The organism is Acidisphaera sp. S103, from assembly GCF_009765975.1.
In the GTDB taxonomy this organism is placed as follows: Bacteria; Pseudomonadota; Alphaproteobacteria; order Acetobacterales; family Acetobacteraceae; genus Rhodopila.
Genome location: NZ_LMUJ01000031.1, coordinates 113554 through 158279, shown reverse-complemented (window position 1 = coordinate 158279; position 44726 = coordinate 113554). Strand labels below are relative to the sequence as shown.

Annotated in this window: 45 protein-coding genes; 12 read left to right on the top strand and 33 right to left on the bottom strand. The window is 64.7% G+C overall.

The features are described from left to right. On the bottom strand, positions 1-1102 hold a 1102-nt coding region (gene zwf / locus GSQ89_RS05255; RefSeq protein ID WP_254073082.1), incomplete at its 3' end, for a glucose-6-phosphate dehydrogenase. An 81-nt stretch (positions 1103-1183) separates the two neighbouring features. After that, positions 1184-1588, bottom strand: a complete 405-nt coding sequence (locus tag GSQ89_RS05250) for a hypothetical protein (RefSeq protein ID WP_158922730.1) — start codon at positions 1586-1588, stop codon at positions 1184-1186. 61 nt (positions 1589-1649) lie between these two features. Between GSQ89_RS05250 and nhaA the strand changes: the two genes are divergently transcribed. Beyond that, the gene (gene nhaA, locus GSQ89_RS05245; RefSeq protein WP_158922728.1) at positions 1650-2852 is read left to right on the top strand and encodes a Na+/H+ antiporter NhaA; all 1203 of its coding nucleotides are present in this window, start codon (positions 1650-1652) and stop codon (positions 2850-2852) included. Here the strand turns inward: nhaA and GSQ89_RS05240 are convergent. The 9 genes from GSQ89_RS05240 to GSQ89_RS05200 form a co-directional block, all read right to left on the bottom strand. Continuing rightward, positions 2847-4823 carry a response regulator gene (locus GSQ89_RS05240; protein WP_158922726.1) on the bottom strand — a complete coding sequence of 659 codons (1977 nt, stop codon included), beginning with the start codon at positions 4821-4823 and terminating at the stop codon, positions 2847-2849. The genes nhaA and GSQ89_RS05240 overlap by 6 nt on opposite strands. Next, positions 4820-5905, bottom strand: coding sequence for a chemotaxis-specific protein-glutamate methyltransferase CheB (gene cheB / locus GSQ89_RS05235; protein ID WP_158922724.1), 1086 nt, complete (start codon positions 5903-5905; stop codon positions 4820-4822). The genes GSQ89_RS05240 and cheB overlap by 4 nt, the downstream gene beginning before the upstream one ends. Before the next feature lie 3 nt (positions 5906-5908). Next, the gene (locus GSQ89_RS05230) at positions 5909-7945 is read right to left on the bottom strand and encodes a response regulator (protein ID WP_158922721.1); all 2037 of its coding nucleotides are present in this window, start codon (positions 7943-7945) and stop codon (positions 5909-5911) included. Between the two features lie 3 nt (positions 7946-7948). Beyond that, positions 7949-9427, bottom strand: coding sequence for a CHASE3 domain-containing protein (locus GSQ89_RS05225; RefSeq protein ID WP_216856015.1), 1479 nt, complete (start codon positions 9425-9427; stop codon positions 7949-7951). After that, positions 9424-9978: a chemotaxis protein CheW gene (locus GSQ89_RS05220; RefSeq protein WP_158922719.1), complete on the bottom strand. Its 555-nt coding sequence runs from the start codon at positions 9976-9978 to the stop codon at positions 9424-9426. Before GSQ89_RS05220 ends, GSQ89_RS05225 begins: the two co-directional genes overlap by 4 nt. Continuing rightward, complete coding sequence (locus tag GSQ89_RS05215) at positions 9975-11480, bottom strand: protein-glutamate O-methyltransferase CheR (RefSeq protein WP_158922718.1); 1506 nt, start codon at positions 11478-11480, stop codon at positions 9975-9977. Before GSQ89_RS05215 ends, GSQ89_RS05220 begins: the two co-directional genes overlap by 4 nt. After that, complete coding sequence (locus tag GSQ89_RS05210; protein ID WP_158922716.1) at positions 11477-11968, bottom strand: chemotaxis protein CheW; 492 nt, start codon at positions 11966-11968, stop codon at positions 11477-11479. Before GSQ89_RS05210 ends, GSQ89_RS05215 begins: the two co-directional genes overlap by 4 nt. Positions 11969-12322: 354 nt before the next feature. Further along, positions 12323-13315 (bottom strand): aldo/keto reductase, encoded by a 993-nt coding sequence (locus GSQ89_RS05205; RefSeq protein WP_158922714.1) that lies wholly within the window; start codon positions 13313-13315, stop codon positions 12323-12325. Positions 13316-13519: 204 nt separating this feature from the next. Next, positions 13520-14497: a ketopantoate reductase family protein gene (locus GSQ89_RS05200; protein ID WP_158922712.1), complete on the bottom strand. Its 978-nt coding sequence runs from the start codon at positions 14495-14497 to the stop codon at positions 13520-13522. Positions 14498-14617: 120 nt separating this feature from the next. Here GSQ89_RS05200 and GSQ89_RS05195 point away from each other — a divergent pair, with 120 nt between their 5' ends. Next, positions 14618-14968, top strand: a complete 351-nt coding sequence (locus GSQ89_RS05195) for a RidA family protein (RefSeq protein WP_158922710.1) — start codon at positions 14618-14620, stop codon at positions 14966-14968. Positions 14969-15300: 332 nt separating this feature from the next. Further along, a complete protein-coding gene (locus tag GSQ89_RS05190) occupies positions 15301-16032 on the top strand; it encodes a hypothetical protein (RefSeq protein ID WP_216856014.1) in 732 nt (243 codons plus the stop codon). A gap of 211 nt (positions 16033-16243) precedes the next feature. Here the strand turns inward: GSQ89_RS05190 and GSQ89_RS05185 are convergent, their stop codons facing one another. The 11 genes from GSQ89_RS05185 to GSQ89_RS05135 form a co-directional block, all read right to left on the bottom strand. Next, positions 16244-17023 carry an SDR family NAD(P)-dependent oxidoreductase gene (locus tag GSQ89_RS05185; protein ID WP_158922706.1) on the bottom strand — a complete coding sequence of 260 codons (780 nt, stop codon included), beginning with the start codon at positions 17021-17023 and terminating at the stop codon, positions 16244-16246. Between the two features lie 145 nt (positions 17024-17168). Next, on the bottom strand, positions 17169-18035 hold the full coding sequence (locus GSQ89_RS05180) for a sulfurtransferase (RefSeq protein ID WP_158922704.1): 867 nt from the start codon (positions 18033-18035) through the stop codon (positions 17169-17171). 3 nt (positions 18036-18038) lie between these two features. Beyond that, positions 18039-18446 (bottom strand): VOC family protein, encoded by a 408-nt coding sequence (locus GSQ89_RS05175; protein ID WP_158922702.1) that lies wholly within the window; start codon positions 18444-18446, stop codon positions 18039-18041. Positions 18447-18463: 17 nt separating this feature from the next. Beyond that, complete coding sequence (locus GSQ89_RS05170) at positions 18464-19216, bottom strand: SDR family NAD(P)-dependent oxidoreductase (RefSeq protein ID WP_158922700.1); 753 nt, start codon at positions 19214-19216, stop codon at positions 18464-18466. Between the two features lie 111 nt (positions 19217-19327). Beyond that, positions 19328-21202, bottom strand: a complete 1875-nt coding sequence (ptsP, locus tag GSQ89_RS05165; protein WP_158922698.1) for a phosphoenolpyruvate--protein phosphotransferase — start codon at positions 21200-21202, stop codon at positions 19328-19330. Next, positions 21189-21491 carry an HPr family phosphocarrier protein gene (locus tag GSQ89_RS05160; RefSeq protein ID WP_158922696.1) on the bottom strand — a complete coding sequence of 101 codons (303 nt, stop codon included), beginning with the start codon at positions 21489-21491 and terminating at the stop codon, positions 21189-21191. Before GSQ89_RS05160 ends, ptsP begins: the two co-directional genes overlap by 14 nt. Continuing rightward, positions 21488-21910, bottom strand: a complete 423-nt coding sequence (locus GSQ89_RS05155; RefSeq protein WP_158922694.1) for a PTS sugar transporter subunit IIA — start codon at positions 21908-21910, stop codon at positions 21488-21490. Before GSQ89_RS05155 ends, GSQ89_RS05160 begins: the two co-directional genes overlap by 4 nt. 107 nt (positions 21911-22017) lie before the next feature. Continuing rightward, positions 22018-23001: an RNase adapter RapZ gene (rapZ, locus tag GSQ89_RS05150; protein ID WP_158922692.1), complete on the bottom strand. Its 984-nt coding sequence runs from the start codon at positions 22999-23001 to the stop codon at positions 22018-22020. Continuing rightward, positions 22998-23414 (bottom strand): HPr kinase/phosphorylase, encoded by a 417-nt coding sequence (locus GSQ89_RS05145; protein WP_256367299.1) that lies wholly within the window; start codon positions 23412-23414, stop codon positions 22998-23000. Before GSQ89_RS05145 ends, rapZ begins: the two co-directional genes overlap by 4 nt. 107 nt (positions 23415-23521) lie before the next feature. Then, complete coding sequence (locus GSQ89_RS05140) at positions 23522-25162, bottom strand: NAD(P)/FAD-dependent oxidoreductase (protein ID WP_158922688.1); 1641 nt, start codon at positions 25160-25162, stop codon at positions 23522-23524. 149 nt (positions 25163-25311) lie between these two features. Further along, positions 25312-26391, bottom strand: a complete 1080-nt coding sequence (locus tag GSQ89_RS05135) for a branched-chain amino acid aminotransferase (RefSeq protein WP_158922686.1) — start codon at positions 26389-26391, stop codon at positions 25312-25314. A gap of 249 nt (positions 26392-26640) precedes the next feature. On the opposite strand from GSQ89_RS05135, the gene GSQ89_RS05130 reads away from it, so the two are divergent. Further along, positions 26641-27702: an NF038122 family metalloprotease gene (locus tag GSQ89_RS05130; protein ID WP_158922684.1), complete on the top strand. Its 1062-nt coding sequence runs from the start codon at positions 26641-26643 to the stop codon at positions 27700-27702. Here GSQ89_RS05130 and GSQ89_RS05125 read toward each other — a convergent pair. The 3 genes from GSQ89_RS05125 to GSQ89_RS05115 form a co-directional block, all read right to left on the bottom strand. Then, on the bottom strand, positions 27664-28347 hold the full coding sequence (locus GSQ89_RS05125) for a metallophosphoesterase (RefSeq protein WP_158922682.1): 684 nt from the start codon (positions 28345-28347) through the stop codon (positions 27664-27666). The two genes, GSQ89_RS05130 and GSQ89_RS05125, sit on opposite strands and share 39 nt — an antisense overlap. Continuing rightward, on the bottom strand, positions 28340-29608 hold the full coding sequence (locus GSQ89_RS05120; protein ID WP_158922680.1) for an amidase: 1269 nt from the start codon (positions 29606-29608) through the stop codon (positions 28340-28342). The genes GSQ89_RS05125 and GSQ89_RS05120 overlap by 8 nt, the downstream gene beginning before the upstream one ends. A gap of 533 nt (positions 29609-30141) precedes the next feature. After that, a complete protein-coding gene (locus GSQ89_RS05115) occupies positions 30142-30345 on the bottom strand; it encodes a dodecin family protein (protein WP_158922678.1) in 204 nt (67 codons plus the stop codon). Between the two features lie 673 nt (positions 30346-31018). Here GSQ89_RS05115 and GSQ89_RS05110 point away from each other — a divergent pair. From GSQ89_RS05110 to GSQ89_RS05090, 5 genes are all read left to right on the top strand, one after another. Next, positions 31019-31588 (top strand): hypothetical protein, encoded by a 570-nt coding sequence (locus GSQ89_RS05110; protein ID WP_158922676.1) that lies wholly within the window; start codon positions 31019-31021, stop codon positions 31586-31588. Beyond that, the gene (locus GSQ89_RS05105; protein ID WP_158922674.1) at positions 31585-31941 is read left to right on the top strand and encodes a hypothetical protein; all 357 of its coding nucleotides are present in this window, start codon (positions 31585-31587) and stop codon (positions 31939-31941) included. The genes GSQ89_RS05110 and GSQ89_RS05105 overlap by 4 nt, the downstream gene beginning before the upstream one ends. 233 nt (positions 31942-32174) lie before the next feature. Continuing rightward, positions 32175-33077, top strand: coding sequence for a DUF2167 domain-containing protein (locus tag GSQ89_RS05100; protein WP_158922672.1), 903 nt, complete (start codon positions 32175-32177; stop codon positions 33075-33077). 34 nt (positions 33078-33111) lie between these two features. Next, positions 33112-34266, top strand: a complete 1155-nt coding sequence (locus tag GSQ89_RS05095) for a pyridoxal phosphate-dependent aminotransferase (protein ID WP_158922670.1) — start codon at positions 33112-33114, stop codon at positions 34264-34266. Continuing rightward, a complete protein-coding gene (locus tag GSQ89_RS05090) occupies positions 34263-34943 on the top strand; it encodes a hypothetical protein (protein ID WP_158922668.1) in 681 nt (226 codons plus the stop codon). The genes GSQ89_RS05095 and GSQ89_RS05090 overlap by 4 nt, the downstream gene beginning before the upstream one ends. 467 nt (positions 34944-35410) lie before the next feature. Here GSQ89_RS05090 and GSQ89_RS05085 read toward each other — a convergent pair whose 3' ends face one another. Further along, complete coding sequence (locus GSQ89_RS05085; RefSeq protein ID WP_158922666.1) at positions 35411-35668, bottom strand: hypothetical protein; 258 nt, start codon at positions 35666-35668, stop codon at positions 35411-35413. A 178-nt stretch (positions 35669-35846) separates the two neighbouring features. Here GSQ89_RS05085 and GSQ89_RS05080 point away from each other — a divergent pair, with 178 nt between their 5' ends. Next, positions 35847-37520: an alpha-glucosidase gene (locus GSQ89_RS05080; protein ID WP_158922664.1), complete on the top strand. Its 1674-nt coding sequence runs from the start codon at positions 35847-35849 to the stop codon at positions 37518-37520. On the opposite strand, the gene phnE is transcribed toward GSQ89_RS05080, so the two are convergent. The 4 genes from phnE to GSQ89_RS05060 form a co-directional block, all read right to left on the bottom strand. Next, complete coding sequence (gene phnE, locus GSQ89_RS05075; protein ID WP_216856013.1) at positions 37491-38315, bottom strand: phosphonate ABC transporter, permease protein PhnE; 825 nt, start codon at positions 38313-38315, stop codon at positions 37491-37493. The genes GSQ89_RS05080 and phnE overlap by 30 nt on opposite strands. Next, positions 38312-39067, bottom strand: coding sequence for a phosphonate ABC transporter ATP-binding protein (locus GSQ89_RS05070; protein ID WP_158922662.1), 756 nt, complete (start codon positions 39065-39067; stop codon positions 38312-38314). Before GSQ89_RS05070 ends, phnE begins: the two co-directional genes overlap by 4 nt. Before the next feature lie 14 nt (positions 39068-39081). Then, positions 39082-40002: a phosphate/phosphite/phosphonate ABC transporter substrate-binding protein gene (locus tag GSQ89_RS05065; RefSeq protein ID WP_158922660.1), complete on the bottom strand. Its 921-nt coding sequence runs from the start codon at positions 40000-40002 to the stop codon at positions 39082-39084. Positions 40003-40275: 273 nt separating this feature from the next. Next, positions 40276-41385 (bottom strand): NAD(P)/FAD-dependent oxidoreductase, encoded by a 1110-nt coding sequence (locus GSQ89_RS05060; protein WP_158922658.1) that lies wholly within the window; start codon positions 41383-41385, stop codon positions 40276-40278. A 266-nt stretch (positions 41386-41651) separates the two neighbouring features. Here GSQ89_RS05060 and GSQ89_RS05055 point away from each other — a divergent pair, with 266 nt between their 5' ends. Both GSQ89_RS05055 and GSQ89_RS05050 read left to right on the top strand, forming a co-directional pair. Further along, entirely contained in the window at positions 41652-42473 is an 822-nt protein-coding gene (locus tag GSQ89_RS05055) for a sulfotransferase (RefSeq protein ID WP_254073080.1), read from the top strand. Positions 42474-42584: 111 nt separating this feature from the next. Beyond that, positions 42585-43160, top strand: coding sequence for a GNAT family N-acetyltransferase (locus tag GSQ89_RS05050; RefSeq protein WP_158922654.1), 576 nt, complete (start codon positions 42585-42587; stop codon positions 43158-43160). A 79-nt stretch (positions 43161-43239) separates the two neighbouring features. Here the strand turns inward: GSQ89_RS05050 and GSQ89_RS05045 are convergent, their stop codons facing one another. The 3 genes from GSQ89_RS05045 to GSQ89_RS05035 all read right to left on the bottom strand — a co-directional run. Then, a complete protein-coding gene (locus tag GSQ89_RS05045) occupies positions 43240-43602 on the bottom strand; it encodes a type II toxin-antitoxin system HicB family antitoxin (RefSeq protein WP_256367298.1) in 363 nt (120 codons plus the stop codon). 79 nt (positions 43603-43681) lie between these two features. Further along, positions 43682-43873 (bottom strand): type II toxin-antitoxin system HicA family toxin, encoded by a 192-nt coding sequence (locus GSQ89_RS05040; protein WP_158922650.1) that lies wholly within the window; start codon positions 43871-43873, stop codon positions 43682-43684. A 67-nt stretch (positions 43874-43940) separates the two neighbouring features. Then, on the bottom strand, positions 43941-44726 hold a 786-nt coding region (locus GSQ89_RS05035; RefSeq protein ID WP_216856012.1), incomplete at its 5' end, for a hypothetical protein.

The following is a 44726-nucleotide window of genomic DNA, read 5'->3' as shown; positions in this document are numbered from 1 at the left end:
ATTCCGCCGCCTCGGGCGGGAAGATGGAGAACGGCGGGGCGCGGAACTGGATGACGATTTCGGACACTTTTGACGGCAGCCGCTTGCCGGTGCGCAGGTAGAACGGCACGCCGGCCCAGCGCCATGTGCGCACCTCGGCCTTCAGCGCGACGAAGCTCTCGGTGCCGGAGGCGTCGTCCGAACCGAGGTCCGTCAGGTAACCGGGCACCGGTTTGCCGTCGATGGCACCCTGGGTGTATTGGCCGCGCACCGTCAGGGTGGCGACCTCATGCGGCTCCATGGGTTTCAGGGCGCGCAGCACTTTCAGCTTCTCGTCGCGCACGCGGTCGGCATCCAGCGACACCGGCGGGTCCATGGCGATCAGGCACAGCAGTTGCAGCATGTGGTTCTGCACCATGTCGCGCATGGCACCGGATTTATCGTAGTAGCCGCCGCGTCCCTCCAGCCCGACCGTTTCGGCTACCGTGATCTGCACGTGGTCGATCACGTCGGCGGTCCACAAACGCTCGAAGATCGTGTTGGCGAAGCGCAGTGCCATCAGGTTCTGCACTGTCTCCTTGCCCAGATAGTGGTCGATGCGGAAGGTCCGTGCCTCGGTGAACACTTTTCCGACCTCATCGATGATCACCTTGGCCGAGGCGAGGTCGTGGCCGATCGGCTTTTCCAGCACGACGCGGGACTGTTCGGTGACCAGCCCGCTGGTGGCCAGCGCCTGGCAGACGGGCCCATACAGGTCCGGCGAGGTGGCGAGGTAGAAAACCCGTATGCGGTCCGGGTCCAGCAGGTCGCGAAAGCGGCTCCAATCGGCATCGGGTTCGGTGGCGTCGATCGAGACGTAGTGCAGTTGCGCCAGGAAGCGGTGCATGATCTCCGGGTCCTGATCGGCGCGGGCGACGTGCTGTTCCAGCGCCTTGGTCGCTCGGCCGCGAAAATCCTCGTCCGTCAATTTGGAGCGGGCGGCGCCGACGACGCGGGATTCGGCAGGCATTTGGCCGTCGCGGAAGCGGTAATACAGCGCGGGAAGCAGTTTTCGAAGTGTCAGGTCGCCGGTCGCGCCGAACACGACGCAGTCGAAAATGGCAACGGGAATGATCTTCGGCATCCATCAGCCCTCCTGGTCAGATAACCTTCGCGGGTGCAGCAAGGTTGCTACACCATGCGCGCGATCCCGGCCATCGGGGGGTCATTCCGCGTTCTGAAGGGCGGCGAAAATTCCGATCATACGAGCACAGACGAACAGCGCCGCGCCGAGCAGCAGCATCACCTGACGGGACGGCGTGGTTTTGACGTAGTTGTTGATCAGCGTGAACAGCGTCGCGATCAGGAACGCGACCCCCGCCAGGAACAGGAAATGGCCATAGCCGCGCGGGATGCCGAAATAGCCTGCGATCCGGCCGGCGATGAACAACGATGCCACGATCACCAGGGTCCGGTTCTGGCCACCCAGGATACGCTTGATCCATGACGTCAGCAGGTTCAGCCGCGCCTCACCGATGAGTTCGGGGGTGATCAGGACGAACGCGATCAGGTCGAGTATGTTGACCACGGCGTCGTGCGGGATGGCTCGTATGGCTGCGTACAGGTTCATTGCCCGATGGTGGCATGGAACAGGTCGGATCATCAACGAACGGGCGAGTCAGAGGGACCGCATGACGGCAACGCCCCCCAACCGGCGCTACGCCGCGCTGCTGGCATTCCTGCGCAGCCAGACCGCCGGCGGATTGGCGCTGATCATCGCCGCGGCCGTGGCCCTGGTCTGGTCGAACGCGTCCGGCGCCGACCAGTATTTCCGGCTGCTGGCGACGCCGTTGTGGATCCTGCCGGTGGACGGCTGGGTCAACGACGGGCTGATGGTGTTGTTCTTCCTGACCGTAGGCCTGGAGATACGGCGGGAGATGACCGACGGCCAATTGTCGTCGTTCCGGCAGATCGCCGCGCCAGGATTCGCCGCGCTGGGCGGCATGGTGGTGCCGGCGCTGATCTTCGCCGGTTTCAACCACGCGGACCCGGCCCGGCTGCGCGGTTGGGCGGTTCCGGTCGCGACAGATATCGCGTTTGCCCTGGCGGCTTTGTCGGTCCTGGGCCGGCGCGTGCCGATCGCGTTGAAACTGTTCCTGACGGCGCTGGCGATCATCGACGACCTGGGCGCGATCGTGGTGATCGCCCTGTTCTACACCGCGAGGCTGGATCTGCCGGCACTGCTGGCGGCCTGCATGGTCTGTGCTGTTTTATACGGCCTGAATCGAGCCGGTGTGCGGTCGGTCTGGGCCTACGCGGTTGGCGGCGTGCTGCTATGGGCGTGCGTGCTGCGATCGGGCGTCCATCCCACCATCGCCGGTGTGGCCCTGGCCTTCGTGGTGCCGATGGACGACACCGGTGACCGGATGGAAGCCGGCCTGGGACATTGGGTCACCTGGATGGTCTTGCCCCTGTTCGGACTGGCGAACGCCGGATTACGGCTGGGCGGACTTTCGCCGGCGGACTTCGGCACACCGGTCATGCTGGGTGTCGCAGTGGGCCTGGTCGCCGGCAAACCCATCGGCGTGTTCGGCGCCATCTGGCTGTCGGTCCGGCTTGGCTGGGTTCGGATGCCGGCCGGGCTGACCTGGCCGCGGCTGTTTGGCGCGGCGCTGCTGTGCGGCATCGGCTTTACCATGAGCCTGTTCATCGGTGACCTCGGCTTCCACGGCACGCCCATCCAGCCGGAGGTGAAGCTTGCCGTGTTCACCGGGTCGGTGATTTCCGCCGTATTGGGTCTGGTATGGCTGGCGTTTACAGCGCCGGCGAACGGAACTGACACCCCTGCCAGAGGCGATCGACGCCGCCGACAGGGCCATGGACGTCCCTCATGACGCGGTCACCTGCCACGTGAAGACGAACGTCGTGCCGCGTGCGGGTGGCGCGCTTTCCACCTGCACATGGCCGCCATGGCTTTCGACGATCTTCTTGACCATGGCCAGGCCAATACCACACGATTCCAGGTCATCACGACCCGCCAGGGTCTGGAAGATGACGAAAATGCGATCATGGAACCGCGGCGATATGCCGGGTCCATCGTCGCTAACACGGAATTCCGCCACACCGGCGGCCAGTCTCGCCAAAATGACAACGCGGCCTTCGGCTCGGTCATGGTGTTTCAACGCGTTGCCGATCAGGTTTTCCAGGATCACACGAATCGGCCTGCGATAGGTGCGCAGCATCGTCAGGCTGCCGTCGTAGGTCACGACGAAGCCCGGCGACGGCGCCAGCATGGCCACGATGTCGTTCACCAACTCGGCGATGTCGACGTCCTCGACGAAACAATCGACGCTGCCGACATGCAGATAGGCCAACAATCCATCCATCAGCATCTGCAGCCGAGCCACCCGCCTGCGCAGCAGCCCCAGATGTTCGACCGTCTCAGGGCTCATCGCCGGCCCGATGTCTTCGCCAATCCATTGCGCCAAATGCATGATCGCCAGCAGCGGCGCCTTCAGGTCGTGCGACGCGACATGGATAAGGGCATGCATCTCCCCCTCCACCCGCCGGCGTGCCGCGCTCTCCGCCACCAGTTGCGCCGCCCGCATCTCCGCGAGTTGCCGGGCCGCCCGCCCTTCGGCCGCTTCGAACTGCGTCAGCAGCAATTGCTCACGCATCATGCGGTTCTCATCCGCGAACTGCTTGCGCCGTATCTGGGCGAGCACGCGTGCGCGCAGCAGATCGAATTCGGCCGATTTGGCGACGTAATCGTCGGCACCCGAACTCAGCCCCTCGATCATCGCCGTGCGATCTTCCAGCGCCGTCAGCATGACGATGGGAATATCGCGTGTCACCGGCACGCTTTTCACCCGCCGGCAGGTTTCCAGGCCGCCGATCCCCGGCATCATCAGATCGAGCAACAAACAATCGACCTGCTGCACGGCGAGCAGGTCGAGCGCCTCCTCGCCGGAGCGGGCCAACACCAGTTCATAGCCGTCCGCGCGCAACGCAACGGCAAGCTCCTGCAGATAGGTTTCGCTGTCGTCGACCGCCAGGATCTTCTTCGGTCCAAGCAGGCTCGGCGTGCCCGGACCCACGCTTTGCGTGCCGGCGCTCCGCAGCATGGCGTTCAATCGGGCGAGGATGACATCGACGTCTGCCTCCTTCCGCACGAATGCGTCGGCGCCGGCATCGAGGATACGGACTTCCGCGCTGTGGTCCTCCGACCCGGTCAGCAGCAGGCAGGGCAAGCGGCGCAACGCCGCGTCGAGCCGGACGCGCCGGATGACCGTCGCACCGTCGATGCCGGGCAGTTGACCATCGACGATGATCGCCGCCGGTCGCTGGTCGGCGGCCACCCGCAACCCGTCCTCACCGGTGCCGGTGACCAGCACGCGATATCCTTCGCCTTCCAAAATGTCCTTCAGTGCCTCGCGGAAGGTGATGCTGTCGTCGATCAGCAGAATGGTCAGCGGCGCGGACGCCGTTTCGTCGCCGCTGCCGCGGACCAGTTCACGCGCCCGCGCGACCAGGTAGACAGGCTCATAGGGTTTGCCGACATAGTCGTCGGCCCCCGTCGTCAGGCCGTGAATGCGATCGCGGATTTCCACTTCGGTCGACAGCAGCATGACCGCTGTACCGGCGGCCGACGGCATAGCGCGAATCTCCTTGAGCAGTTCGATGCCGTCGCCATCCGGCAACAGGACATCGAGGATAACCAGCGCGAACTGCTCCCGGGCGAGCGCCTGCCGCGCGGCGGCCACGGTCTCGCAGGCTTGCGCTTGCAGGCCGGCCGCTTCCAGGATCTCCAAAAGATCCATCCGAACCGTCAGGCTGTCATCGACGACAAGAACCGGGCCGATCATCGCGGCATCTCCGATCCGGACGGCTGGAGCGACATAAGCCGGCCGGCGATCTCCTGCAGTGGGAGTACCTCGACAGCGGCACCAAGCAGGGCCGCCTCGCGCGGCATGCCATAGATGGTCGATGTCGCCTCATCCTGCGCGATGGTCAGGGCGCCGGCCTCGCGCAGTTTCAGCAGGCCGGATGCACCGTCCCGCCCCATGCCCGTCAGAAGGCACGCGACAACCGATGGGCCATAACATTGGGATACAGACTCAAACAGCACATCCACCGAAGGCCGGCACGAATGGCGTTCGGGATCGGCGGTGAGGTGAAACCGGCCGTCGCGCACCGTGAGGTGTCGGCCAGGCGGGGCCATGACGACCCGCCCGGCGGCCGACGCCACCGGGTCCCCCTGCCTTGCATGGGCCACCGGCCGGCCGATCTGCGCGTCGAGCCAATCGGCGAAGGCGGACCCGAACGGTTCATTGATATGCAGAACGAACACGATCGGCAGCCGAAAATCGGCTGGTAACGCCTGCAATATCTCGACGATCGCACTCGGGCCGCCGGTCGATGCGCCGATCGCGACCAAATCGAACCGCCGGTCCATCCGGCACCCGCGCGGCAGCGGCAACAACGGCGCGCGTGCCACGATCGTCGTCAAGGGCGGGTCCACCGGACGTGCATACAGACGCGGAATGATACGGATTCGCGAGACCAGCTTCACCGTCACGATGAAGCGACGTTCCCAGATGCCGTCGGCCTCGGTCCCTGTCGGCTTTTCCAGCACGTCGACCGCCCCGGCGGCCAGTGCGTCATAAGTCCGGAACAACTCGCCACGATTGATCGATGCCGAAACAATCAGAATGGGCGTGGGACAATGCGCCATGATGTATTCGGTCGCGGCAAGACCGGTCATCACCGGCAGCATCATATCCATGGTGATCAGATCGGGCCGATGCAACAAGCACAATTCGATGGCGCGCTTGCCATCCGGTGCCGCCCCAACCAGCTCGATTTCGGGATCGCCGGACAGGATTTCCATCAGGCGCATACGCACCGTCATGGAATCTTCGACGACAAGAACGCGGATCTTCGGCATCGCCTATCTCACCAGCGGCTTGATCAACGCGAGAAGCCTGGACTGGTCGAACTCGCTCTTGATCATATATCCCTGACTGCCAACGGCACGGCCACGTTGCAGGTCCTCCGGTGCCGCACGGGACGTCACCAGGATCGCGGGAATTTCGTGCAGCGCCGGGTCCGCACGCACCTGTTCGACGAAGGTGAAGCCGTCCATCCCCGGCATCTCGACGTCGACCAGGAACAGCGCATAACGCGTGCGATGCGCGGCTTTCAGCCCTTCCTCCGCCGACAGCGCGACATCGACCTCATAGCCTGCCGATTCGAGAATGCTTTGCTCCAGCATCCGGGTCGTCAGCGAATCGTCGATCACCAGGATCCGTGTCCGTGCCGTCGCCGGCACGATGTCGGACGAACCCGGTGCGCTGTGCCGAACCGCGGAGACGATACCGTCCGGATCGAGGATCAATTGGGGATTCCCCTCGGCATCGAACGCCACGCCGGCGACGACCGCGCTCACATGCAGGTTGTCCGGCAACGGCCGAACGACCAGGTTGGCCGTTCCCAGCAGCCGATCGACGCCGATCGCGGCCAGGCCGTCGGCTCCAGCCAGAAGGACCATGCTCGAACGGTCCCGAACCGACTGATGTGCGCCCCCCAGAATGGTTGACAGCGCCATGAAGGTAACCGCCTGCTGCCCGTACAGCACCGCGGTGCCGGGTGCCGACGGCAAGATATCCCCGGCGCCGATCCGAACCGTGCCACGGACCGCATCGAGCGGGATCGCGATCGCGCCGCTGCCGCCCGCCTCCACGATCAACACTTCAAGCGCCGCGAGCGACGACGGCACCACCAGTTCAAAGACCGTTCCCCAGCCGCGTTCGGTGCGCACCACCACCTCGCCGCCAAGCCGTTCGATCGCGGCACGCACGACGTCGAGCCCGATTCCGCGCCCGGACACCTCGGTCACCGTCTCCGACGTCGTGATGCCGCCCCGAAGCAGCAACTGAACAAGGGCGGAGGCATCGGCGTGCCGGACATCGGGGCCCGATACGCCACGCCGTGACGCGACGCGCCGGATGGACTCGAGATCGAGGCCACCCCCGTCGTCGCGGCATTCGAACACCACCCGCCGGCCCCGGCGCGAGATGCTGATGCCGACATCGCCGATCTCCGGCTTGCCGGCACGCCGCCGCACGTCGGCGGCCTCGATTCCATGCGCCACGGCGTTGCGGATCAGTTGGATCAGTGCGCTCTGTATCGCGCCAAGCATGTGCGAATCGAGCCGCATCTCGTCGCCTTCGGCGCGGAATTTCACCTGCTTGCCCAAGGTCCGGGCCGCGTCGAGCGCGGTCCGCTCCAGCACGGTGAACAGGCTTCCCGCCGGCACCAGGCGCAGCCGTTCGGCCGCGTCACGCAGTTGCTGCAACTCCCGATCCATCTGGTCGACGGTCGAGCCCAGCCCACGTTCGACCGTTCCGACCTTGCGTTGCAATTCGTCGGCGATCGCGAGCAGCCGTTCCGACGCACCCCCGTGATGCCGCTGGACCGCCAACTGGGCCTTCAGCACCTCCGCCAGCCGCTGGGCCTGTTCCAGCCCGCGCTCGGCATCGCGCAGCCGGGTCAACAACCCATGGGTCTCCGCCACCCCGTCGAGAACCATGTCCATCTCGACCACGTCGGCCCGGACGGCCCGCCAGGGTTCGTCCGGAAGCGAATTGGCCGCGGCGGATGCCACCGGTTCGACCGGTGAGAGCATGCGCAGTTGGTGGTCGATGCTGTCCAAATGATCGAGGATCGGACCAAGCGCGTCACGCGTGACACCGGCCGTCGCGTCACGAAGCGGCGCCAGTGCGTCCTCGATCGCGTGGGCCCCATCGGCGATACCAGCCTGTCTGACAACTCGCGCCGCTCCTTTGAGCGTATGCACCAGGCGCAGCAACTGCTGTACCAGCGTTGCCGCCGGGCCGCCTTTCTCCAGCTCGAGCACGGTCTGCGCGCACTGGTCCAAAAGTTCGCGCGCTTCCAGCCGGAAATAGCGGTAGGGATCGGCGGCCACGCTTTAGGCCGCCATATGCGGCTGAATGATGCGCAGCAGATCGCGGGGCAATTCGGCCAGTTGGGTGGCTGTTTTCGATGTCTGGCCCGCACTCGTCTCCATCTCCGCCGAGGCCTGGGCGACGCTGGAAATCGCGATGTTGACCTGCTCGACGGCGGTCGATTGCTGCGTGGTCGAAAGCTCGATCTCGCGTGACGCCTCGGTCGTGGTCGAAACGAGCCCGGCGATCTGCTTGAACGCCGACGCCACGTCGCCAAACTGGCGAGACCCGGCATCGACCGCTTTCGATCCGGTTTCGGTGGCCATGACCGTGGTATTCACCGCGCTGCGGACGTCTTCGATCAGCGTGCGGATTTCCTTGGCCGAACCGGCGACCCGATCGGCGAGTTTACGGATCTCATCCGCGACCACCGCGAACCGCTTGCCGCTGTCCCCTGCGCCGGCCGCTTCGATCGTCGCGTTGATGGCCAGGATATTGGTCTGTTCGGCCAGTTCCGACACGATTTCGACGACGGCGCCGATTTCCTGGGATTTCTTCCCCAGTTCCAGCATGTGGGCGACAATCTGATCGACCTGCCGCCGGATGCCCGCGATCGATTCATGCGTCAAATCGACCGTCCCATGGCCCGAGCTGGCGGAAACCGCCGTTTGTTCGGCATTCCGGGCCACCCGGCGGGCGCTTTCGGCGATCTGCCGCGTGGTCGCCAGCAATTCGCTGATCGTCGTGCTGATCTCCGTCATCGCCGACGATTGTTCCTTCGCGCCGGATGCCTGCTGACTGGCGGCAATCTGCAGTTCCGCCGAAGAGCTTTGGATCTGCAGGACAGCCGAACCGATCTGCTGGGACAGCGAGCGGGAGATGAACCAGCCGATTATAGCCACCACGATGGCACCCAGCAGCCCACCCCAGATGATGATCGTCGTGGTCATGTCGGCACTGGCGCGCGCCTCCTCGGCCCGCCGCTTCAGCAGATCCACGGCTTCCTGATCCGCCTGACCGATCAGCTCTCGGATCTGGTCCATGACGATCTTGCCCGTATTGTCCAGCACGACCTTGAGGGCGGACCCCATATCCTGGGTGCGCCGCAACTCGATCGTCTTCTTCAGTTCCGCCAGTTTGGCGTCGATCAGTTGCGACAGTCTCGCCATGCGTGGTTTCTGCAGCGGATTGTCGGCAGTGGATTCGACCACCTTGGCGAACGTGACCTTGATCGCCGGCAACGCGGCTTCATAAGGCGCGAGATAGCTGTCGATGCCGGTGAGCAGATAGCCGCGTTGTCCGGTCTCGGCATCCTTCAACTCCGACAACAGATCGGCGAGTTCGACCCGAACCTGGTGGCTGTGTTCCACCAGGGCGTCATTCTCGATCAGGCTGACGATGTTTCGATAGGAGACGAAGACAACCAGCAGCAGTGTGAGTCCAGCCAGGCCAAAACCGGCGATCAGCCTTCTCCCGACCGTCCAATTCGCAAACATCTTCATTGATTCTCTCCTGGCGCGACCGTTTGCCGCTGCGTTCTGATCGCGTCGAGGATCGACGGCAGGTGCAGGATGGGTCGGACAAACTGTTGAACGGGGACGAAATCCCGGGCGAAGGGCAGCTCTTTCGCGCTCGCGTCGGTCGGCCGGATCGTCTCCGACGCCACACGCAGATGACCGTCGAAACCATCGAACGCGAGCGCGATCGGCGCCGCCGCCGCGATCACCAGCCAGCGCGGCGCAGCCTCGGCCGGGCGGCCAAGCAGGGTGGTCAGGCCATAGACCGGCTGGATCGTGCCGCGGAAACCGGCGATACCAAGCAACGCCGGATCGCCGCCCGGCACCCGCGTTATCTTCTTGTCGGCGTAAAGCCCCGCGATGTCGGACAAGCGAATGGCGAAGACGTCGTCTCCGGCCCGAACCATCAGCAGATCCTCCATGAGGTTCATATCGAGGCGGGATGGTTCGGCGAAGGAACGGTCGAACGCGGCACGCAACACCGCCGCCCGTGCCGCTGCGCGCGGCAAGCCATCCGTCACAGCAATCTCGCTCATGGCCGGCCCTCGCATTCCTGTCGCGCCGAGTTGCACAGCGCCACCAGCGCTTCACGGTTGAAACCGCCACCGAACAGCAGAATCCGCGATGTCTCCTCACGTTTCAGCAGGATCAGGGCGTGTTTCAGTTCGCGTAGCGCCGCCTTCGGATCGCCGGCGCGCCGAGCGAGAAGGCCCAGATGCAAACGGGGCATGGCAAAGGCGGGGTCAAGCCAGACGGCGGTTCGATCGGACTCTCCGGCACCGTCCAGGTCGCCGGCGTGCTCGCGGCAAAGCGCCAACACATAATGGGCGCCGGCATTCGCCGCGTCGATTGCGATCAGCCGCCGGCAGGCGACCTCTGCCGCCGGCAGTTGGCCGCTGTGCGCCAGCAAGGCCGCTTCGAGCAACAACGTGTCGCGATCATCGACCGACGCCGGCGGCCGGCCGCGCAGGGTGTCGAGCGCATCTGCAAAACGCTCCCTGCGCAGAAGATCGAGCACCGGGGCCGGGTCCCAGGCAACCCCGGGTCTCGGGATGGTTTCCACCGGTTCGGGCGGAACCAGCGCCGCGACGCGTTCGGTGGCCGATCGGATGGTTTCGAACCAGGTTTCACCCAACGCGGCGATCGGCGCCCGCGGCGGTTCCGCTGCGATCTCGAATCCGGACATGGCGGGCGGGCTCACGGACCGGCCGCCTTCCCGAAGCTGGTAATAGAAGGTACTGTGCGTGTGGTGCAGGTAGAATGCGTCCGAGACGCCATGCAGCGTCTCCGCGTGCCCAAGAAAAAGGAAGCCGCCGGGTGCCAGCGAACGCGCGATCCGAGCGATCGCGAGACGCATCTGCTCCGGTGCGAAGTACATCAGTACATTACGGCAGAAGATCACGTCGTAGCTCGCGGGCTGCCACAAACCGGGGTCATCCCTGACCAGGTTTCCGGCCTCGATCCGCACCGAGCGACGCACCGTTTCGTCCAGTCGCATGTCCCGCCCGTCCGGACGAAACCATTTTTGCTGCTGGCTGAGCGGCGTATCCCGGAGCGCCCAGGGGGAGTAGCGCGCGGCGGCGGCTTTCGCCAACGCAATCGGATTGATGTCGATCGCCCGTACCCGGATATCCCAGGCGGGATCGGTAATCGTCTCCCGCGCAACGATCGCCAGCGAATACGCCTCTTCGCCCGACGCACAGCCGGCCGAAAGCAGGCGCAACTCGCCTGGCGTCCTGCGGGCACGCATGCGCTCCGGCAAGGCGACCTCCGCCAAGGCCCGGAATTGCTCGCCGTTGCGAAAGAAATAAGTTTCACAGACCGTGAGTTCGCCGGCGAGGGTGCTGATTTCGGCGGCCGACGGCCTTTGCTCAAGAGCATCGAGGTAAGCGTCGCTCGTTTGCCCAAGATCGCTCAGCCGGCGCCGCAACACGTTGCCGAGGAAACCAAGTTTGCCGTCGTCGAACCGCAGGCCGATCCGGACCGCAATCGTGGTTCGAAACCGTTCCAGTTCATCGTGGTCGATCAAGCCGTTCATGCGACGGCCTCGGCGCCGTCGAGACGCTCGAACAGTGCCTCCGGAACGATGCAGGCGGTATTGAGGAACAGCAGCAGATCGGCGTCGAGGCGCCCGATCGCCGAGACCATGTCGCCGGCGGCTTCCCGCAGCAGTGGCGGCAAGGATTCGGCTGTCCCTTCGGTCTCGATCGACCTGACGCCCAGTACGCTGTCGACTGCCAGGGCAACGATGCGGGTGCCGGATTTGACTGTGATCAGCCGCCGGAGCGACGCCGTGCGTCCGCTGAGCAAAAGCGCGATATCGACGACCGGCGTCGGCATGCCGCGAATGATCGACAGGCCGCGGACGAATGTTGGCGCGTCCGCGATCGGTTCGCTGGGCAGCAGCCGCATGATTTCGACCACGTCCGCCAGCCGCAGGGCACACAGGAACGATCCGGCGCGGCACAGCAACCAATTGTCCTGTCCGCCATGGGCACCGTCGCCGAGGGCCGCTGAAAAACGCATGAAAATCCCGATAAAATGGTGGCGGCGCCAGCCGGACGGCAAAACATCGAGGGTTGGCGCGAACCTTCCGGTGCGGTTCGGGTCAACCGCATACAGAATAGGGCATTTTAGTTAACAAATTCTGAACGACAGATAGGAAGGACTTGCGATTTCATCTTGGCCGGGGAGGCCGCTTCCAGGCAGGGTTCGTCGTTGCGCCATGAAAGGCCACCCCTGCCAGGAATGGGGCGTCCGAAGGGGCCATCAGTCGCGATGCACGCTCGCACTGATGGCCCGGGTACCTGGTTTCATTCCGCTGTAAAATATCCATGTCCCACCCTCTGCGCTGGGTGGCACATGGACAGAAGGCTTCTGCTATCGCGCCTCACCAGAGAAACCGGCGGTCAGCGCGCCGAGGCGATCAAGCGCGGCCTGCGGCAACGGCCCTTTCAGCACGGCGGCGAGGCTGGCCTCGAATTCCTGCACCGTTGCCATCCCGACCAGGATCGAGCCCATCGCCTTGTGCGTGATGGCAAACCGCGTGGCCGCCTCGGCCAGGCTGCCGGCGAAGCCCTCGGTCACCAGCGGCATCAGCCGGCGGCCCCGTTCCAGATCCATCTCATGCGTGTGGGCGGAGCCGATGGGTGCCGGCGGCGGGCTGGCGATCGGATGGCGTTCGGCGGTGCCGGTCAGGGCGCCTCCGGCCAGGACGCGGATACCGACCACGCCGACGCCGGCCTTCTGGGTGTGATCGAACAGGCGGCCGTAATCCTGCGCCGGATAGTTGGGCGGCAGGGCGGTGGCGGCGGAGGCGTTCAGCATGTTGTAGCTGACCTGGGCGCTGTCGATCACCTGGGCATCGATCACCTGGTGCAGCGCATCGGTGTCTCCGACCGCGGTGATGCCGAGGAAGCGGGTTTTCCCCGCTTTGCGCAACGCTTCGAAGGCCGGAACGACTTCACCAAGCACTTGTGCGGCGCTGATGCTTTCGCCACCGCCGCCCACGGTGATGGGGTTGTGCAGGTGGAAGATATCGACGTGGTCCATTTTCAGGCGTTGCAAGCTGCCGTCGATGGAGTCGGTGACGGTTTTGGCGATGGCGCCGAAATTCGGGATGCGGACCTTGGTGCCGACGGCAACGTTCGTTCGGCGGCCGCCGGCCATGACGCGGCCGAGATTCGTTTCTGACACGCCGTTGCCGTACTGCACGGCGGTGTCGAAATAGTTGATGCCGGCGTCCAGCGCGAGGCCGATGGCCTTGTCCTGATCGACGGCTGAGCCGCGTACCATCAGGCCGCCGACGGCGCCGCAGCCGAAACCGAGGATCGAGAGTCGCAGGCCGGAGCGGCCGTATATGCGTGTTTCCATGTTCGTTTTCCTTTAGGTTTCGTGGATAAATCGATGCTTCGATGTTGGCTCGGTCGCCCAGTCCCGTCATGGCGGACGTAGGCCTGCCGTCCACGCCTTTTCCGAGACTCACACCGCAAGGCGTGGATGGCGAGCCTTCCCCCGCCATGACGGCGCGGGGTTAGCGACGCTCGCCAAGCGGGTCGTTTATTTCTCAGCGTTCCCTTAATTGTAAAGTCCGGCGGTGCGGGCGCGCAGTTTGCACAGGGCGACCAGCAGTTCCAGCGTGGGCACCTCGACACCGGCCAGGTGCGCCAGGGCCAGAGGTGCATCGAACATGCCGTCGATTTCCATCGGGCGGCCAAGTTCCAGGTCCTGCAGAATGCTGGGTTTGTGATCCATCGAACGTTGCCCATTGACCCGCCGCGCATGGTCCGTCGTCGGATCGGCGCCCAGCGCCTGCGCGATGGCAGTGGCTTCCTGCATCATCCGCAGGCTGGCCTGTTCGGCCGCGGGTTCGACATAGACCCCCTTGGGCGCACTGCCAGACAGCACCGCCAGCGTGCCGCCGGCAAGGTTGCTGATCAGCTTGTTCCAGATCTCGGTGCGGATCGCCGGCGTCGCCTCTCCGCTGACGCCGCCCTTGGTGATCAGGCCCGCCAGCGTTTGCACCCGTTCCGACAACGTGCCGTCGGGTTCGCCCAGGATGAAGCGGCTTTTCGGCTGCTCGACCTCGACGACGCCGGGTTCGGTGACGGCGCTGGCGGAATAGACGACGCCGCCGATCGTCCGGCCTGGCCCGAGGGCTCGGCGCAACGCGTTGTCGGGGTCGATGCGCGGCAACGGGGTGCCCTCGTGCGGGCCGGGCAGGTGGTCGAAATACCACCAGGGGATGCCGTTCATGACGAAGGCGACCGATGTGTCGGGACCCAGCAGCGGCTTGATGGAGGCGGCGACGGCAGGCAGCGCGGGGGCTTTGACGGTGACGAACACGGCGTCCTGTTGCCCAAGTTCGGCCGGATCGGCGGATGCCCGCACCGGCGCGTGGTGTTCCCCATCCACGGCATGGACGGTCAGGCCGTTGGCCTGGATGGCGGCCAGATGCGCGCCACGGGCGATGACGGAGACCTCGACGCCGGCTTTGTACATGCGCGCGGCGAGGTGGCCGCCGATCGCGCCGGCCCCATAGATGCATATTTTCATGGTGAACCTCTCTGATGGCGGCATCGGACGCCAGGACCGGGCGGCAGGTCAAGCCATGGTCTGGTCCAAGGCGGGGTCTTGGCTTAGAAAGCTGCGATCATTTCCAACCAGGAGCCGTCCATGAGCAAGATCATCCGCACCGAACCCGGCGCAATCCTCTCCAAGGCCGTCGAATACCATGGGTTCGTCTATCTGCCGGGCATCACCGCGCGCGACACCAAGCAGGACATCAAGGGCCAGACCGCCGACGTCCTGGCGCAGATCGACGCGATGCTGGAGCATCACGGCACCGACAAGACCCGCATGCTGCAGGCGACGATCTGGGTGAAGGACATCAAGCAGCGCGGCGCGATGAACGAAGTCTGGACCCCGTGGCTGCCAAAGGACGGCGCCCCGGTCCGCGCCTGCGTCCAGGCCGAGATGGCCGCGCCCGAGGTGCTGGTGGAGATTATGATCACCGCCTGCAAGTAGGGTTGCGTCGGAGTGTGGCCGGGTGACCCGGGCCACACTCTGCCGGACGACGACACAATCCGCGCCTAGTATCGGCTCTACCAAGAGGCGGGATCGAGGGCTTGGCCGAAGAAGCTCGTCGCGACGCGATCTACCAGATCCCCAGTTCCTGCCGAGCAAGTGATAAACCGATCAAAACGACCTCCTGCGGCATAGTGTACATGCCGAGGGGTAGAATCGACCACCTCCGAGCCGCGCAAGCATCGAGGCGGCAGCCACGCAGTTTCAAGCGCGATTCCCCTGCCTGAACTGAACAGAGAACTTGACAGTTCTGGCTCTGTATCTATCATTCGATGATTTATTTTGCCGGCTCACAACGATCTGTGGAGCTGCCGCCGATGAAAGAGAGAAGCGTCAATCTCGGCATCAACCGGTTCTCCTCTTCCAAGGGAGGCGATATCGCGTTCCAGTGGCTGCGGACACTTGAGTCTGCCGTCATGTTAGCCGGGGCGAAGGTACTCAACACCGATTCCTCGCTGGGCAAGCGTTATACAGGGCCGTTGCACGATGATCGGTTGCGTATGAACAGTATTGATCCGAAGATCGCGTTGGAAGCCGGAAAACGGGAAGCGATGCGTCTCGGCCATGCGATCGAAGACTGGTTGACACCGGAGTTTCTGGCACAACAGTACAACGAAAGATATGGTGGAGCCGTACAGTGCTGGAATGCCGTGCGGCGGAGGGGTCAAGTCGATGCCGGAAATGTCGGCGGCTTTTTGGTTGAACGTTCCGGGGAGCGTCCGTCATTATTCCCAATCGATTTTTATAGCGCCGGGGCACGACCGGACATCCGCGTCGGACTGGGCGATGGGACAGAAGCCGTGTTCGACTTTACGACAGTGGGTAAAGCAGGCCATCTGTGGGAAAAAATTGGCGGCAAAGTGCTGGGGGACAAAAGAGTAGCATTCGCCGCTGAGATCGTGACGTTAGCCTGGCACAGGCGTGACCCCGCAATGGCAGCGATGCTGCACAAGCTTGATCCCGAGCACAATCCGCCCCCGAATAAAATTCCGCCGCTCGGTTGAGGCTCTGTTGGCGCCCTATGTCAGCTGGCGTGAAGGATCGTTATCCTACCAGGAGACGACGCCGCAGGTGATTCGGAGAGCGTGGCTTTTCTGGGGTATTCGGCCCGGGTACACCGTCGGCCGAAATTGAACCGGCGAGGTGAACTCCTGAGACGGAGTAGGTGGCTCATCTGTGTCATGGCCGGGCTTGTCCAGGCCACCCACGACTGTCCTAAGCCGTCGAACCGCCATCCACCGGTAAGGCAACGCCGTTGACGAACGACGCCTCGTCGGACAACAGGAACAGGGCGGCGTTGGCGATCTCCTCCGGTTGCGCCACCCGGCGCATCGGGTTCAGGCCGCCCCGCTTGGTCACCAGCGTTTCGGGCGTTTCGCCCGGCGGTAACTGACTGTCTGGACGCGCAACGAACACCCGCAGCATGGGCGTGTCCGTGGTACCCGGACAAACCGCGTTGACCCGGATGTTTTCGTGTCCGTAGCGTTTGGCCAGACCCTTCACCAGTCCAACCACGCCGAACTTGGCGATGTTATAGACCGGGCTGTACGGTGACCCTTGCAGACCCGAGGTCGAGGCCGTGAACAGGATCGATCCGCCGCCGCGGGCGCGCAGTTCCGGCAACGCCGCCTCGGTCGTCACCAATACCGAACGGACGTTCAGGTCCATCGCGAAGTCGAACTCCTTCCAGTCCAGGCCTTCGATAGACGCCGGACCAGGTGTTCCAACATGGTTCCAGACGAAATCAAGGCCGCCGAAATGCTTCGCCGTCTGCCGCACGATGTCGCGGGCGAAATCGTCGCTGGTCAGGTCACCGGACAGGCCAATCGCCTTGCCGCCCGCGGCGGTGATCTGCCGTACCACGGTGTCGGTGGCTTCCTTGTTCAGATCCACCACCGCGACCGACGCCCCTTCCTTCGCGAAACGAATCGCCCCTGCTCGGCCCATCCCCGACGCCGCGGCCGTAACGATGCCGATTTTGTCTTTCAATCGCATTGTTGTTTCCTCCTGCTATCGAATTGACGACCGCACCACCCCCGCCATGGCAGGCGAAGGCCTGCCATCCACGCCTTTGCGCAACCAGGCATCACAAGGCGTGGATGCCGGCCTGCGTCGGCATGACCGCGTCGCGTGTTGCCGTTCAGCCAGTCTCCATCGGCAGATTTTCGTCCTTGGCCCATTCCGACAGCGACGCGTCATAGATCTTCACATCGCGATGCCCCAGCATCGTCAGGACCAAAGCGTCGGCACTGGCCGCGATGCCACCGCCACAATACGCGATGACCGGCCGATCCAACGCACCGACCGCCCCCAGGCGGCGGCGCAACTCATCCGCCGGCAGGAATGCATTCGTCGCCGGATCGAGCAGGTGTGCCGCCGGCACGTTGACGCTGCCGGCGATGCGCCCCGGACGCCCATAGCTGTTGCCGCCAGTGCCATTATGTTGCGCCGGCAGAAGCGCATTCAACGTGCAGACCCCCGCGTCGCCGATAGCGGCCTTCACCGCCTCCTTGCCCACCATCAGGTTCAGGACCTCGCGCACCGTGAAATCGCCAGCCGGACGCGAACCGCCCGGCCCGGTTTCGACGCCTCGCCCTTCCGCCGTCCATTTCTGCCAGCCGCCGTCCAGCACTGCCGCGTTGTCGTGACCGAATTCGCGCAGCAACCACCACACGCGCGTCGCCCACCACGGATTGCCGGTGCTGTAGGTCACCACCCGCGAGCCATTGCTAATACCGAAACGACGCATCGCGGCGGCGAAATCATCCGGCTTCGGCCGCATGAAATTCAACGTCTGTGTCGTGTCCGACACGTCCCGCGACACGTCGCAAAACTGCGCGCCGGGAATGTGGCCTTTCTCATAATCCTCCCGAGCCGGCTTCACGACATAAGTGGTTTTCGGGTCGGGGATCAGATGGACGGTGCAATCCAGCAGGACCACATCGTCAAGATGCCCGGCGAGCCAATCGGTCTCGACCAGGAACTCCGGATGAACGAAACCGGGCATGGCCTAATGTCCCGCCACGAGTTCGGCGAGCTCGATCACCACATTCCCCGTGGCGGACGGGTCGAGGAAGATGATCTTCGACCCACCATGCCCGGTTCGCCATGTGTCGCTTTGCAGCTTCACATTCTTGGCCTTCAATTCGGCGATCGCGCCCTCGATATCCTCGACCTCAAAGCAGATATGGAACAGGCCCGTGCCCTTCTCGGCGATCCATTTCGAGACGCCCGATTCCGGCCCCTGTCCTTCCAACAATTCAATGTACGACTGCCCGACCGGCAGCATCGCCAACTTGGTCTGGCCGATCTGTTCCTCATATTCCAGGTCCAGACCGAATGCGTCGCGCATCAGATCCAGCGATTGCTTCATCGAATCGACGGCGATAGCGATATGTTCCACGCGCTTGATCTTCATCGTTACGACTCCGCTGTTCAGGAAATAATGACGCCGCTGTCCACGGGATAGATATGTCCGGTCACCTTGCTGGATTCGTCCGACGCCAGGAACAACGCCATGGACGCGATGTCCTCCGGCTCGATCAACCCGACCAGGTGCGACTCCGCCAGTTTGCCCAGGGCCGCGTTGCCGGCAACGAGCGTCCGCACCCGGTCGGTCATCGTGGCGGACGGCGCGATGGCATTGACGCGGACCTTCGGCGCGAACTCGACCGCCATGGACCGGGTCATCGCCGCGACCCCGCCCTTCGCCGCGGTGTAGCAATCGCGCCCCGGGACGCCCATCAATGCAACGTTGGACGACATGTTGATGACCGATCCGCCGCCGGACCGGACGATCGCCGGAATGCCGAAACGGCACCCCAGGAACGTGCCGAACAGATCCAGCTTGATCACCCGCCAGAACTCCTCCAGCGGCGCCTCGGTCACGTTGCTGTCGCGCGCCGTCGACCCCCCGGCGTTGTTGTGCAGCACATGCAGCCCGCCATAGTGCTGGACCGCCTTGTCGATGGTGGCCTGGATGCTGTCGGGTTCGGTGACGTCGGTCGTGATGGCGATGGCCTGGCCACCTTCCTGGACAATCAGTTGCGCGGTCTGTTCCCCGGCCGCGGCATTGACTTCGGCAATCACAACGCGGGCGCCTTCCGCGGCAAACAGCCTGGCGGTGGCGCGTCCGATCCCGGTCCCCGCGCCGGTGATGACAGCGACCTTGCCTTCAAGGCGTGGCATATGTGTTTCCCCCCGGTCAGAGCGTGATCGCCCAAGGCCGAAGGCCGGAAGGCGTGAATCACGCGAACAAACTCTACGCGGGGATCATCGTCACCCGTCAGGCGAAGGGGATCAAGGGGCCGCCGCCGGCGAGTCCGTCCGCCCAAACCCGTCCACCATCGCCTGTATCTTCTCCGAATCCCCCTGCTCCATCACCCGCCGGGCAAACCGCACGCAGGCATCGATCCCCACCGACCGGATCACCTGCTTCACCTTCGGCACGGCGGAGGCGTTCATGCTCAGCGATCGCACACCCAGCCCCAGCAGCAACGGGGTCAAGCGGGGCGCCGCCGCCACCTCGCCGCAGATCGACACCGGCATGCGCATCCGCAGCGCCGCCTCGGTCGCGAACTGGATCAGCCGCAGCACCGCCGGGTGCATCGGGTCGTAGAGGTCCGCGACGTCGCTTTCCCCCCGGTCCACAGCCAGTGTGTAAGCCGTCAGATCGTTGGTGCCGATGGCGAAGAAATCCGCCTCCAGCGCCAGCGCGTCAGCCGACAGCGCGGCCCCGGGAGTCTCGATCATGATCCCCAGCGGCGGCAATTTTTCCGGAATCCGATCGCCCCGCCGCCGCAACCGCCTAGCAACGCGTTCGTACACCTCCCGCGCCGCTCGGACTTCACTGACAGTGGTAACCATCGGCAGCAGCACCCGCACCGGCCCGGCCATCGAGGCACGCAAGATCGCCGCCAACTGCGTTTCCAGCAATTCCGGCCGGCGCAGCAGCAGTCTGATGCCACGCAGGCCCAGCGCCGGGTTGGTATCGGCGATCTCCGGCACAACGCCGGCCAGGGTCAGCGCCTCGATCTCCTTCTCGCCACCCCAGTCCAGCACGCGGATGGTGACCGGATCGCCGTGCATCGCCTCGACGATCGTCCGATAGCTTTCGGTCTGGGTCGCCTCGTCAGGAATGGTCTCCCGATTCATGAACAAGAATTCGGTTCGTAGCAGACCAATACCCACCGCGCCGGATTGCACGATCAGCGGCAGCTCGACCGGCAGCTCCAAATTGGCCTGCAATTCCACCGACACGCCGTCCTGTGTCACGGCGGGCAACCGCCGCAGCCTTGCATACCGCTGCCGCTCCCGCGCGAACGCCGTCAACGCGCGCTTGGCGGCCGTCATCATCGTGGCCGAGGGGTTCAGCATGACGGTTCCGGTGCTTCCATCTACCACCGCGACGTCGCCCGGCCGCATCGCATGCGCCAGCCCGGCCACGCCCAGCACCGCCGGCACGCCCAAAGCCCGCAGCATCACCGCGGTATGGCCATCCGAACCGCCTTCCTCGGTCACCACCCCAGCCAGCCGGGATGGGTCAAGCAACGCCGCATCCGCCGGCCGCAGATTTTCCGCCACAAGGATCGAGCCTTCCGGCAGTCCCGCGAAGCTGCGGAACGGCGACCGCGTCAGGTTCCGCACCAGCCGCCGGGCGATTTCGCCGATTTCATCCGCGCGCCGGCGCAAACCCGCCAGATCCTCCGCCGACAGGTCCGGTTCCGCCTGCGCCATGATCGCCTCGGCGATGGCTTCGGTTTCGCTCATCACCGCGGCTTCGGCAGACAGCAGGGTTTCCTCGATCCGTTGCCGTACTCCACGCACCAGGCGGGACGGCCCAAGCATACGGATGTAGGCATCGATCAGCGGGGCGATTTCGGTCTGGCTTTCCTCCGGCAGCACCGCCAGCCTGGCGCGCAGTTTCGCCAATTGCTTGCGGGACTGGGCAATCGCCGCTTCCAGCCGGGACCGTTCGGCGCCAATGTCGGAAGCCTGGATTTTCTGCCGGGTGATCACGGCTTCCGGTTCGGTGGTGCCGAACACCGGCCCGATCGCCACACCCGCCGAGACCGCTATTCCCTGGAACAGTTGCTCTGTACGTGCCTGGGGGGCAGCGAGGGCGGTACCGGCCAGTCGCTGGTGTTGTGGGGGTGGCGGGTCAATCCTGTTCATCGAAGCCGGCCTCGACCAGGGTTGCCAGGGCGTCCAGCGCCTCCTTGGCATCCCAGCCTTCGGCACGCAACTCGATCTCGGCACCACGCCCGGCGCCCAACATCATCAGCCCCATGATGGACCGGGCGGAGATGACCTGCCCGTCCCGCAGTACGTCTACCGAAGCGCCGAACTGTTCGGCGAGGGTGACGAACCGGGCGGCCGCCCTGGCATGCAGGCCGCGCTTGTTGCAGATGGTGACGACGCGCGAGAGGATAGGTTGCCCACTCGGCGACGACGAATCACTCATCCACAGGACCCGTTCGCCTTGCAGCCGTGCAGGATATGGGACGCAGCGGCGATGTATTTTCGCCCGGCGTCCTCGGCGCAGGTGACCGCATCGGCCAGCGGCTGCTTTGACCGGACTTTCGCCAATTTAACCAGCATCGGCAGGTTGACGCCGGCGATAACCTCCACACCTTTCTTTTCCATCATGGAGATGGCGAGGTTGCAGGGGGTTCCGCCAAACATGTCGGTCAGCAGCACGACCCCGTCGCCGGTATCGCACCGCCCGATGCAAGCCTCTATCTCGGCTCGGCGGTTTTCCATGTCGTCTTCCGGTCCGATACAGACCGTGTCGACGTTTCGCTGGGCCCCGACCACATGTTCCATGGCCCGGCGCAATTCGTCCGCGAGATGCCCATGCGTCACCAGGATCATACCGATCATGAGCGAACCATGGAATCCCGGTGCGTATGCGGGCAGGCCGACCAGAGCATGAGCGGGCGAGCCAATCCGTAAGCGTTCGATGTGCCCATCGTACTGTATCAGGCCTCCTACGCCTGAACCGACAAACCCTGCGCAATTCTATCTAGGTCGGATTCGTCCCGGCGCGCAACCGGGCGGTCCGATAGAAAACTGTTCCCGTTTCCCTCGCTCGCCAGTTCCCGGTGGGTGACGAACACCTGCCAGCAGGGATCGTCAGTCCGATCGGCACTCTTCGCCGTGACGCACGAAGTGAGATGCTTTGCTAATTTTTCAATCAGATAGACGGACCTGTGACGGCCTCCCGTACACCCAATCGTGATCGTAGCGTATCTCTTGCCCTCTTGCACGAACCGCGGCAAGGCAAGTTCGACGAGGCCCGTCAGCAGCGAAAAATATTTCGCGAAGTCGGGATCGGCCTTGATATAAGCCGCGACATCGCGGTCCATTCCGGTCTTGGGCCGCAATATGGGATCGTAGTGCGGGTTCCGTAGGAAGCGTGCATCGAATACCAGGTCTGCTTCCCGCGGCAGGCCTTTGGGATAGGCGAAGGAGACCAGGGAAACAACCATGCGCGCCTGGTCGGAGCCAGCACCGAAATACCGCTCGATCAGGCGGCGCAGGTTGGCGATCGGCAGGCCGGACGTATCCACCACCAGGTCGGCGTGCTCGCGCAGCGGTTCGGTCAGCACGACTTCCGCCGCGATACCATCGGCGACCACCCCCTGCGGCGCCAGTGGATGACGGCGGCGGGTCTCGGTGTAGCGGCGCAGCAGGGTGCTGTCGTCGGCCCAGGCGTAGACAAGTTGAATGCGCAGGCCGGGATTGGTCTGCAGACGCGTGATCGCGTTCAGCACGTCGTTAGCATCGAAGCCGCGGGTGCGGGCGTCGATACCCACCGCCAGCTTACGGTCGCCGCGGCAGATCATTTCCTCCAGCATCGTCAATGGCGGGTTGTCCACCGCTTCATAGCCGACATCCTCCAGCGCCCGCAGAATCGAGGCCTTGCCGCCGCCGGACAGGCCACTGACGATGACGACGGCCAGGCTGCTCATGCGACGAACGCTCCGGCCACCTGACTGATCCGCCCGAGGGCGCAATCCAACGCCAGAACCACCTTATCCGCGGCCGAGGCGGCGGTGGCGTCGATCCGCACCACCGGCAGCCCCAATTCCGGATGTCGACGCGGCTCAGGCAGCCGGTCGGCGGATCCGTCTAGTGCGACGATCAAGGCAAGGCGTGCCTGGGGCCGGTTCGGCAAACGCACGATGCCGATCCCGCGCGCTTCCAACAACCCGGCCAGTTCAGCGGGGCAAGAGGCGATGCCGTCCGCGATGTCCACCTGATCGTCCGCCACCAGTTCGAAGCCGCGTGAAAGAAGTCTCAGGGCAAGATCGGATTTTCCGGATCCCGACGGGCCAACCATCAGAATCCCGTCTCCATCTCTTGCTACGCAGCTTCCGTGCATGCGCCGTTGGCTGTGCATTGGAACATTCTGATCGCATCACTCGCGAAAAGGAAGCGGCTTATCGACACCCTGTCACTACAAACTTCGAGTGTAGCATCCGATTCACCCTACCCGTACGCCACCACCCCCTGTCCCCGCGTCATCCGCTCCACAAGGGGACTCTCCGTCAAACGACACGCCACCGCCTCAGCCACCCTGATGCCGTCCACACCGGCCGACATGATGCCCCCGGCATAGCCCGCGCCCTCGCCAGCCGGGAAAAGCCCTGGCGTGTTCAAACTCATCCCATCGGTCCCCCGGCCAATCCGGATCGGGCTGGACGTGCGGGTTTCCACGCCGGTCAGTACCGCGTCATGCATGGCGAAGCCGGGGATTTCGCGATCGAACTTCCCCAATGCCTCGCGGATAGCCTCGACAGCGAACTCTGGCAGACAGGCGGCCAGATCGGCGGGAACCACCCCGGGTTTATATGACGGCTCGACCTGCCCCAGTGCCACCGACGCTCGACCACCGAGCAAATCGCCGACGCGCTGGGCTGGCGCGGCATAGGTGCTGCCCCCGGCCAGGAACGCGCGTTGTTCCCACACCTGTTGGAAGGCGATGCCGGCCAGGGGATCGCCGGGATAATCCGCCGGCGTGATCCCGACGACGATGCCGGCGTTGGCATTGAACTCGGCGCGCGAATATTGGCTCATGCCATTGGTGGCGACACATCCAGGCTCGCTCGTCGCTGCAACGACACGGCCCCCGGGACACATGCAGAAGCTGTAGACGGACCGGCCATTACCGGCGTGATGCACCAGCTTGTAGTCGGCGGACCCCAGCATGGGATGCCCCGCGAACGCCCCGAACCGCGCCCGATCGATCAGGGACTGCGGGTGCTCGATACGCGCCCCGATCGAGAACGGTTTGGCCACGATATGAACGCCGTTCCGGTGCAGCATGGCAAAGGTATCACGGGCGCTGTGACCGACAGCTAGGATGACGTGATCGGCGTCGATTTCTTCCCCGCTCGCCAGGGTCAACCCGCGGATATGCCGGGCGGCGTCCAACCGAATATCCTCGACCCGGGCCGAGAAACGATATTCCCCGCCCAACGCCTCGATCTTGGCGCGGATACCTTCCACCACGGTGACAAGGCGAAACGTGCCGATATGGGGTTTGCTGTTGGTCAGGATGTCCTCGGGCGCACCGGCTTCCACGAACGCCGTAAGCAGTTTGCGCGTCAGGTGCCTGGGGTCCTTGATGCCACTGTAGAGTTTGCCGTCGGAAAACGTGCCCGCCCCGCCCTCGCCAAATTGGACATTGGATTCCGGATTAAGGACAGCGCGCCGCCACAACCCCCAGGTGTCCTTGGTGCGCTGCCGAACCGGTTGCCCACGTTCCAGGATCAACGGCCGGAACCCCATCTCCGCCAAGGTCAGCGCGGCCATCAGTCCACATGGGCCGGTGCCGACAACGACAGGGCGGTTCATCGGCGATTGGACGTGGACGGGCGGGCGATACTCTGTATCCGGAGTTGGGCGCAAGGTCGGATCGGCGGCCAGGGCGGCGGCTTCGTCCCGGAGCGTGACGTCAACGGCGTAGACCAGGCTGATCGCGGAGCGGCGGCGGGCATCGTAGGCGCGGCGGGCAACGGTCAGGGTCAGCAAGTCTTCGGGAGCGATCGCAAGGCGCGCCAGCACGGCGTCACGCAGGACGTCCTGCGTGTGGTCGAGGGGGAGTTTGAGTTCGGTCAGGCGGAGCATAAGCGCGTCAGATCATGAACGTATTTGACTCATTCCGGCACATCCAAACCGCGAGGACGGTGCGACGCATGGCCGCCACACGAGAAGGCGCAAGGCATGATAGGCCCGAGCGCCTGAAGATCCTCGTCAGCGACGGATAGGCCTTTACCCTATCCGCCCAAACGATTCCCCAGCAACCGGGCCCAGCCGTGCGGGTCGGGGGCGGTGCCGTATTGGATGCCGACGATCGTGTCATACAGCTTCTGCGTCAGGGCGCCGGTCTTCCCGCCGTTGATGACGTAGCGCTCACCCTTGTAGCCGAGTTCACCCACCGGAGAGATGACCGCGGCGGTACCGGTGCCCCACATTTCCAGCGTGCCCGCCTTGGCGGCGGCCAGGACGTCGTCGATGGAGATGGGACGTTCGGACACCCGCAAGCCCCAGTCGCGCAGCAGGGTCAGCACGGAATCGCGAGTGATGCCGGCAAGGATGGCGCCGTTCAGCGGTGGCGTGATCACCTCGTCGCCGATCTTCAGCATGATGTTCATCGTGCCGACCTCATCGAGGTATTTGTGCTCAACCCCATCCAGCCACAGAACCTGGGTGTAGCCCGCCTTCTGGGCTTCCTCGGCGCCGTACAGGGAGGCGGCGTAGTTGCCGGCGGTTTTCGCTGCCCCCAGTCCCCCCTTCACGGCACGGACATACTGGTCGGAGGCCAGGATGCTGACCGGGTTCATGCCTTCCTTGTAGTACGCCCCAACCGGACCGACGATCACGTAATACAGGTAGCTGTGGGACGGATGCACGCCCAGGAATGTCTCCGTGGCGATGACGGTGGGCCGGATATACAGCGACGTCCCGGGCAGTGACGGAACCCAGCGCCGGTCAACCTCGACCAAGGCGCGGATCGATTCCTCGACCATGGCGGGATCCATCTCGGGAATGCACAGATAGTGTGCCGACTTGTTCAGCCGGCGCGCGTGATCGCCGACGCGGAACAGGCGCACCTGCCCGTCGGGGCCGCGGAATGCCTTCAGGCCGTCGAAAATCGCCTGGCCGTAGTGCAGGACGCAGGTCGCGGGGTCAAGCGTGAACGGCGCATATGGTTCAATGCGCGGGTTATGCCACCCCTTCCCGTCCTCATAGTTCATCAGGAACATGTGGTCGGAGAAGACTTTTCCGAACGCCAGCGTCTCGTCGGCGGGCGTTTGCTTGGGCGTGGCGGTCCGGGTGATGGCGATCTGGGTCACTGGGGTCTCGTTGTCTGAAAAGGGCGTCGCGGGCGCAGACTACGATACGATGACAGGGAAGGCCAATGCCGGTTGCGGACCTCTTGCATGCGTCGTGTCGGGATTCTTGACAGGTTGAGGCAGGCCCGATTGGACGCCGCCCGGCAAGCTTCTGTTTACAAAATGAACTCCTATCCGGTATGATTTTTGCTAATATTCCGGTCCATCTCCCCGGCATGTCCTGGCACTGCCAGCCTGAAAGAACGAAACTTGCCCGTCCTCGTCCGCCCCATGCGTTGCCTGATCTGGAGCGGTGCCCTGCTGGCCGCGGTAACCACCATCCATCCGGCCGCCGCGTTGACGATCACGCCCCTGTTCGACAGTTCGATCGTCGGCGCCACCGACCAGACAGAGGTCGAAAGCGCCATCGACGATGCCATCGGCACCATCGAGTCGCTATACACCAACCCCGGCACCGTCGGGATCGTCTTCAGCCAGGCCAACGGCAACTTCGTGGGTCAGAGCGAGACCGCCGACTACACAGACAGCTATGCGAACTACACCGCCGCCCTGGCGGCGGTTTCACAAGCCGAACCGACGAACACAGTCCTGTCCATCGCAATCGCCAACCTGTCCTCCGGCAACCAGCCCGGCGCCGGCGGGTCGGTGCTGTTGACCTCGGCCGACGCCCGTGTGGCGCTCGGCGCGGCGAACGCCACCGGCTGCTTCAACAGCGCCGGCACTTTCGTCAGCAGTTGCGGCCAAGCCTACGACGGGGTGGTCACACTGACCAACAACCCGAGCGTCCCGCTGAATTATACCAAAACCCCGGTCAGCGGCGCTTACAGCGCGATCGACGCGATGGAACACGAAATCAACGAGATCCTGGGCGGCGGAGGTCAAGGATCGACGCTGAACCAGATCGTGTTCTGCCTCGCCAACCCCGCCAACACCGGGTGTGTCGCCAATGGCAATTACGCGAACGACCGGGGCGTGCTGGATCTTTACCGCTATTCGGCACCCGGCGTTGCCAGCTTCAGCACGTCGGACGCCGTCACCTCATATTTCTCGGTGGATGGCGGCGTGACCGACATCGTCGGCTTCAACCAGGATAGCAGCGGCGACCTCGCCGACTTCAGCACCTGCGACAATGTCCAGTCGGCGTTCAGTTGCAGCGGCCTCGTGGCGACCTACAACGTCGGCTCGCCGGAATATGAGATGTTGGAGTCGATCGGCTATAACGGCGTGCCGGAGCCAGCCGCGCTGGCGGTGTTCGCCGTTGCACTCGCGGGGCTACAGACGGTGCGGCGGCGGGTCCGCAAGGTCCAGTAGCCACGGCTCCGCCAGGCCCAGCCCACGGACCCTGATCCCGTTCGGCAGAATCGCCGCGTAGGACTGGTGGTGATGACCATGCACGATCAGGCGCGCACCGCAGCGTTCCGCCAGCGCGTCGATGACCGCGAAGCCGTGGGGATGGCTGGACGGGGCTTCGTGGGTCACCAGGATGTCGCATGGCAGCGCGGCAACCCGGTCAAAATCCTCCGGAAAGATCGTGTCGCGATGGAACAGCGGCAAACCGCCCCGCCAGGGTTCGTCTGGACGCAAGGCGGCCTGGAAGGCGGCGCGCGTCTGGTAGGACGGCGGCCCTTCCAGCGGATGCCACACCCTGGGTTTGAACACGCCTGGCAGGCCGGCCACGGACAAACCGCCGATTGGCGCGGCCCGCAGGCCCAGGTCGCCCTTGTGGCTGGTCAGGTTGTCGTATGCGGCCTCGGTTTCGGTGTCGCGGTTGCCCAGGATCCAGCGCACGTCCCAACCGTTGTCGATGACAGGCGCAAGGATGTGCGCCAGCGGCGCCTGGCAGTCGCAGTCACCCAGCAAGATGAGTGTGCCGGGTGGATGGGCATGGCAGGCACGCAGGATCGGGGCGAAGTTGCGGTGCGGATCGCCGGCGAACAGGATCGGCCCTTCAGCCAATCGCAGCCTCCACCCATCGCGCCCATGCCAGGACCGCGCGATCGTCACCCTGGCGGCCTACGATCTGGATACCCAGCGGCAGACCGTTGGGACCGGTGCCGGCGGGAACCGTGACGCAGGGAACGTGCAACGACGTCCAGATGGAGTTGAACGCCGGATCGCCGGTCCATTCCAGGCCCTTGGGGGCTTCGCCGGGGGCTGACGGCGTGACCAGGATGTCCAGGCCGTCCACCGCGCCAGGGAAGGCGCGCTGCATGGATTCGAACACCGCATAGGCATTCTGGACCGCCGATTCGGATTGATTCAGGCCGAATGTCATGCGTTCGCGCAGGCCCTCGCTGAGCTGATCGGGGTGGTTGGCCAGTTCCCAGCCCAGGGCTCGGGCGCTTTCGCTGTTCATGATGATGGGATGGGCTTCGACCAGGGCGTTGAAGCTCTCTGGCAGTTCGCGATGGGTGACGCTGGCGCCGGCGCGCGACAGGGACCCGGTCACTCGAGCCAGCAGCGCCTGGGTCTCCGGCGCGGCGGCGTCCCAGACGGGTGAGTGGCAGATGCCGATCCGCGGTGCTGTTCCCGGTCTGGAGTCCGGATCGCCAAGGTCCCGGCCGGAGACGGCGCCGGCGAACAGCGCGCAATCGGCAACGGTGCGGGCAATGACGCCAACCGTGTCGAGACTGTCGGCCATGACCTTCATGCCGATGCGGCTGATCGTCCCGAAAGTGGGCTTGTAGCCGACAACGCCGCAGAAAGCGGCCGGACGGATCACGCTGCCGGCCGTCTGCGTGCCATACGCGAGCGGAAACAGCCCCGCGCCAACACCAGCAGCGGAACCGGAGGATGAGCCTCCGGGCGTATGGCCCGGATTGACCGGATTCATGGTCGGGCCAGGCTTGCGAGTGGCGAATTCGGTGGTGACGGTCTTGCCGATGACGACACCACCCGCGGCGCGTGCCCAGGCGACGGGGGCGGAATCGGCCCTCGGACGCCAGTCGGCCCAGATAGGGGAGCCGTACTGGCTGGGCATGTCGGCGGTGTCGAGGACGTCCTTCACGCCGACCGGAATGCCCTGCAATGGCCCGGAAAGGGTGTTGCGAGCCGCCCGCCGGGCCTGATTCGGATCGAAGCAGGCGAACGCCCGAACGGCCGGCTCCCGCTCGGCTATACGGTCAAGATAAGCGTCCATCAGATCTATCGGATCGAGCTTGCCATCATGGATCAGACGGACGGCCTGGGTTGCGGTCAGATCGGCGGGATCGGGCATGTGGTAATTCCTTTTCGAAAATTATGACCCCAAAAATATTATGGCACCAGATTTCCCGCCGCCGGACCCCGCCCTGTCGAACGTCGTCAGGGACGGTCGTGACAAGATGCCTGGTCGATTGCCCATTACGACCACTGCCGTCCAGTGACCTCTCAGCACGAACCGGATGAGGGATTGGCGACCAGGTGCCGTCTTGGCGGCAGCATCGGCCGCGGTCTCAAGGCCGACCACGGCAAAGGTCGAAGTCGACGACAGCCCCAGGGAACGCCCGGCGTGGGTCAGCTAAGGGCTCGCCGGGGAATAAGCAAATTGTCCGGCGAACGCCGCCGGCCTCTCATCGTCATGGCGGGCGAAGGCCCGCCATCCACGCCTTGCTGTGTAGGTCTCGGAAAAGGCGTGGATGGCAGGCCTGCGCCTGCCATGACGGGACTGGGCGACAGTGCCAACATCGAAGCATTTGTTTATGCACCAAGCCTAACCACGCCGGCCTGAGCGTATTCAGGCAATCGAGCCAGTTGCCGATTTCAGTGCGATTACCGCTCGACCTGGAACACGATTTTCCCTGTCACACGATATGCGATGATTTTGTCATGCTCCACCACGCACTCTGATTCGCTGATGCGGAACGACATGATGCCACGCAGGGTCTTGGCCGCTTCTATGACCGCCGTGCGACAGGCGTCGTCGAAGCTCGACTCGGACTGCGCTGTGACATCTATGTTGCGGACGATTGCCATTTCACGCCTCCCAAAAGGAACGTTGGACGTCTCCCGGCTTCGCATGGACATGCCCAGGGGCATGGCGGGCCTCGCCACATTGCTCCGAACCGCAACTCCGGAAAAGCAAACTGATCGTGTTTGCGGCTATAACTTGTCGGGCGCGTTGCCAGCCGCTCCTGGCGTATGAATGGTGGGGCAATCGCTCCTGATCGGTGTCATAAAGCCTCCTGCCGTCGAGGAGTCATATCGTTGGTATAACCAAACCGTCCGCCGATATTCGTAATGTACCCGCACGAAAATTTAATGTGCGATTCGGCGGAATGGTGGACCAAACGAGATGGATGGCAAGGAAAGACAACGACACCGAACGCGCTGTCGGCATGCAAAATGCCAAAATACCACGGCCCCAATGAGTCGCGCTCGCCCAGCGGGACAAATGAGACGGACTCGGCCACCATGGCAATCCGTGGTCAGGTCGGTTCCGATCACGTCGGCCATCTGACCGCCTTCAGTCACCTGGCGAATATAGCACGCCATGACACACGAAACACGGTGGATCCCGGTCGGGCGCCATCAACCCGGGCCTGGATCTGCCGCTCGGGCTGACCAAGCCCTCCCCATCGAACCCTGCAACGCTCTTGGAACAAGGCAACACTGGCGCAGCGATGCGCGCCGGTCCATCCTGACCACCATGAACGCGCACCGACAGCACACCGGCGAGGAAGCGCCCGGCGGAACCATCCGCGTCGGTGGCGACCCCGACGGGCTGATGACCTACCTGGTCGACCTGCCGCCGGAAGCGTTGCCCAGCGTTGCCAGGCGAGACCTGGAACGCGCCTGGTATGCGGCCAGGGAGGCGGCATTGGCGGAACGTCAGGGCGCGGTGCGCGGCTTCCGCTTCCACCGTCCGGACGGCAGCCACACCGACCTTGCCCTCGCCGACGTCGATGCCCGCTGCTGGGTCGGTGCCGTCGATCGGTCCGTGGGGATCGCCAATGCCACCGGCCTGTCCCTATGCCTGCGGCTGCTGGCCTTGATCGACCTGCTGGCGCACGCACCCTGGGCACGATCGCTGTTCCACTTGGCGCGGGATGGTGCCGAATTCCATCCGGCTCTGCTAAAAGCCGCCGCGAGTCAGCCGTTGACCCGAGAGGCCCGATTCGACGAAGCGGGATTTCAGATGCGGCTGTCGCGTTTCATCACCGGCTTCCAGATCGAAGCCCCACAGGCGGCCCAGCGCCTTTCAGGAGCCCATTCATGAACCGCCCCCATCTTGTCGCAACGGGCCTCGCTCTCCTTGCCAGCGCCATCATGCTGTCCGGTTGCGACGCACCGCCCGCGAGCGGGCAAGCCCTGGCGGATGCCCAGACGCGGGCGGCGTGTCAGCAACGCGCCGAGCAAGCCTACGAACAGCAAAATCGGGCCGAAATCTACAGCCCGCCGCTATCGGTCAACACGCCCTACTCAGCCAACTACGTCCCCGACTCTTCCAATCGCGGGTTGTCCGACCTGTTCGCGCATGACCGGATGGTCGACAATTGTGTACGCAACACCGGCACCGGTGCCGAACGCGATGAGACTGGTTCGCCCGTTCCACTCCCCGCGCACCAATAGCATTCAGCACAGGCTCGCGAAGGCAGGGGGACGAAGTGCCCCTCTTTCGGTTCGGTATCCAATTACCTCGGAAGCGAGATCGAATCCTGTGACAGACTGATCCAGGCTGCTCTATATCCTGCCGTTGGCAAATGGCGGGGCATTTCCGCCGAAGCCATTTTTTGTCAAAGCAGGGTCGCCATCCTGGGGTGATTTTCCCGCCTCGACCCGCCTGGAAGCAAAGGGAGCCGGCCTTGTTTCGAACCGTTCTGGCGGCGCTCCTGTTCAGCATGGCCAGTGCCCTTGCCGCGCCCCTCGACACCGGTTCGACGCCCAATGGGAACGAAACACCCGACCAGATCCTTGTCACCGCGCTGCACCAGTCCATTGGCGCGCCCGCTCAGGCGGACCTCGGCGACCAGGCCACGGTGCGACTGGAAGACACTTTGATCTTCGTTCCGCGGGAACCTGCCGCCCGCCTGCTGGCCGTCTCGGATATCACGGTTCCACCCGGGTTCCAGGCTCTGCTGCTCGGCCCCGAAGGTATGGATATGCCGGGATACATTCGGTTCGTTCCGGCCGGATTCATCGATTCGAACGCCGCGCTCGCCTGGACGCCCGACGACTTCCTGTCCAGCCTTCGGGACACGGTGGCCCGCAAAAACGCCGACCTGGTCAAACAAAACCTGGAGGAACGAGAAGCACGGCGCTGGGTTCGGGCGCCACGCTACAACCCGGAAACGCACCAACTGTCCTGGGCCGCGCTGATCCTGCCGAAAAGCGCGCCGCGTGAATCCGATGGCGAAGTCACCTTTCACGCGATCAGTTTCGGCCGGGAAGGCTACATCGAGCTTACGGTCCTCACCAGCGTGGAAAAGGCCGACGAAATCGGTCAGATGGCTGACAATTTCCTGGATGGACTGAATTTCCGCCCGGGCAAGGCCTATGGCGATGCCTTGCCGGCCGACAAACGGGCGCCCGGCGAACTTGCCGGCGCGATGGGTCTGGATTCGCTGCACAAGGCGCGAACCGAGTTCGGATTTTGGGCCTCCGACACAGTGATTCCGGTCGCGGGCGCGATCGTGGCGGCCATCGGGGCACTCTCGCTGTTTATCTACATCCAGCGGTATTTGCGGCGGGAAGCGCGCCGGGGATAGTCCCGACTCGCCGCGAAATGCCTATATGGAGGGCATGGACCTTACCATCATCCCGGGCTCCCGCATCGTCGAGGTCGCCCGCCTCGCCTTCACCACGCCCGACGTGGATTTCCTTTGCTTCGGCGAATCGGACCAGCCCAGCCCGGCGGCCGCGCGCCAGGCAGCGACGCAGGCCCTGGCCGACGGAGAGACCCGCTATCCCGATGTGCGCGGATTGCCGGCGTTGCGGCAGGCTCTGTCCGGCTATCTGACCGGGCTGCACGCGAAACCCGTGCCCGAGAGCCGTATCCAGGTGACGGCGTCGGGCATGGCGGCGGTCTCGATCGCCATGGCGGCGGTGGTGCGCGCCGGCCACCGCGTCGTGATCCACAGCCCGACCTGGCCCAATATCGCCAACGCCGCCCGGTTGCGCGGCGCGGTGGTGGAGGAAATCGACCTCGACGCCCAACCCGATGGCGGATTCCGGCTGGATCTGGACCGGTTGGACACGATGATGGCGGGCGCCCGCGTGTTCGTCCTGAACTCACCCGGCAACCCGACCGGCTGGACCGCGACCGAGGCGGAACTGCGCGCCATTCGGGACATCGCTCGGCGGCACGGGGCATGGCTGATCGCCGACGAGGTTTATTCCCGGCTGGTCTATGACGGGCGCGCGGCGGCACCATCCATGCTGGATATCGCGGACCCCGACGACCGTATTATCGTATGCAACAGCTTCTCGAAGACCTGGGTGATGACCGGTTGGCGCCTGGGCTGGCTGGTGGTGCCCGAAGGGACCGCGGAACACATCGTCGATATCGTGGAAGCCGTGCATTCCGGGGTCGCCCCCTTCATCCAGCGGGCCGGCGTGGCGGCGATCGCCGATACCGAGACGATGGAGCGGTTCCGAACCCACTGCGCCGTGGGTCGTGACCTGGCCAGCCAGGCGCTCGCCGAACTGAACTTCGTGCGTTACCGCCCGCCCGTCGGGGCGTTCTATGCATTCCTCGCCGTGGACGGACTGCACGACAGCCTTGATCTGGCGAAGAAACTGGTGACGCGCCACGGCGTTGCTGTCGCACCCGGCGTCGCATTCGGATCGGCCGGGGAAGGCTGGCTGCGGGTCTGTTTCGCCCAATCCGCCGGGTTGATGGAGCGGGCGATGCAGCGTCTGCGCGACGGCATTCGAGCGGAGATGGGATCATCATGAGTGCGGCACAGTGTGGGGTTTGCGGGACCGCCGTGCGCTCGGCGTTTCGGGCACCGCAGCCGGAGATCGCGCCCGATCTGGATATGCGCCCGGGGGAACCGGCGCGCTCCACATTGCGCGATTGGGTCCTGGTTTGTCCGAACTGTGGCGCGGCCGCACCGGATCTGGCCGCGGTGCCGCCCTCCGCACGGCCTGTCGTTGAATCGGACGAGTACCGGATGCTGAGCACATCGGTCCTGGAGGAGACGCTGCCGTTCCGTCGCTGGGCGCTGATTCTGGCCGGTTCGAGGGATCGGGCAGGGCAGGCGGAGGCGCTTTTGCAAGCGGCGTGGGCGGCCGACGATGCCGCGGCGATGGCAGAGGCCGCCAGGCTGCGAACTGAGGTCGCAACGTTGTGGGACGGCACCGACGATGTGGAACTGGGGCTGCGAAGGCTGGACGTCCTGCGCCGAGCCGGGCTGTTCGAGGCGGCGGAAGCGTGGGCGACGGTCCTGACCGAGCGTGGGGCGGACGAACTGGGTCGATCGATCATCGGATTCCAGCGGGTTCGGATCGCGGCGCGCGACATCGGCCGCCATCTGATCAGCAGCGCATTGCCGCCGCCCGCGTATGCACCACACGTCTCGCACGGCAAGCGTGCCACGACCGGCTTCTGGTCACGCCTGCTGCGGAAGTAATGCCAGCGGCGGCTGAGGCCGACCACTGAGTGGCCAGGGCCCGGCGCCAGCGATCGTTATGGACCGCCGCCACGATTTGTCAGCGTCCAGCGTTAGCGATTCATCATGACCTGGTCCCAGCGATTCGTCATGGACCGGCGAAGTCCGGTCCATCTGCTCCAGCACCTTAGGACTCGCCGGGGAATAAGCGAATTGTCCGGCGAACGCCGCCGGCCTCTTATCGTCATGGCGGGCGAATGCCCGCCATCCACGCCTTGCTGTGTAGGTCTCGGAAAAGGCGTGGATGGCAGGCCTACGCCTGCCATGACGGGACTGGGCGACAGTGCCAACATCGAAGCATTTGTTTATGCACGAAGCCTTACCGTGGCGGATGGCCTGGACTTCGCCGGTCCATGACGAGACCGACGTTTCGACGCCACCGAATCTCAATACAACCCGCACGGCCGGCGTGACCGGAAAAGCAGCAGTCAGATCATGAACATGCGGGTGATCGCCGTGGCCAGCAGGATCAGCCCCACCATCAGGTAGCCGATCGTGGCGTACGGCGGCAGCATCCCGATCACACCCAGGATCAGATAGCTGAACGCGATCAGCACCGTCAGAATGGCCAGCACAAAGCTGGGATTCCCGATCGAGGACGCACTTTCCCGGCTGTAGAAACGAAAGACGAACACCAGAAAGGCGATGATGAATGGCACCAGCAGCATCGTGGTCGTGTTCGTCATAATAGATGATACCCGTCGTTGATCGGCGCGGGCGTGATAACGGATTTCACTCGGCGGCAGAAGGCACGGCCCAAACGCCGCCCTCCCGGCCAGGCCATCCGGCGATCGGCGCTTTCACGAAATCGCGGTTGAATAAACGCGTCTCCTCCCTGTACACGCGGCCGTGAGGGAGATGCGCATGGCGAACGGGGACTGGTGGCGCGGGGCGATCATCTATCAGATTTATCCGCGCAGCTTCTTCGACAGCAACGGCGACGGCATCGGCGATCTTCCCGGAATCACCAATCGGCTCGACCACGTCGTTCGGCTTGGCGCCGACGCCATCTGGCTGTGCCCGTTCTTCGTGTCGCCCCAGCGAGACTTCGGTTATGACGTCGCAAGCTACGTCGATGTCGACCCGTTGTTCGGCACGATGGCGGATTTCGACGCGCTGCTGGCCCGCGCCCATGCGCTGGGGCTGAAAGTGCTGATCGACCAGGTCTGGAGCCACACGTCCGACCGGCACCCCTGGTTCCTGGACAGCCGCTCCGGCCGAACAGCGGCCAAAGCGGACTGGTATGTGTGGGCCGATCCCCGCCCGGATGGGACACCGCCCAACAACTGGCTGTCGGTGTTCGGCGGCGCCGCGTGGACGTGGGAGCCGCGGCGGCGGCAGTATTTCCTGCACCATTTCCTCGATCACCAGCCGGCGCTGAACCTGCACAATCCGGTGGTGATGGATGCGCTGCTGCAGACCGGGCGGTTTTGGCTGGATCGCGGCGTGGACGGATTCCGCCTGGATGCGATCGACTTCCTGCTGCACGACTCGGCTTTGCGGTCGAACCCGGCCGCGCCGGCGCCCGAGGTCGTTCCGGCGAAGCTGTTCGGGATGCAGCTTCACGTCCATGACATGTTGCAGCCGGAGGCGATGGGGCTGCTGGCGCGCATCCGGGGCCTGTTGGACGCCTATCCGGGGACCGTGACGCTGGGGGAGATCTCCAGCCAGCCGAACGCGTTTCAGCGTGTGGTGGGCAGCACGGGCGGAGCCGACGGGCTGCACATGGCCTATACCTTGCGGCCGTTGCGCGGCGGGTTCGACTGGGCGACGGTCAACGGCCTGCTACGCGATCTGGCCGGTGCCGGAACCGATGGCTGGATCTGCTGGTCGTTCAGCAACCACGACGTCGAACGCGCGGTCAGCCGGTGGAACCCTTACCCCGGACGGACGCCCGACCCGGCGTTTGCCCGCCTGTTGATGGCGCTGCTGCTGTCGTTACGCGGCAGCGTCTGTCTGTATCAGGGGGAAGAGCTTGGTCTGACCGAAGCGGTGTTGTCCGAAGGCGACCTGCGCGACCCGTTCGGGATCGCCTATTGGCCCGAGTTTCGAGGACGGGACGGCAGCCGGACGCCGATGCCGTGGCGCGCCCAGGCGGCGCATGGCGGGTTCACCACGGCGGAGGCACCCTGGTTGCCGGTACCGGACGCGCATCGTTCGCTGGCGGTGGACGTGCAGGAAGCCGATGGGTCGTCGTTACTGCATGCGTTCCGGCGATTCCTGCACTGGCGGCGCGGCGTGCCGGCGCTGGTGCATGGGACGTTACGGGTTGTCGAGTTGTCCTCGCCCCTGGTTGGTTTCATTCGGGAACACGACGGACAGCGCGTGCTGGCGGTGTTCAACCTGTCGGACCATGTGGCTTTGCTCGACGGGCCGCTGCATCATGCGATGGAGGGCAGCGGGTTCGAGGATTGCCTCGATGGCGACGGTCGATTGCAGCCGTACGGTGTGCTGTTCACGCAACTCGCGGCAACGACCGCCCCAACACCGCGGCATGGGCCATCTGGGTTAAGCCAGCCGCTCCCGGCAAACGGCTGACAGACGTTCGGCCGCGAAGACGATAACGAACACCACCATCAGCAGCAGCGATACTTGCCGATATTGGAACAAATTCATCGCCGTCAACAACTGAAAGCCAATGCCGCCGGCGCCGACGAAGCCCAGCACCAGCGAAGACCGGATATTTTCGTCGAGGCGGTACAGGCCGATCCCGGCAAGCGCCGGCAGCACCGACGGAACCACGCCGTGCGTGAACACCTGCAACCGGCTCGCCCCGGTCAGCGACAGCGCATCGATCGGGGCCATGTCCATGTTCTCGATTGTTTCGGCGAACAACCGGCCAAGCATGCCCACCGAATGGACCGCCAGCGCCAGTCCGCCGGGGAAGGGGCCAAGCCCCACCGCCGTCACGAACAGCAGCGCCCACACCAGGTCCGGCACCGCTCGGGTGAAGCCGATAACGGCCCGCGACACGTAATACAGCCAGCGCGACGGCGTCACGTTCGCGGCGGCGAGAACAGAGAGCGGCACCGCCAGAATGATGCCCATGATGGTGCCGAACAGGCCGATATCGATCGTCTCCAGCGCCGGCCAGGCGGCATCCGGCAGCGCCGAGAAATCGGGCGGCATGGAGCGGTGTACGATGTCCACCATGCCGTGGAAGCCGGTCACCAGGTCCTGCGGCCTTGCCTGCACGACGAACAGCGCCTGCACCAGGATCGCCATGCCCAGCACGATGAACACCGCCCGCGTGGCAATCGCCATCGATCGTGCCCAGCCGGGAACCAGCATGGCCGGCGCGTCGGCGGTGAAACCCGGGTTGTTGGCACTCATGCTGCCCTCGCGGTGTAAAGGCTTTGGACGTCGTCCATGGCGAGGTGTGCGCGTTGCCGGTCGAACGCCACCTGCCCATCACGCATGCCGACGACGCGATCGGCATAGGCGAACGCCAGGTCCACCTGATGCAGCACGCACAGCACGGCCAGACCCTGGTCGTGCGCCAGCCGGCGCAGCAGCCGCATGATCTCGTTCGCCGCTTCCGGATCCAGGCTGGCGACCGGCTCATCGGCCAGCAGCACCAGGGGGTGTTGCAGCAGCGCCCGAGCGATCGCGACACGCTGCGCCTGGCCGCCCGACAAATTGCCGGCTCGGCGTTCCGCCAGGTCGGACAGTCCGACCTGACCGAGACACGTAAGGGCGCCGGGCAGTTCTGAGGACGGCAAGCCGCCCAAATTGGTCCAGATCGTCTTGTGCCGCGCCAACGCACCGCACGCCACGTTGGCGATGACGCTGCGGCGCCGCACCAGCGCCGCATGCTGGCCGATCAGCGCCAGGGCCTGACGCGCTCGGCGGAGTTGCTCACCGTTCAGGCTGGCGAGGTTCTGCCCACCCAGCCATACTTCCCCGGTGGTCGGCGCCAAGGCCCGCGTGACGCAGCGCAACAGCGTGGTTTTGCCGCAACCGTTGCCGCCGAGGACGATCAGCAACTCACCCGCTCGCACCTCCAGATCGACGCCGCGCAGCGCATGCGTGCCGTTTGGGTAGCGCAAGCCCAGCCCGCGCACGGAAAGCCGTGCGTCGGGCATTTGTTCCTTACTGCTCAGCTGAGTTTGTCCAGGTCGATGTGCAGGGTTTTGACCAGGTCGCGGATGCCGTCATAGGCACCATCGGTCTGCGGCACGAAGCGTGCGCCACCCAGGCCCATGATCTTGCGGTCGGCCTCGGGCAGGCTGCTGAGATCAAGCGTCTGCAGCGCCTGGGTCACCCGAGCCTTGAAGGCCGGGGCCAGGTCGCCGCGCACGGTGATCGGATCGGTGGGGATCGGGTTGGACTTCCACAGGAAGACGATGTCGCCTTCCTTGTAGTGCCCGCGCTGGGTCGCCGATTCCAGTTGCTCGCTGTTCAGTTCGCCGGCGTCGACCTTGTGGTTGTACAGCGCCTCATAGGACGCGGTATGGCTGCCGGCGTAGAGCGCCTTGATGTCCTTGTCCGGATCGATACCGGCTTTGCGCAATCCATACGCGGGGAACAGATGGCCCGAGGTCGAGGCCGGGTCGGAGAAGGCGAAGGAGTGGCCGCGGATTTCCGCCACGGTCTTGATGCCGGAGCTGGGGTAGGTGACCAGGCTGGCCCAATAGGTATCGGGCTTGCCGTCCTTGCTGCTGAACGCCGCGACGGCCTGGGCTTTGGCGATCTGGTGCGCCAGGACATAGCCCAACGGTCCGAATTCGCCGATTTCCAGCTTGCCGCTGCGCATCGCTTCGATTTCGGCATTGTAGTTGGTGGCGACGTAGATTTTCACCTCGCAGCCGATTTTTTCGCCCAGCAGCTTGCCGATATGGTCGTAAATCGGCACCAGCTTGGCCGAGGTATCGAAAGGTTCGACGCCGAAGCGAACGACGCCGTCGTTGGGACAATCGGCGGCGTTGGCCGCGCGTGCCGCCGGTGCCATCGCCACGACCGCAGCCGCGATGGCCACACCGGCCGCGAGCGCACGAATGCGTTGCGGTTGCTTTTGCATTTTCGAACCCCTGGGATGATTTTTTAGCCAGGGACTTTCTAGGGCACCGTTTGCGCCAGTGGATGACAAGCGGATGAACATTACCGCCCGGACTGCACTTTTGCGGATCACCAAGTATTAGGGCCGGATCACTCGCGGAGTCATTCGGTCTGGCCGGCGATCACACGCTTCGGAGTGCGGCTCCGGTCAACCTGAAACGCCCGCGCCGTCCACATGAAGGGGCGGCCGTCATGCGCGAAGGTGACGCCGGACGGACAGCGATGACCAGGCGCCCTACGACTCCGTCCGCGAAACCTCCAGCACGTGATCGGCGATTGCCAGGGAGGCGGTCAGACCCGGACTCTCGATCCCAAACAGGTTGATCAGCCCAGGAACCCCATGCGTCTGCGGCCCCTGCACGACGAAATCCTGTCCCGGCGCACCTTTCGGCACGGTCTTCGGCCGAATCCCCGCATACCCCGGCTGCAACGCCCCATCCTTCAGCGCCGGCCAGTACCGCCGCACCGCCGCGTAGAAACTGTCCGACCGAGACGGATCGACCGTGTACTCAATCGAATCAACCCATTCCACGTCCGGTCCAAATCGGGCCTGCCCGCCCAAATCCACCGTCAGGTGCACGCCCAACCCGCCCGGCACCGGCACCGGATAGATCAGCCGCGAGAACGGCGACCGCCCCGACAGCGTGAAATAGTTTCCTTTGGCATAATACGCCGTCGGCACCCGATCCGGCGGCATCCCCACGATCCGTCCCGCCAGTCCCGGCGCATGCAGCCCGGCGGAATTCACCAACAGCCGACACCGCAGCGTCATCGGATCGGCGCCGCCGACATCCACCTCGATTCCGCGCCCAGCCACCCGGCCGCCCAGCACCGGGCTGAAAAACACCGGCACCGCGCCGGCGTTCTCGGCATCGCCCTGCAACGCCACCATGTAGGAATGGCTGTCGATGATCCCCGTCCGCGGCGACAGCAGCGCGCTGGTGCACACCAGGTTAGGCTCCAGCGCCACCGCCTCGGCCGCCGTCAGCACCCGCATGCCCTCGACGCCGTTGGCTTCCGCCCGCTGCTTGATGCCGGCCAGCATCCCGTCTTCCTGCGCGCTGGTCGCCACGATCAGCTTGCCGCAATTGATGTGCGGCACACCCTTTTCCGCACAATACGCATACAGCCGCCGCCGCCCGGCGATGCAAAACCTGGCCATCAGGCTGTTGGCGGGATAGTAGATACCGGCGTGGATGACCTCACTGTTGCGGGAGGACGTCTCGGTGCCAATCCCCTCCGCCGCGTCCAGGATGATGACCTCACGCCCCGCCAGCGCCAACGCCCGAGCCACCGCGAGCCCGACAACCCCGGCCCCCACCACGACGCAATCGACTTCCTCCACGCCTGCTTCCTCCCGACGGCAAATCCACGCACCGGTTAGGCTGGCGGCGAGCGGGAGTCCATACGGGCTGGGTTTGGGCGGTGGTGGGTTGCGCTTTGTCGGTGCCTTTACACGGTCCGGCGTAACGGCTGGACGGCGACCTTGCGGCGACATGGTTCCGGTTGGTACACCTCTGCACAGAGGATTGGACGGGTGGAAGGGTGGGCTGCATCTGCCAAACGGTGCCATAAGGGATGCCATCCAGGACGGACCAAAGGACCTGTGCATTGCAAAACGGCATTCACTTTATCTCTGGCCTGCCCCGTGCGGGCTCGACCCTGCTTGCCGCGTTGCTGCGGCAGAACCCGCGTTTCTCTGCCGGCATGACCAGCCCGGTTGGAAGCCTGTTCAACGCCATGGCCGCGGCGATGAGCCAACGCAACGAAAGTTCGGTTTTCATCGACGAGACCCAGAGGGTCCGGCTGCTGCGCGCGTGTTTCGAGGCCTACTACGCCGACATCCATCCGAGTCAGTTGGTGTTCGATACCAATCGTCAATGGACAACGAAATTGAGTGCGCTGGCCATGCTGTTCCCTCGATCCCGCGTGATCTGTTGCGTCCGCAATCCGGCCTGGGTGGTCGACAGCATCGAACGGCTGATCAGGCATAACGCGTTCGAACTGTCGGCCATCTTCAATTACGAAACGAGCGGTACCGTCTATTCCCGTGTGGAAGGATTGAGCAAAGGCGACGGCATGATCGGCTTCGCCTGGAACGGACTGCGGGAGGCTGTGTTCGGCGGCCTGGCGGAAAAACTGCTGTTAGTCCGGTATGAGACGCTGACGACGGACCCGCTCCGCGCACTGGCCGCGGTCTACGAAGCCATTGGCGAGCCGCCGTTCGCTCACGATCCAACCCATATCGAGCCGACCTACGACATGATCGACTTTGACGCGCGGCTCGGCACGCCCGGGTTGCATCACGTACGGTCCGTGGTACGCGCGGAGACGAGACCGACGATATTGCCGCCCGATCTGTTCGAACGATACGAGCGTGACGCTTTCTGGAACGATCCGGCGCGCATGCCGTCGTCGGTGCAGATCGTGTAAGCTGTATCCTGTAGGCGGTCCCGGGCTATCGGCCGGACCGCAAGCGCCGATCGAGTTGCGTGGCGCGTGTCCCTTGTGGACAGCTAACGCCCCAGATTGAAAGGCGCGACTATGCAGAATGGCGAAGGACCACCAAAAGACCGCCCGGTGCTGCAAACCGAACGGCTTTTGCTTCGGAAGCCGAACGCCGGCGATATTGGCTCGATCATAGCAATCGTGGGGGACTGGGAGGTCGCTCGCCGCCTTGCCCGCGTGCCGCATCCCTACGGCGAGAAGGACGCTCGGTTTTTCCTCGACATGATCGTGCCCAATGAGTGGGTATGGGCCGTCACGCTGCGGGTCTCGGATGAAGTCGTCGGCATCGTCGGGCTTACACCGGACCGCGAACCGGGGGTCGCCGAGTTGGGCTACTACGTGGGCCGCGCGCATTGGCGGCAGGGCATTGCCACCGAGGCCGCGAGGGCGGTCGTCGGCCACGGTTTCCAAGGCTTGCGCCTGCGGACGATCACCTCCGGCTATTTTGCTGACAATCCCGTGTCCGGACGCGTTTTGGCCAAGCTCGGTTTTGACGAGATCGGACGCTCCGAACGGCCATGTCTCGCGATCGGTTCGTCGGTTCCGTCCATCGATGTGTGTCTCGCGGCGGATCGAGATGCTTCCGTCTTGGACCGCGACTCACGCCGTTGACCGTTCGCCCGCCCAAAGCCGTCCGTCCAACAAGACCTGAATACGCCGGCATAACGCTTGGATAGCCAGGGCGACAGCACTACGTCAGTTCAAACAAATGTTCCCGAGCCAGCACCTCCACCATCGCCGATCGGGTGATGCCCCGGGCGCGGGCGGCGGCGTCGATGGCCGAAACGATACCCTCGTCCAGCGAAAGGTTCGCCCTTACCGGCTTTCCCGTCGACCGCACCACCAGGATCGCAGCCAGGCTCGCGCCCTCGCTCAACGCCTCCGCAACCTCCGGATCGTGGCGCAGTGTCTCCGCCGTCCTGGCGGCCGGAATCGGGTTGCCACCACTCTCGACAGTATTGATCCAGTCCCCCAGCGCAGCCCCAGCCGAGGCCATCGCCCGATCGAGCGTGTCCGCCATGGCGGTGCACCCCGGAAGATCGGGAAACGCCACTCCGTATCCGCCAGGGCCACCGTCAATGAGAGCAATGTAGCGCGTCAAACTTGTCCTCCTGATGATTCCGGCGGCCGGCTCAAATCCATCCCGCCGCCTTGGCAATGCTGCGCGCAACACCCGGGCTCAGCGTCCGGTGCCGCGGCACCAGCACAGGGTAAGCGGCTCCCGGCTTGGTGAATTTGTCGTCGGCGCCCCCGCCTTCGTTCTTCCATCCTTCCGATTCGAGGCGTGCGACGACCTTGTTTCGGCTCGTTTCCGGTTTGGCCAACCTTATGGCCCTCCGTCACGTGCAAATATATGCACAGAACAATCCCACATCAAGGCGCAAAACCCACTCACCCCAACTCGTCAGCCATCGCCAGCGCCGCATCCGATCCGCTGAGAATTTCCACCAGCCGGACCTGCTCCACCCGCGTCAGCCGGTCCCGCATGGCATCGCACCCAATCGCCTCCGCCGCCTTGCCCAGCAGCAGGTCATAGGTAGCCCCGCCGCCCACCGCCCGCGCCTCGCTCTCCAGCACCCGCAGTCCCCGGGCCGCCGTCTCCAGCGCCACGATGTCCACCGGATCGGACGCTGGCCGCAACCGCGCCAGCAGTTCATCCTGCAACCCCGACACGAACCTGGCCTTGCAGCCAGCATTCAGCCGCTGGCGCACCGCCCGCAGATGCTCGCGCCGCCCCGGCTTGGCATCCGGCGTGTCCAGATGCGTCAGCAGAGTCGCGATACGGCCGGCCGCGGCACCGGCGTCCACCAGCGTGCCGGCGGCGATGCGCGTCTGGACGCCGCCAACCGGCTGGTCGAGCTGCCGGAGCAGAAGACCGGCCGCTTCGTCCGTCGCCGCCTGGATCGCGGCGGCCTGCTGTCCCTCACGCACGGTGGGCAGCAGTCCGGCCACTTCCGGCAGCCGGTCCAGCAGCAGGGTGATCATCATCGGCAAAGCCGACCGGTTTGCCTTCACGACCCGCCCCAACAAGGCAGCGACAGTCTCGGCCGTCGGCGGCAACAAATCCGCCACCGTCTCCGAACACAGTGTATCGAGGGCTGGGGCCTCGCTCAGCAGCACCGCCATACTGTCGGCAAGCGCCCGGTAGACCGCGTCACCCAGGCCGCTCGCCCCCCA

Coding starts and splice junctions, on each gene's coding strand:
- GSQ89_RS05160 (WP_158922696.1), bottom strand. CDS start 21,491: ATGAGTGATTCGTCGTCGCCGAGTGGGCAACCTATCCTCTCGCGCGTC.
- ptsP (WP_158922698.1), bottom strand. CDS start 21,202: ATGAACAGGATTGACCCGCCACCCCCACAACACCAGCGACTGGCCGGT.
- GSQ89_RS05190 (WP_216856014.1), top strand. CDS start 15,301: ATGATTTATTTTGCCGGCTCACAACGATCTGTGGAGCTGCCGCCGATG.
- phnE (WP_216856013.1), bottom strand. CDS start 38,315: ATGAGTGCCAACAACCCGGGTTTCACCGCCGACGCGCCGGCCATGCTG.
- GSQ89_RS05200 (WP_158922712.1), bottom strand. CDS start 14,497: ATGAAAATATGCATCTATGGGGCCGGCGCGATCGGCGGCCACCTCGCC.
- GSQ89_RS05170 (WP_158922700.1), bottom strand. CDS start 19,216: ATGCCACGCCTTGAAGGCAAGGTCGCTGTCATCACCGGCGCGGGGACC.
- GSQ89_RS05090 (WP_158922668.1), top strand. CDS start 34,263: ATGAGTGCGGCACAGTGTGGGGTTTGCGGGACCGCCGTGCGCTCGGCG.
- GSQ89_RS05110 (WP_158922676.1), top strand. CDS start 31,019: ATGAACGCGCACCGACAGCACACCGGCGAGGAAGCGCCCGGCGGAACC.
- GSQ89_RS05185 (WP_158922706.1), bottom strand. CDS start 17,023: ATGCGATTGAAAGACAAAATCGGCATCGTTACGGCCGCGGCGTCGGGG.
- GSQ89_RS05120 (WP_158922680.1), bottom strand. CDS start 29,608: ATGCCCGATCCCGCCGATCTGACCGCAACCCAGGCCGTCCGTCTGATC.
- GSQ89_RS05180 (WP_158922704.1), bottom strand. CDS start 18,035: ATGCCCGGTTTCGTTCATCCGGAGTTCCTGGTCGAGACCGATTGGCTC.
- GSQ89_RS05085 (WP_158922666.1), bottom strand. CDS start 35,668: ATGACGAACACGACCACGATGCTGCTGGTGCCATTCATCATCGCCTTT.
- GSQ89_RS05145 (WP_256367299.1), bottom strand. CDS start 23,414: ATGCACGGAAGCTGCGTAGCAAGAGATGGAGACGGGATTCTGATGGTT.
- GSQ89_RS05155 (WP_158922694.1), bottom strand. CDS start 21,910: ATGATCGGTATGATCCTGGTGACGCATGGGCATCTCGCGGACGAATTG.
- GSQ89_RS05065 (WP_158922660.1), bottom strand. CDS start 40,002: ATGCAAAAGCAACCGCAACGCATTCGTGCGCTCGCGGCCGGTGTGGCC.
- nhaA (WP_158922728.1), top strand. CDS start 1,650: ATGACGGCAACGCCCCCCAACCGGCGCTACGCCGCGCTGCTGGCATTC.
- GSQ89_RS05220 (WP_158922719.1), bottom strand. CDS start 9,978: ATGAGCGAGATTGCTGTGACGGATGGCTTGCCGCGCGCAGCGGCACGG.
- GSQ89_RS05225 (WP_216856015.1), bottom strand. CDS start 9,427: ATGAAGATGTTTGCGAATTGGACGGTCGGGAGAAGGCTGATCGCCGGT.
- GSQ89_RS05115 (WP_158922678.1), bottom strand. CDS start 30,345: ATGGCAATCGTCCGCAACATAGATGTCACAGCGCAGTCCGAGTCGAGC.
- GSQ89_RS05105 (WP_158922674.1), top strand. CDS start 31,585: ATGAACCGCCCCCATCTTGTCGCAACGGGCCTCGCTCTCCTTGCCAGC.
- GSQ89_RS05140 (WP_158922688.1), bottom strand. CDS start 25,162: ATGCTCCGCCTGACCGAACTCAAACTCCCCCTCGACCACACGCAGGAC.
- GSQ89_RS05175 (WP_158922702.1), bottom strand. CDS start 18,446: ATGAAGATCAAGCGCGTGGAACATATCGCTATCGCCGTCGATTCGATG.
- GSQ89_RS05050 (WP_158922654.1), top strand. CDS start 42,585: ATGCAGAATGGCGAAGGACCACCAAAAGACCGCCCGGTGCTGCAAACC.
- GSQ89_RS05080 (WP_158922664.1), top strand. CDS start 35,847: ATGGCGAACGGGGACTGGTGGCGCGGGGCGATCATCTATCAGATTTAT.
- GSQ89_RS05215 (WP_158922718.1), bottom strand. CDS start 11,480: ATGAACGGCTTGATCGACCACGATGAACTGGAACGGTTTCGAACCACG.
- rapZ (WP_158922692.1), bottom strand. CDS start 23,001: ATGAGCAGCCTGGCCGTCGTCATCGTCAGTGGCCTGTCCGGCGGCGGC.
- GSQ89_RS05195 (WP_158922710.1), top strand. CDS start 14,618: ATGAGCAAGATCATCCGCACCGAACCCGGCGCAATCCTCTCCAAGGCC.
- GSQ89_RS05095 (WP_158922670.1), top strand. CDS start 33,112: ATGGACCTTACCATCATCCCGGGCTCCCGCATCGTCGAGGTCGCCCGC.
- GSQ89_RS05205 (WP_158922714.1), bottom strand. CDS start 13,315: ATGGAAACACGCATATACGGCCGCTCCGGCCTGCGACTCTCGATCCTC.
- GSQ89_RS05250 (WP_158922730.1), bottom strand. CDS start 1,588: ATGAACCTGTACGCAGCCATACGAGCCATCCCGCACGACGCCGTGGTC.
- GSQ89_RS05210 (WP_158922716.1), bottom strand. CDS start 11,968: ATGCGTTTTTCAGCGGCCCTCGGCGACGGTGCCCATGGCGGACAGGAC.
- GSQ89_RS05070 (WP_158922662.1), bottom strand. CDS start 39,067: ATGCCCGACGCACGGCTTTCCGTGCGCGGGCTGGGCTTGCGCTACCCA.
- GSQ89_RS05240 (WP_158922726.1), bottom strand. CDS start 4,823: ATGATCGGCCCGGTTCTTGTCGTCGATGACAGCCTGACGGTTCGGATG.
- cheB (WP_158922724.1), bottom strand. CDS start 5,905: ATGCCGAAGATCCGCGTTCTTGTCGTCGAAGATTCCATGACGGTGCGT.